This window comes from Streptomyces sp. CNB091 (assembly GCF_000377965.1).
Genome location: NZ_KB899001.1, coordinates 115344 through 173014 on the forward strand (window position 1 = coordinate 115344; position 57671 = coordinate 173014).

Consider the following 57671-nt stretch of genomic DNA (forward strand, 5'->3'; position numbering starts at 1 on the left):
TTCCTGCCCGAGGGCGGTCGTGAGGTCAACGCGATCGTCACCGTGACCTCGACCGGCGGCGGCACCACCGGCGGCATACCGCTGGCGGGTTCGGCGCCGGCGCCCGCGTACGGGGCCGGGCAGGGTCCCGACGCGGCCGTGGTGCTGATGGTCGACTGCTCGGGCTCGATGGACTACCCCCCGACGAAGATGCGCAACGCGCGCGACGCGACGGCGGCGGCCATCGACGCCCTGCGCGAGGGCACCCGGTTCGCGGTGGTCGCCGGGACTCATGTGGCCAAGGACGTCTATCCGGGCAACGGGCGGCTCGCGGTCGCCGACCAGCAGACGAGGGCGCAGGCCAAGGAGGCCCTGCGGAAGCTGAGCGCGGGCGGGGGTACCGCGATCGGCACCTGGCTGCGGCTGGCCGACCGGCTGCTGGGCGCGGCCGAGGTGGACATCCGGCACGGCATCCTGCTGACCGACGGCCGCAACGAGCACGAGGCGCCCGAGGACCTGCGGGCGGCCCTGGACTCCTGCGCGGGCCGGTTCACCTGCGACGCCCGCGGAGTGGGCACCGACTGGGAGGTGAAGGAGGTCACCGGCATCGCCGCCGCCCTCCTCGGCACCGCCGACATCGTCGCCGACCCGGCGGGCCTGGCCGCGGACTTCACGCGGATGATGGAGAACGCCATGGGCAAGGAGGTCGCGGACGTGGCGCTGCGGCTCTGGACGCCGGTGGGGGTGGAGATCCGGTTCGTGAAGCAGGTCGCGCCGACCGTCGCGGACCTGACCGGGCGGCGGTCCGAGGCGGGCCCCCGGGCCGGGGACTACCCGACCGGCTCCTGGGGCGACGAGTCGCGGGACTACCACGTGTGCGTCCTGGTGCCGGAGGCCGGGATCGGCCAGGAGATGCTGGCCGCCCGGGTCTCGCTGATCCTGCCCGACCCCTCGGGCGCGGGCGCCCCGCAGACGCTGTCGCAAGGGCTTGTACGGGCCGTGTGGACGGACGACATGGTGGCCTCGACCTCGATCAATCCGCAGGTCGCGCACTACACGGGTCAGGCGGAACTGGCACAGGTCATCCAGCAGGGCCTGGACGCACGCAAGTCGGGCGACTTCGACGGCGCGACGGCGAAACTGGGCCGGGCGGTACAGCTGGCGTCGGCGTCCGGGAACCAGGACACCGCGAAGCTGCTTTCGAAGGTGGTCGACGTCGTCGATGCCGCGACAGGTACTGTGCGACTGAAGGCGAAGGTTGCGGAAGCGGACGAGATGACCCTCGAAACGCGCTCCACCAAGACCGTTCGCGTCAAGAAGTAGCACGGCACGGTCATCGGACGACCGCCGGGCCGTGAGCACAGAGCAACCCTACGTATGCGTTGGGCAAGAACGCCCGCGAACGACAGCATGACGGCCTCCGGGGCCGGAAGAGGAGAGGGGGAAGCGCCGACATGCCGACCTGCCCGAACGGACACCAGTCGGGTTCCGAGGACTGGTGCGAGGTCTGCGGACACCGCATGGCCACCGGCGGTGCGCCCGCGGGCGCGGTGCCCCCGCCGCCTCCTCCGCCGCCCGCGCCCGGTTACGGCTACCCGCAGCAGGGTTCCGGCGGCGGCCAGCCCACCATGCAGGCGGAGCTGTGCCCGCAGTGCCGCACGCCGCGTGAGGCGATGGCGCCGTACTGCGAGGAGTGCCGCTGGAACTTCCTCACCAACACGGCGACCTCCTACACCCCGCTGGCCCCGCAGCACGGCACACCCGGCGGACCTCCGCCCGGCCTCAACCTGCCGCCCGGATTCCAGGCACAGGGGCCCGGCTCCGGCGGCCCCGGCGGGCAGCCCGGTCCTGGCGGCCCCGGTGGCCGGCCCGGCCCCGGCGGACCTGGCGCTCCCGGGGGCCAGGGCGGTCCGCCCGGCGCTCCCCAGCCGCGCGACCCGTTCGACTACCAGGGCTCGCGCCCCTCGCAGATGAACCGTCCCGCCGAGCCGCTCGCCCCCGAGCAGAACGGTCCGCACGGGAACGGCGGTCAGGGCGGCCAGGGCGGGAACAGCGGTCCGCACGGGAGCGACGGTCAGGGCGGGCCTCCGTCGCATGCGTTCCAGCAGGGGCCCCCGCCGCCGCCCTCGTTCCAGCAGGGCCCTCCGCCGCAGCAGCAGCCCGGACCCTCGCCGTTCGAACCGCAGCAGCTGGCTTCCTCGGCGCACTCGCCGTTCGAGCCCCAGCAGTCGGCTCCCTCGACGCACTCGCCGTTCGAGCCCCAGCAGGCCTCGCCCTTCGCGCCGCCGCGACCACAGCAGCAGTCTCCCGGGCCCACCGCCGGCGGGGATGACTGGCTGCTGCCGCCGCCCTCCCAGGCCCAGCAGAACCAGCAGCCGCAGCTCCCGCAGGCGTTCCAGCAGCCCGGCCCCCACCAGGGGCGACCCCACGGACAGGACCACGGGCAGGGCCACGGGCAGGGCCACGGGCAGGGCCAGGACCAGGGGTACGACCAGCAGGGCCTGTCGGGCCAGCAGGGTCACGGTCCCCAGCACGGCCAGGACCAGAGCTACGACCAGGGTCCGCAGCACGGCCAGGACCAGGGCTACGACCCGGGTCAGCAGCACGGCGGGGTGCCTGGTCAGGGCCGGCCCCAGCAGTCCACCTCCTGGACCGCCGTGATCGCTCCCGACCGCGCGTACTTCCTCGCGATGATGCAGCGCAGCGGCCCCGAGGCGACCGGGCTGAACCTGCCCGCGTACTCCCCGGAGCAGCGCCTTCCGCTCACCGGGAGCCAGATCACCATCGGGCGTCGCCGGCACAGCACCGGCGAGTCCCCCGACGTCGATCTGTCGGTGCCCCCGGAGGACCCGGGCGTCTCGCACCAGCACGCGGTGCTGGTGCAGCAGCCCGACGGCAGCTGGGCGGTCGTGGACCAGAACTCCACCAACGGCACCACGCTGAACGGCGCCGAGGACCCGATCCAGCCCTATGTCCCCGTACCGCTCCAGGACGGCGACCAGGTGCACGTCGGGGCGTGGACGACGATCACGGTGCGCCGGGAATAGCGGGACAGCCCTTGGACGGGACCGGTAGACGCGCGGTGCCTCACCCGGCGGCGAGCGGCCAGGTGTACGGGCCCTGCGGGTCGTCGAGCCAGGCCCACTGCCGGCCCTGGCCGACCGTGATGCCGTACCTCTCCCGCCGCGGGCGCCCCTCGCGTTCCCAGAGGGAGAGTGCCTCGTGCGGGTCGAGGGTGCCCGCGGTCAGGGTCAGGAGGAACCGGAACAGGTCGTCCCCGGCGACCCGGCGCGGCAGTCCGCCCAGGTGCGGCAGCGCGCCGGGTCCCGGGAGCGCGCCGCGCAGCGGCACGAAGTACGCCGGGGTGTGCAGGAAGTGCCCCTCGGCGCGCGGCCCGTGCTCCGTCGCGCGGACCTGGAGCAGGACCAGGCCGGTGGCGAGCGGCGCGAGGATGCGCGCGCCCGGACGGCACTGCTCCGGCCAGGCCCCCGGCACGGACGGCAGGGTGCAGGTCGCGATGATCCGGTCGTACGGGGCGCGCCTCGGGCAGCCCCGTGCCCCGTCGCCGGTGACCACCGTCGGGTGGTACCCGGCCGCGGCGAGGTGGCACCGGGCCGGCTCCGTGATCTCCGGGTCCAGGTCGACGCTGGTCACCGCGGAGTCGCCGAGCCGGTGGGCGAGGAGCGCCGCGTTGTAGCCGGGGCCGGTGCCGATCTCCAGGACCGTGTGCCCGTCCCGTAGGTCGAGGGCGTCGAGCATCAGGGCCATCAGGGACGGCTGGCTGGAGGACGAGACGAGTTCGCCGTCCTTGAGGCGGGTGGCCAGCGCCCCGTCCGCGTACACCCCGCGCAGCCAGCGGGAGCGCCGTTCGGGGTCGGGGTCCTCGCCCCAGAGGCGTTCGAAGCCCCGGATTCCGCGCACGTAGTAGAACGGCACGAACAGATGGCGGGGCACCTCGGCGAAGGCCGCGCGCCAGGCGGGATCGTCGAGCTCGCCCCGCGCGGCGATCTCCAGCACGAGGGCTTCCCGCGCCGCGTCGGCCTCGGCTTCGGACGGGGAGGAGCCTTGCCGGTGTGCACCCATGTCTCCACTGTCCTGCGCCGGGGCCCTGCGGGCGAGCGGCCGAACGGGCTTTTCGGCTCTTGGTCCTAGGACCCCTGTCGCCGGACGGTGCGTCTGCGACCATGGACGGGTGACTGAGATTCCGCGCGACACGCTTCAGGAGCAGACCTTCTACGAACAGGTCGGCGGCGAGGCGACCTTCCGGCGCCTGGTCCATCGCTTCTACGAGGGCGTGGCGGGCGACGAGCTGCTGCGGCCGATGTATCCGGAGGAGGACCTGGAGCCGGCCGAGGAGCGGTTCGCGCTGTTCTTGATGCAGTACTGGGGCGGCCCGCGCACCTACAGCGACCACCGGGGTCACCCGCGGCTGCGCATGCGGCACGCGCCGTTCCGGGTGGACCGGGCGGCGCACGACGCCTGGCTCGCCCATATGCGGGTCGCGCTGGACGAGCTGGGGCTTGCGCCCGAGCACGAGCGGCAGCTGTGGGACTACCTGACCTACGCGGCCGCCTCGATGGTGAACACCGCCGACTGATCAGCGCCAACAGCGGCAGCACAGCGGCAGCGGCGGCGGCAGCAGCAACAGCGTCGACTGATCATTTGTGCACGATCCGTGACCGGGCAACTCCGGAAATCGGCACTCCATCCCCGCATAACGATCACGATCGCATCAAGGTGTACCTGCGAGCGGTTACCAGAACCTGTTGCCTCTGAAAGCATCACCGGTACGTCGGGGGGCGTGCGCACGCGGTGTTTCCGGGGCTGGGGGATCAGGTGACGGGTTTCGTCCTTCTGCGGGTGAGGGCTCATCGCCTCCTGCTGTCCGCGGCCGTCCTGGCCGTCCTGCTGACCACCTCCGTCCTGGCGGCGCTCACCGCGTTCTCGGGTTCCGTGGGCGACGCGGCCCTGCGCCACTCGCTCACCCATGGGTCGGCCGCCTCCGCCGCCCTCGTCGTCTCGGCGTCCGTGGACCACGATCAGCGCGCGGCGGCCGACGACGCCGTCCGCAAGGCCTCCCGCGACGCTTACTACGGGCTGCCCGTGACCGTGGGGAAGCTGGAGAGCTCGGGGTCGTACGCGCTGCCGCGGAGCCTCCAGGACCCGGCCGCCCGGCGGGGCAAGGAGCCGGATCTCACCCACTTCGCCGCCCTCGACCCGAGCCGGGTGCGGATCACCGGGGGCAAGGCCCCCGCGGCCCCCGGCGGCTCGGGCCCCGTCCAGGTCGCGCTGCCCGTCGTCGCCGCCGAGGCGCTGAAGCTGAAGCCGGGCGCGCGGCTCACCATCACCGACCGGCTGCACGACAAGAAGCAGCGGGTCCTGGTCACCGGCGTCTACGAGGCCGCCGACCAGTCCGACCCGTACTGGCAGCTGGACCCGCTCGGCGGGCGCGGGGTGCGCAAGCTCGCCTTCACGACGTACGGCCCGCTGCTCACCGCTCCCTCGGTCCTCGCCTCCGGTGTGCTCGCCGAGGGCGAGACGTCCTGGCTGGCGTCCGCCGACTTCACCGGGCTGACCACCGGCTCCATGGAGGGGCTGCGCGAGGCGTCGGCCGGCGCCCCGAAGGCCCTGACGGCCGCACCCGTGTTCGCCTCCGGGGTCAACGCCCGGACGTCGCTGCCCACCGTGCTCGACCAGCTGGACCGGGCGCTGCTGGTCTCCCGCTCCACGCTGATGATCGTCGCGGTGCAGCTGGTGCTGCTCGCCGCGTACGCCCTGCTGCTCGTGGCCCGGCTGCTGAACAGCGAGCGTGACGGGGAGCGCGAACTGCTGCGGGCCCGGGGCGGTTCGCGGGGCCGGATCACTTCGTTCGCCGCGATCGAGGCACTGTTGCTCGCCGTGCCCGCCGCGGTGGTCGCCCCCCTGCTCGCGGGCCCGCTGACCGGGCTGATGGCCGAGCGCAGCGCCCTGGCCCGGATCGGGCTGAAGGTCCAGGAGGCCTCGACCGGCACCGTGTGGCTGGTCTCCGCGGCCGTCGCGCTGGCCTGCGCCCTGGCCGTGGTGGCGCCGTCCCTGACGGCCGGGGCGGGTGGGCGCAGGACCCGGGCCGCGTCGCTGCCCGGGCCGGTGCGGGCGGGCGCGGACCTCGGGCTGCTCCTGATCGCGGCGGTGGCGTACTGGCAGCTGGACCGGCAGTCCGGCAGCGGGACGCTCAGCGGCGACCAGGCGGGCAACCTCGGGATCGACCCCCTGCTGGTCACCGCCCCCGCGCTGGCGCTGCTCGCCGGGACCGTCCTCACGCTGCGCCTGCTGCCGCCCGCGGCGAAGCTCGCCGAGCGGCGTGCGGCCAAGGGCCGGGGGCTGCCCGCGGCCCTGGCGGGCTGGCAGTTCAGCCGGCGCCCGTTGCGCGGGGCGGGGCCGGTGCTGCTGCTGGTCCTGTCGGTCGCGATGGGCATGCTGGCGATCGGGCAGAGCGCCTCCTGGAACCGCTCGCAGTCCGACCAGGCGGACTTCGGCTCCGGCGCCTCGGTCCGGTTCACGGGCGGGCACGGGAGCGGTCCGGCGACGGCAGGCTCGTACAGCGCCCTGGAGGGGGTGCGGCAGGCGGCCCCCGCCTACCGGGCCGACGTGGAGGTCTCCGGCGGGCGCACCGCGGAGGTCCTCGCCCTGGACACCGCGCACGCGGACGAGCGGATGCTGATGCGCTCCGACCTCGCCGACGGGAGCCCGCGGGAGCTGTTCGGGGCCATCGCCCCGGAGCGGGCCCCGCGCCCCGGGCTCGTACTCCCCGAGGACAGCGCCCGGTTGAAGCTGGACCTGCGGATCACCACGGTGTCGAAACCCGCCGGGGCCGACCTGGCCCCGGACCCGCCGGTGGTCACCGTGCTCCTGGAGGACCGCTACGGTCTCCCCTACCGCGCCCTGGCCGGTCCCGTGCCGGTGGACGGCCGGCCGGTCCCGGTCTCCTTCCCGGTGTCGGCGGCGGGCGGTCTGGCCGTGATCGGCATCGAGGTGGACGCCGCCGCGCCGTCCGACTACGCGCGCAAGCACCGGGTCTCGGTGAGCGACGTGCGGGTGGTCGCCGGGTCGGGCGCCGAACGCCCGTTGCCGGCCCCCGAGTCGCTGCGCTGGGACGCGGCCATGACGCTCACCGAGTACGGCGAGGACCGGCCGGGCCGGCCGCCGGTGCACAACGGCGCGTCGGGGCTGCCGGACTTCACGTACGACACCGGCGTGGACAACGAGGAGAACTGGGAGCCGACCAGCGGCACCCTGCGGGTCACCGCCGCCCGGCCGAAGGCGGCCGCGGTCAAGGCGGTCGTGACGGACGCCTATCTGAAGAGCACCAACGCGGAACTGGGCGACGAGATCGACGTCACCCTGGCCGGGAACACCCTCCGGGTGACCCTGGCGGAGTCGGTGCGCCGGCTGCCGACCACCGGGGCCGACGGATCGTCCGGCGCCCCGGACCCGGTGGCGAGCGGCGGCGCGCTGCTGCTGGACCTCAAGGCCGTCACCGAGGTCCTGGCCCACCGGCCGACCGCCACGATCGAGGCGACCGAGTGGTGGCTGAGCGCCGCCCCGGGCGACGCCGCGAAGGTGGCGGCCGCCCTGCGCGCCCTGCCGGACACCGATCCGGCCCAGGTCCTGGTCCGGGCGGAGGCCGCCCAGCGGCTGGTGGACGATCCGCTGGGGGCGGGACCGCAGTCGGCGCTGCCGGCCGTCGCGGTGGTCGCCGCCGCGCTGGCGGCGGTCGGCTTCGCGGTCAGCGCCTCGGGGTCCCGGCGCGAACGCTCCGCCGAGCTGGGCGTGTTGCGGGCGCTCGGCGCGCCGCGCCGCCAGCTGGCCCGCATGATCGCCGCCGAACAGGGCGTGCTGATCGCGCTCGCCCTGCTCATCGGGCTCGGCATCGGCACGGTACTGACCCGGGCCGTCGTTCCGCTCATCGTGCTGACCGGACAGGCCGACCGGCCCGTTCCGGCGGTGCTGGTCGAGCTGCCCGCCGGGCAGGTCGCCGCGCTGCTGGCCGGGGTCGCCGCGCTGCCGCTCGTGATCGTCGCGTCGATGGCGCTCCGCCGCGGGGATCCGGCGGTCACACTGCGCCACCAGGGGGACCACTGACATGCGTCACAACAACCGGGCGGCCACCGCCCCCTGGATCCGTACCCGGCTGCGTACCGCGCCCGGCGCGGCGACGGCACTCGCGGTGCTGGTGCTGGTGACGGCGTTCCTCGCCGCGGCGTTCCCGCGGGCCGTGGACGCGTACGAGACGAAGGGGCTGCGCCACGACGTCCGGACGGCGGACGGGGGCCGCAGCCTTCTGGAGGTCTCCCGCCCCCAGCCCGGTCTTGAACTGCCGCAGGCGCAGCGGGACGCCGAAGTGCGGAGCCCCGAGCTGACGCGGGTCGGGGCCGGGCTCGTGAAGGCACTGCCCGCACCGCTGCGCGCCGACACGTCGTCGGTCGCGTACGGGGTGCGCACCACGAAGCCGGCCCTCGCGGACGAGCCCTGGCTGCCGAGGCCCGACGCGGTTCCGCCGCAGCTCTCCTACGTGGCGCAGTCGGGACTGAAGGACCACGCCACCCTGGCCTCGGGCGCCTGGCCGACGACGCCGCGGGAGGTCACATCGGACTCTCGTCAGGTGCAGGGCGCGGTCACCGAGGAGACGGCGGCCGAGCTGAAGGTGAAGGTCGGCGCGACCGTCGAGCTGCTCACCGCGGCCCAGGAACCCATCACCGTGACGATCACCGGCATCGTGACCCCGCGCGATCCGCGCGGCAGCTACTGGTCCGCCGATCCGCTGCTGCGCACCCCGTCCCTGGTGCCGGACCCGGAGGCCCCCTTCCCGGTGTACTACTGGACCGGCACCGTCCTGCTGGCCGAGGACGCCGGTCCCGTGCTCCTGAGCACGGCCACCGAGCCGGCCCTCTTCTGGCGGATCCCGCCCGACCCGGCCGGGCTGACCGGCCGCGACGGCGCCCGGCTGACGTCCGTCATCGCCTCGCTGGAGAGCGGCCCCGGGCTGCTGAAGGTGCGGGAGACCGCCGGGGAGACCGCGGTGTTCGCCACCGGACTCGGCCACATCGTGGAGGCCAACGCGCGGATGCGCGACGCGATCAGTCCCGTGATCGCGGTCGCCGCCCTCGGCATCGGCTCCGTGGCCGCCGTCGTGCTGCTGATGACGGGGGCCCTGATCGCCGCCCGCCGCCGCGGCGAACTGGCGCTGATGCGCTCACGCGGCGGCTCGCTGCGCGGCATCGGCGGCCGGCTGCTCGCGGAGACCGCGGTGACCGTGCTGCCCGCGAGCGCGCTCGGGCTGCTGCTCGCGGTGCTGGCCGTGGGCGATGCCCGCTGGTGGCCGGGAGCGCTGGCGGCCGCCGGCGTCGGCCTCCTGGTGTGCGTCGCCCTGCCGCTGCGGACGACGCTCCAGCACATCCGGCCGATGCTGCACGGGGCCCGCGAGGACATGGTGAGCGCCCGGCCCTCGCGTCGGCGGACCGTGGCCGAACTGACCCTGCTCGTGCTGGCGGTCGGCGCGGTGACGGCGCTGCGCCGTCGCGGTACGTCGTCCGACGGCGGCACCGACCTGCTGGTCAGCGCCGCGCCGGTGCTGGTCGCGCTGATCGCGGCGCTGGTGCTGGTACGCCTCTATCCGCTGCCCCTGCGGCTCGCCACGCGCCCGATGGCCCGGCTGCGCGGGGCGATCGGCTTCCTCTCACTGGCCCGCGCCGGCCGTTCCTCGGCCGGCGGGGCGCTGCCGCTGCTGGCCCTGCTGCTGGCGCTGGCCACGGCGGCGTTCGGCGGCTCGGTGATCGCCGGCGTCGGGGACGCGCGGGACGACGCGGCGCTGGCGGCCGTCGGCGCGGACGCCAGGGTCAGCGGCGTGAGCGAGCAGACGACGCTGCCCGACGAGCTGATCCGCACGGTGCGCGACCTGGACGGCGTACGGGGCGTGGCACCGCTGCGGATCGAGCACAGCGTGGCCCTGCCGGAGGCCGTGGCCGGTGACGGCGGAGCCGACGGGGACGGTGCCGGTACGGATACGAGTACGGGTACGGGCAGCGGCAGCGGCAGCGGCAGCGGCAGCGGCGAGGACGTGGGGGCAGCGGCCATGGTGGGCGTCGATCCCGCCCGGTACGCCGAGCTGGCCCGCTCGACCGGGCTGCCGGCCTTCCCGGCCGCCCGGCTGAAGGCCACCGGCCCCTCGGCCCCCCTGCCCGAAGGCACGGAGGCCGGTCCGGACCGTGTCCTGCCGGCCATCGCCTCCCCGGCGGTGGCGGCCCGCCTGGGCAAGGAGCCGCAGGCGCTCGACACGCTGTCCGGCAACTTCAAGGTCCAGGTCGTGGGGACCACCCCGGGCGTCGCCTCGGTCTCCACCACGAACTTCCTGATCGTCAACTCCGCCGCCCTGGAGCAGCAGGCGCCCACCACGCTGCTCCTCACCGGCGCACCGGATCCCGGGAAGCTGCACGCGGCGGTCGAAGGAAGCGGCAAGGAATACGCCGCGCACCTGCGTTCCGAGGAGCGCGCGCGGTACGTGAACACCCCGATGCAGGCGGGGGCCGAGCGCATCTACCTCGCGGCCGTCGCGGCGGGCGCCGGATACGCGCTGCTGGCCGTCCTGCTGTCGCTGCTCCAGACCGCGCCGGAGCGCAAGACGCTGCTGGCACGGCTGCGCACGATGGGGCTCACCACCGGGCAGGGCAGACGGCTGCTGGCCTTCGAGGCGACGCCGCAGGCGCTGCTGGCGGCGGGCGGTGGACTGTTCACCGGCTGGGCGACCATCGCCCTGCTCTCCCCCGGCGTCGATCTGGTGCCGCTGGCGCTCGCGGGCGTCGCCGGATCGGACACGAGCCCCGTCCCCCTGCGCACCGACCTCTGGTCGCTGGGGCTGCCGGCCGCCGGGGTGGTGGCGCTCGCCGCCACGGTCGCGGGCGTCCAGGCGTGGTGGGCGAGCCGCCGCGGATCGATCACCGAACTCAGGGCAGGAGACTCCCGATGACCTCGTCCACCGAGACGGACGGCACGGCCCGCGCGGCCGAAACGACGCTGGCGGAGCTGGAGCAGCGGGCCGCGGCCCGCCGGGACCGCCCTTCCTACGGGCACGACGCGCTGATCGCCTGCGACCGCGTGGTGCGGATCTTCACCACGGACGGGGTGGAGGTGCAGGCTCTCCAGGGCCTCGATCTGCTGGTCACCGAGGGCGAGTTGATGGCTCTGGTGGGGGCGTCGGGCAGCGGGAAGTCGACGCTGATGAACATCCTGGCGGGCCTGGATGTGCCGACGGCGGGGTCGGCGAAGGTCGCGGGCTGCGATCTGCTGTCGATGGGCCCGAAGGAGCGGCTGCGCTACCGCCGTGACGTGGTCGGGTTCGTCTGGCAGCAGACCGCCCGCAACCTTCTCCCGTATCTCACCGCGATCCAGAACATCACCCTGCCCATGCAGTTGCGCGCTGGCGGCAGCAAGCGCGAACGGGCCGCCCGCGCCGAGTCGTTGCTCACCATGCTCGACATCGCGGACTGCCGCGACCGGCGCCCCCAGCAGCTGTCCGGCGGGCAGCAGCAGCGGGTGGCCATCGCGGTGGCGCTGGCCAACTCCCCGTCCGTGCTGCTCGCGGACGAGCCGACCGGGGAGCTGGACTCGGCCACCGGGGAGCAGGTCTTCGCCGCGTTCCGGCGCGCCAACGAGGAGTTGGGGACCTCGATCGTGATCGTCACCCATGACCAGGCGGTCGCGAGCGAGGTGCGGCGTACGGTCGCCATCCGCGACGGCCGTACCTCGTCCGAGGTGCTGCGCCGCACGGAGGTGGACGCGGCGACGGGCCAGGAGTCGCAGGTGGCCCGGGAGTACGCGATGCTCGACCGGGCGGGGCGGCTCCAGCTGCCCGCGGACTACACGCAGACGCTGGGCATGGAACACCGGGTGCTGCTGGAGCTGGAGCAGGACCACATCGGCGTCTGGCCGGACGCACACGGGGCGGCCCCGGTGGAGCCGGGCACGTAGGGCCGGTACGCACGGCGGCGGCGCGGGGGGCGCCCGTGACGTCGATCAGCGGACATCGAGGGGCGCGGCGCCTCGGGCCGGCGGGAGCCTGGGGGCGCGGGCCTTCGGATCAGCGGGCGTCCAGGGGCGCGCGGGCGCGGGGCTTCGGGTCAGCGGGCGTGTCCAGGGGCGCGGGGGCGCGGGCCTTCGGGTCAGCGGGTGCCGACGGTGAAGGGCAGGGCGCCGAGCTCGCCGCTCGTCGCGCGGCGCAGGGCGATCGAGCCGTACGGGCTCCGCAGCCGGAGCCAGCTGCCCGAGGACAGCAGCGACACCGGGAACCGCGGGTCGGCCCGGAGGAAGCCGAGGGACTGGGCCGCGTGGACGGCCCGGAGCGGAAGATCCGTGGTCCCCACCGGCCGGGACCAGATCTCCCGGCCGATACGGTCCCGCTCCGCACGGGTGCGCCGCTCCTCGGGCAGGGCCTCGTCCCGGGTGCGGAACTCGGTGACGGCTCCCTCCAGCACGGTGCGCAGGGCGTCCGGCCCGGGCAGTCCCGGCTGCTCCTCCCAGGGCCCCCGGGGCGGCAGGACACCGGTCCAGGGCGGCCCGGTGACCGGGGCGGGCAGCGCACCGGCGCCCGGCTCCGGGGCACCCGCGGGGTCACCGGGGACGGGAACGTCGAGGGTTTCCAGCAGCTCCCCGGCCGACACCGTGACGTCGAGCGTCTCGGGGCGGGCCAGGCGGGCGGCGCGGATGGCGAGGACCTCGAAGGAGGGCGGGCGGCCGAACACGGCCAGCGCGTCGCCGCCGCCCGCCTGCAACCGGACCGCCGCGGCCCGGTCGTAGTGGAGCAGCCGGCCGAGGAAGGCGGCGAGATCCGCCGCCTCCCTCGCGTCGGCGAACCGCAGCGACTGCACAGGCACGGTCATGCCGCGGCGGGCTCCTCTGCCAGGTACTGCTGGAGGAAGAGCTTCTCCTCGGCGGAGATCCGCCGAGGCCGCTCCGCCGCCAGGTCGTACGGCACGACGACGGTCGAGGCGCGTACGTACACCTGGTCGGCGTCCTTGATCTCATAGGCGATCGTCAGGGACGCGGCGCCGATCTTCGTGACCCACGACTCGACGGTCACCGGCTCGTGCCGGTGGACCAGCGGCCGTACGTAGTCGATCTCGTGACGGGCCACGACGGACCCGCCCGAGAACGACGGCGAGCCGTTCCCCGGCGCCAGCCGGAACATGAAGTCGATGCGCGCCTCCTCCAGGTAGCGGAGGAAGACCACGTTGTTGACGTGGCCGAAGGCATCCATGTCCGACCAGCGCAGGGGGCAGCTGTAGACGTGACGAGCCAAGACGATCAGCCTCGCGTGAGCTTCTTGTACGTGGCACGGTGCGGGCGGGCCGCGTCCGCGCCGAGCCGCTCGATCTTGTTCTTCTCGTACGACTCGAAGTTGCCCTCGAACCAGTACCACTTGGAGTCACCCTCGTAGGCGAGGATGTGCGTGGCGACGCGGTCCAGGAACCAGCGGTCGTGGGAGATGACCACAGCGGCGCCCGGGAACTCCAGGAGGGCGTTCTCCAGCGAGGAGAGCGTCTCGACGTCGAGGTCGTTGGTGGGCTCGTCGAGGAGCAGCAGGTTGCCGCCCTCCTTGAGCGTCAGCGCCAGGTTGAGGCGGTTGCGCTCACCACCGGAGAGGACGCCGGCCGGCTTCTGCTGGTCCGGGCCCTTGAAGCCGAACGCGGAGACGTAGGCGCGCGAGGGCATCTCGACCTGGCCGACGTTGATGTAGTCCAGCTCGTCCGAGACGACGGCCCAGAGGGTCTTCTTCGGGTCGATGTTGGCGCGGGACTGGTCGACGTAGGAGATCTTGACCGTGTCGCCGACCTTGATGGCACCGCTGTCCGGCGTCTCCAGGCCCTGGATCATCTTGAACAGCGTGGTCTTGCCCGCGCCGTTCGGACCGATGATGCCGACGATGCCGTTACGGGGCAGCGTGAACGACAGGTCGTCGATGAGGACCTTGTCGCCGAAGGCCTTCGAGAGGTTCTCGACCTCGACGACGATGGAACCGAGCCGCGGGCCCGGCGGAATCTGGATCTCCTCGAAGTCCAGCTTCCGCATCTTGTCCGCCTCGGCCGCCATCTCCTCGTACCGGGCGAGGCGGGCCTTGGACTTGGTCTGGCGGCCCTTGGCGTTGGAGCGGACCCACTCCAGCTCCTCCTTGAGCCGCTTCTGGCGCTTCTCGTCCTTGCGGCCCTCGACCTTGAGACGGGTGGCCTTGCGCTCCAGGTACGTGGAGTAGTTGCCCTCGTAGGGGATCGCGCGGCCGCGGTCGAGCTCCAGGATCCACTCGGCGACGTTGTTCAGGAAGTACCGGTCGTGGGTGACGGCGACGACGGCACCCGGGTACTTCGAGAGGTGCTGCTCCAGCCAGTTCACCGACTCGGCGTCGAGGTGGTTGGTGGGCTCGTCGAGGAGGAGCAGGTCCGGGGCCTCGATGAGCAGCTTGCAGAGCGCCACGCGGCGCTTCTCGCCACCGGAGAGGGTGGTGACCGGCCAGTCGCCGGGCGGGCAGCCCAGGGCGTCCATGGCCTGCTCCAGCTGCGCGTCCAGGTCCCAGGCGTTGGCGTGGTCCAGGTCCTCCTGGAGCTTGCCCATCTCGTCCATGAGCGCGTCGGAGTAGTCGGTCGCCATCAGCTCGGCGACCTCGTTGAAGCGCTTGAGCTTGCCCATGATCTCGGCGGCGCCGTCCTGGACGTTCTCCAGGACGGTCTTGCTCTCGTCGAGCTTCGGCTCCTGCATGAGGATGCCGACGCTGAAGCCGGGCGAGATGAAGGCGTCACCGTTGGACGGCTGCTCCAGGCCCGCCATGATCTTCAGCACCGTGGACTTACCGGCGCCGTTGGGCCCCACGACACCGATCTTCGCGCCGGGCAGGAAGTTCAGGTTGACGTCATCGAGAATCACCTTGTCGCCGTGCGCTTTGCGCGTCTTGCGCATGGTGTAGATGTACTCAGCCAAGAGAAACCGTCCGGCAGCAATAGAGGTGTGGGCAGATAACCCCATCTTGCCTGACAGCCCTCCCCGGACGGAAACCCGTCCGGGGATCGACACGGGAACGACGTCACCTCCCGCGTGCGAATGGTCACTCGCCGTCGGAGTGCGGCGCCTTCCGGCGGAGGAGGAAGACCGCGCCGCCGCCCACGACGAGCAGTCCGATGGCGACCGCGGCGAGCATCGGGGTGGCGCTGGAGCCGCCGGTCTCGGCGAGGTCGCCCGCCATCCCCGATGTGGTGGATCCGGTCGTGGCCGGGACGGACTGCTGGGCGCTCCGCGTGCCGATGTCGTTGCCGGCGTCGCCCGCGCCCTCGCGGTCCAGGACGCTGCCGCTGGTGGCGCAGTCCAGCACCCCGGTGAAGGACCTGGCGAACCCGCCGGGTCCGGTGATGGTGAAGTCGTACGCCTGGTCCTCGGCGACGGGGACCGTCACCGTGCGGGTGGCCCCGGCGGCGATGGTGTGCTCGGTGCCGGCCAGCTCGAAGGTGAAGGGCTCGTCGCCCCGGTTGGCGGCCGTGATGTCCACGCCGCCGGCCGCGCAGTTCTTCCGCGCGGTCAGTGCGGGGGCGGCGCCCTTCTCGGCCCAGGTGGCGCCGGCTCGCGCGGAGACCGTGGACTCGCTGGAGCCGGCCAGGATCTGGGTCTGGGTGCGGCCGGTCCCGACGAGGGCCCGGCCGACCGGCACGGAGGTGGTGGCCTGGACGGTCAGGGAGGCGGTGCCGTCGGCGGTGTCCTTCGGCACGGCGAAGTAGAGCCGGTCCCCGTCCGCCGCGGCGGTGACGGGGGCGCCCTTCCCGTCCGTGACCGCGATGCCGCTGGCCGCCGCGTCCACCGGGGGCGACACCGAGACCTGGTCCGCGGCGGTGCGGACGGTCACGGGGCCGAGCCGCTCGCCGGCCCGGCCGGAGACGGCGGCCGGCTCCAGGGTCAGCGAGGCCCGGGGCTCCTTCGTCTTGCGCGCGTTGCGGTGCAGCCAGTCGGCGAGCTTCTCCGCCTGCTTGTCCGCCGCCGTGACATCGGCGTTGTCCGAGTAGCGCCAGATGGCGACCTGGGTCCCGGCGGCGGCGGTCCGCTCGGTCAGCGGGCCGGTGCCGGCCGCGTCGGCGAGCGCGGCCAGGTCGTCGACCTGGGGGTAGGAGTGCTGGAGGATCCAGCGGATCTTCCCCGCGTTCCGGTTGGTGCTCAGCGAGGTCTCGGCCCAGGGCGTCTCCAGATACCTCGCCTGGTCCTGGGTGGGGTTGTGGAGGTCGATGCAGTAGGTCTTGAGCTTGCCGCCGCCGTCCACGGTCATCTCGAACAGTCCGGCGGGCAGCTTCTGGGTCCGGTCGGACGCACCGTCCTTCCCCGCGACGCGGAGCACGGCGCTGTCGAAGGTCTTCAGCCCGTCGAGCACCGCGGCCGCGCCGCCGTGGTGCCGGCCCGGGTCGTCGGCCGCCGCCGGTCCGGCGCCGACGAGTGCGGCAGCCGCGACGAGACCGGAGAGCAGCAGCGCGGCGACCGGGCGGCGGGTGCCGCGGCCGGGGGGAGCCCCTGTCGTGCCGGACGGCGCAGCGGACGCTGAAGACGCAGAAAACACAGAATTCCCCTCCGGGCGAGGCCCTCGCGCATGGTGCGCGTGTGGGGAATGCCTCGCCAGCAGACCCAAGTGACCCGTGAGCACTGGGAATCCTAAAGAACGGGGCAAGGGCAGTCCCCCGTACTGCCCTTGCACAACCATTCCGAATCGGAATCGTTATCGCGCGACGGCCTGTCGCGCTTGTCGACGACCAGCCTTTTCAGGACACCGCGGCCATGGCGTCGACGTGTTCCCGCTGTTTCGGCGGCGCGTGCGCATCGCCGTCCGTGACGCTTTCCGGGCGCTCCGTCAGAACTGGTTCCGCTCTGGCCGCCCGGCGGAAGGCAGCCGTTCCCCGGCTCAGGTCGTGGCCGACGGCGACGGCCTCGACATCGACGAACGTCCTTCGCTGACCGGCCTGTTCCTCCTCACGGACCTTCAACCGGCCGTGCACGACGAGGGGTTCCCCGACCGAAACGGAACCGGCCAGGTTCGCGGCGAGCGTCCGCCAGGACCAGACGGTGTAGAAGCTGGTGCGGCCGTCGGCCCAGAGCTGCTTCTCACGGTCCCAGCGCCGCGGAGTCACGGCGAAACGGAATCGCGCCATTCCACCGGTGGCCGTCTCACGGAACTCCACCGCCGTCGCGGCGTTACCCACCAGTGTCACCAAGGTCTCGTTCATTTCCCGCCCCCGCATTCCTTGTCGTACCGGATCGCACCGCTCGTACCGGATCGCACCGCTCGTACGGCTCGTACGGCTCGTACGGCTCGTACCTCTCCGGGCGTCGGTGGGGTGCGGACTCCATGGTGGACGCCGGGCGGGAATCGCGTCCGGGCCTGTGGACTACCGGCCGGTTGTGGAAAACTCCGTCACCGTCGCGTACCGCTCGCGCACTTCCCGGTAGCGCACCAGTTCGGCGGCGACCGGGTCCAGGACCCTGGCCCGTCCGCATCCGGCGGCCGCCTCGCGCAGCCGCCGCTCGGCGTCCTGCCCGTACCGCCTGGCCGGTCCCCGGATGGCCGCGGCACAGGACCACTCCACGAGCGGGCCGCCGACGACTCCGGCCAGCATGATGAGCGCGGGTGTGACCAGCCCCGGCTCCAGGACGCCGATGATCTGGCCGACCAGCCACAGGCCGCCGAAGATCTGGAGGAGCGTCATCGACACCTGGGCCAGCACCGCGGCGGGCCACCACTTCGGCCGGGGCGGCTTGGCCGGACGGCCGCCGAGCGGGGCTGCGAGAGCGGTTCCGGCGATGGCGCCCTGTCCCGTCTCCGTTCTGCCGACCCGCTTGGACGCGCCGGGGGCCCCGGCCTTGACCGCCAGTTCGTCCAGCGCCTCGGACAGCCCTTTCGCCCCGTTGAACGCGGCCTCGCGTACCGCCTGCGCCCAGGGTCCCGGCAGCCCGTCGGCGGCGTCGTCCGCGACGATCCGCACCGCCTGCTCGACCCGCTGCCGGGCCGTCAGCTCCTCTTCGGGCGGGGTCAGCGCCTGGCCCATCCGGTCCAGGCTGCCGGGCAGGCCCCGGTTCTCGTACCAGCGCCAGAGCCGCAGCCACGGCGTCCCGCAGGCCCGCCCGGCGTTCCTGCGCCACTCCCGCTCGGCGGCCTGTCCGGCGGCCGCCGCGCCGACGGCCTCGGCCAGCCGGTCGGTGAACTCGTCGCGGGCCCGCTCGCCGAGTCCGGGCCGGCCCTCGGCCACGTAGACCGGGCGCAGCCGCGCCGCCGCCGCGTCGACGTCGGCCCAGAGGCGGCGGGTGGCGGCCGTGCGGTCCTGGACGAAGCGGCCGACCATCTCGCGGAGTTCGGGTACCCCGTCGCCGGTGAGCGCGGACAGGGACATGACGGTGGCGCCGGGTTCGCCGTGCTCGCCGAGCGCGATGCCGTCCTCGTCGAGGAGGCGGCGCAGGTCGTCGAGGACGAGGTCGGCCGCCTCGCCGGGGAGCCGGTCGGTCTGGTTGAGGACGACGAAGGTGACCTCGGCGTGCCCGGCGAGCGGGCGCAGATAGCGCTCGTGGAGGGCGGCGTCGGCGTACTTCTCCGGGTCGACGACCCAGATGACCGCGTCGACCAGGGCCAGCACCCGGTCCACCTGGTCGCGGTGTTCGGTGGCCGCCGAGTCGTGGTCGGGCAGGTCGACCAGGACGAGTCCCTGGAGCGCCTCGTCGAGGGTGGCGGGCCCGGGGTGGGGCCTGCGCCGCAGCCGGCCGGGGACGGCGAGGCGGTCCAGCAGCCCGGCGGCCCCGTCGGTCCAGCTGCACGCGATGGGCTGGGAGGTGGTGGGCCGACGCAGCCCGGTGTCGGAGATCGGGGCCCCGGCGAGCGCGTTGAACAGGGTCGACTTCCCGCTGCCGGTGGCTCCCGCGACGGCGATGACCGTGTGCCGCGAGGAGAGCCGCTGCCGGGCGGCGGCCTCGTCCAGCACGCGTCCCGCCTCGGCGAGGGTGTCCCGGTCGAGCCGGGCGCGCGAGAGCCCGACGAGCTCGCGCAGGGCGTCGAGCCGGGGCGGCAGCGGCCCGCCGGAGGGGACGTACGCCTCGACCTGCGGCTCCTCGTCGTCGGCGGCGGGCGTCCGGGGGGCGGCTTCCCCGGCCTCACGAGCCTCGGCCGCCGCCGCTCGCCGGGCGATGAGCCCGTCGTCCCAGCGCCCGTCCCCGCCCCTGCCCGGTGCCTCCGCGTCCGACTTCGCACCGGCGCCACCGTTGCCGTTGCCGCTGCCGTTGCTGCCGTTGCCGTTGCCGTTGCTGTTGTCCTGGTCCGTGACGGCGGTCATCGCTGCCACCTCTCCTTCTGCAGTACGGAAAGCGCGGCGATCAGTTCGGCCTGGGGTTCGGGGGCGACGTCGAGCGCGTCGAGCGGGGCGAGGCGGCGGTCGCGTTCGCCGCCGAGTACCTGGTCGAGGTAGGTCGTCAGCAGCTCACCGCCCTTGTCGCGGAGGCGCAGCGCGCCCTGGGCGCCGATGCGTTCGGCGAGCTGCTCCCCCGCCGCACGGGCGCGCCGCCCGCCGAGGAGGGCGGCCGCGAGCAGTGCGGCGACGGTCTCGGGGGCGGGCGCCACATTGCGTTCGAGCTGGCGCACCTCCTCCTCGGCCAGTTCCTCCAGGACCCGCCGCCACCGGCGTACGGCGACGGAGATCCGGCCTTCGACGTCCTCGGCGGGCCCCCAGCCGCCCGCCTCGCGTCCGGCGCCCTCGAACCGGAACAGGCCACCGGCGGGCTCGCGGCGCCACTGGGTGCGGATCTGTTCGTCGGCGGCGGAGACCGAGCACTGGAGCAGGGCCACCAGGCTGTCGACGAGGGCTTCGAGGAGTTCCTCGGGCGAGCTGTAGAGCGGGTAGCCGCGCCACCGGGTCCGCGCGTCCCCGGAGAGCACGGCACCGCTCCGGAGGCGGCGCCGGATCCGGGCGGCCTCCGTGCCGTACGCGTCCTGGACCACCCCGGTCAGCCGTACGGAGGCGGCGTACTGGGCGGCGACGGCGGAGGCCAGTGAGGGCATCCGCACGTTGAGCGACTGGATGACGCCGGAGGCGGTACGCGCCACCGCCTGCTGCCGGGCGGCGGGGTCCTGGGCCCGGTGGGCGAGCCAGGCGCGCAGCGGGGCGACGGCGGTGGTCGGGAGCAGTCCGCTGCCGCCGCCCGCGGACTCGGGCAGCTCCGGGATGGTGAACCGGGGTACGTCCCCGAGCCCGGCCCGGGTCAGCAGCGCCGCGTACTGCCGGGACACCTCGGCGATCACCTGGTGGGGCACCCGGTCGAGGACGGTGACGAGGGCCGCGTCGTACTCCTTCGCGGTACGCAGCAGGTGCCAGGGCACGGCGTCGGCGTAGCGCGAGGCGGTGGTGACCATCACCCAGACGTCGGCGGCGCAGATGAGTTCGGCGGCGAGGACCCGGTTGCGTACGACGAGCGAGTCGATGTCGGGGGCGTCCAGGAGGGCGAGCCCACGGGGCAGGCTCACGGCGGTCTCCACCCGCAGCGCGGTCTCCCCGTCCCCACCCCGGGCCGCGAGGTCGTCCAGCCCGTCCGGGTCGGGCGTCTGACCCGGCGGCAGCCAGATCCGGGTCAGCTGGGGCAGCACCCGCACCCCGGCGAACCAGTGGTGGTCGTCCGGGTGACAGACCAGCACCGGGGTCCGTGTGGTGGGCCGCAGCACCCCGGCCTCGCTGAGCCGGCAGCCCACCAGCGAGTTGACCAGGGTGGACTTCCCGGCCCCGGTGGATCCGCCGATCACGGCGAGCAGCGGCGCCTCGGGGTCCTTGAGACGCGGCAGGAGGTAGTCGTCGAGCTGGGCGAGGAGTTCGACCCTGGTCTGCCGGGCGCGTTCGGCCCCCGGCAGGGGCAGTGGAAGACGCACGGCGGCGACACGGTCGCGCAGGGCGGAAAGTGCGTCGATGAGCTGAGGCCGTACGTCCATGGTCACCACATGCGAAGAATGCCCAATTTTGCAGCCTTTTTGAAGCGTATAGCCCTCTCTGCGCGGCGGTTCCACCCTCTGGACAGAGTCAGGACAGAGGGGACGAGTGGGGCAGGGGCATAACGAGTGCACAACACCCGGCGCGAGGGGAGCGAAAACCGATGCAGGAATCGCACCTACCTGCGATTATCGGTTCGCTTCACCGAACCTCCACATCATGCCACGCAGGTGAAGCAACCGGGTCGAGGGGATCGGAGCCCTATCCTTGTCCCGGCACGGCCACGGAACCACCGATCAGGACTCCCGGCCCCCGTAGCTCAGTGGATAGAGCAGGCGCCTTCTAAGCGCTTGGCCGCAGGTTCGAGTCCTGCCGGGGGCGCACCATGTGCACCACAGAGAGGCCCTCCGACCTGGAGGGCCTTTTCGCCGCTCAGGGGCACATTATCGAGCGCTGCATAGCGGGAAGGTAAGCGCCGGACCGGCCCCGCGCGACCACCGAGGACGGTTCTCCGCGCCTCCGTCGGGTTGACTGGCACTTCCCCACACGGGTCCCTGACAGATCCCCGCGTGATTCGGAGGAAGCTCGACACGCTCGCGCAGATGCTGGACGAGCACCTGGCGACTCACCCGAATCACACTGCCCAGACGCGGACCCGCCCCCGCCATCCACTTGACCTTGCGACACAATCATTGTGTCATCGACTCATGTTGTACGCCACTCCCTCCCTGAGCACAGACGACCTGCGCACCCTCGATGAGATTGAAGCTATGCGTCGTGCTCTGCGCCACATGCTCCGGGCCACCCCGCGCTGGACCCAGCAACTGCGCCGCAATCTCACCGCCCGCGCGATCGCCGGATCGAACACCATCGAGGGGTACGCGGCGACAGTCGACGACGTGGAAGCCCTCATGTCCGGTGAGGAACCACTGGAGACCGGGGAGAAGACGCGTGCCGAGCTGGAGGGCTACCAGCGCGGCATGACCTACATCCAGGCCCTCGCCGACGCCGGAGACGCCTTCCGGTACGACGCAGGCCTGCTCAACGGCCTGCACTTCATGCTCCAGGGCCACCACCTCGACAAGCGCCCCGGCCGCTGGCGCGACGGACCTGTCTACGTCACCAGCCCCGACGACCCCCTCGTCCCCGCCTACACCGCACCGGACCAGGCGGACGTTCCCACTCTGATGACGGAGTTCATCGACTGGCTCAACGAGGGCGATCTCGACATCCCCGTCCACGTCCGCGCTTCCATGGCCCACCTCAACCTCGTCAAGATCCACCCGTGGAAAGACGGCAACGGACGTATGTCCCGAGCCCTGTCCACTCTGGTGTTCTCCCGCGAGGCCCTTATGCCGCCCGAATTCTCCTCCATCGAGGAATGGCTCGGCCGGGGACAGAACACGTACGCCTACTACCAGATCCTGGAGGAGGTGGGCGGCCCGCGCTGGAGCCCTGAGCGGGACACCCGGCCCTGGATCCGTTTCTGCCTGACCGCCCACCACCGGCAGGCCCAGCAGGCCCAGCGTCGCTTCGACGTCATGTCGCGGGCCTGGACCCGTCTGGTCGAAGGCGTCGAGACCGCCGGTCTGGACGAGCGGGTGGTCTATGCCCTGCTGCCCGCCTTCTCGGACGCGAAGGTGCGCCGCACCGTCTACCAGCAGGACGCCGACCTCAGCGACCAGCAGGCCATCCGCGACATCCGGGAGCTCGTGGCCCGCGGCTGGCTCGTCCCCCACGGCAAGGCCCGCGCGCGCTACTACGCCCCAGGCCCTCTCATGGACCCGGTACGGGACGAGGTCCGCCAGTCCGTGGAGCCGTACACGGATCCGTACCGGCGGGAACGGTGACCGCGCGCCATCCTGAGGGACACTTTTGCGCCCTCTGGGTAGCGGGTTGTCAGAGAGTATCTTCCGCTGCACTGCGTAACCCATCGCCACGTTGGAATGCGGCCCTGCCGGACTTCGTCGCCTCGTGGTTCTCCCCGGCGGCGCCCCCGCCGCCGGGGTTGCGGGGCTTGACGAACAGCGTGGCCGCGAGCGCCAGGAGCAGCAGTCCGGCACACACGTAGCTGGACACCTCGATCGCGTCGGCCATCGCCTGGCGTGCGGCATCGGCGGCGGACGAGGTCCGCGGGTCCGCCGCGAGGCCCGGGATGACCGAGCCGGCGCTGTCGGTCACGGCACCGCTCAGCTCCCGGGCCTGTTCGTCGGGAACGCCGGAGCCGGTCAGGCTGTCGCGCAGGTTCGAGGTGATCGTGGTGAAGAACAAGGTCGTCAGCACGGCGATGCCGAGGGCAGCGCCGAGTTCGCGGGACGCGCTCTGGATGCCCGACCCCTGTCCGGCACTCTCGGCGGGCACGTCCACGAGCACGATGTTGGTGACCTGCGCGGTGGCGAAGCCGACCCCGATGCCGTAGACGAAGAGGGCGATCGCGATCAGCCACCACGCGCTGTCGGTGGCCGCGATCAGGCCCAGCACGGCCAGGCCCGCCGCTTCGAGGATCAGGCCGAGGCGCACCAGGGTGAGCGGTGTGCTGGACATCGAGAAGCTCGCGCCGCTGGCGCAGAAGCTGCCCGCCGCGAGGGCGACGAGGGCCAGGCCTGCCTGGAACGCGCTGTAGCCGAGGGCGAACTGCAGCCAGAGCGGCAGCACCGCGATGATGCCGAACTCACCGAGTCCGACGACCAGCGTGACGACGTTGCCGTTGCGGAAGGAGGCGATGGAGAACAGCCGCACGTCCATCAGCGGCTCCTCGTCGCGCCGGCTGAGGGCCGCCTGGCGCCGCCAGAAGACCACCATGACGAGGGCGGAGACGACGAACGCGACGAACACCGGGGAGGGGCCACCGCTCCAGGAGATGCCGCCGACGTCCAGCGGTTCGACGGTCGCGAGCCAGCCGTACGTACGGCCCTCGATCAGTCCGAACGCGAGGAAGCCGAGCCCGACCGCCGACAGGACGCCGCCGAGGACGTCGATGCTGCCGCGCGTACGGGGGGAGGCGGGCAGGTAGTAGAGGGCGCCGGCGATGATCACCGCCACGAGCGGGATGTTGATGCCGAAGGCCCAGCGCCAGGAGAAGTCCGCGAGCCAGCCTCCCAGCAGCGGACCGACGGCCGCCGCGGCGCCGATGGTCGAGCCCCAGACGGCGAACGCCTGTCCTCGGGCCTTGCCGGTGAAGCTGGCGTTCACCAGGGCCAGCGAGGTCGGCAGGATCATGGCCCCGCCGATGCCTTGCAGGAAGCGGGCGAGGATTAACAGGCCGCCGCTGGGGGCGACCGCCGCCACCAGGCTGGTGAGCCCGAAGGCGACGAGGCCGACGAGGAAGATCTTGCGGGCTCCGTGCAGGTCGGACAGGCGCCCGGAGATCAGGAGCAGGGCCGCGAAGATGATCGCGTAGGACTCCTGGACCCACTGGGCCTCGACCGAGGTGACCTCCAGGTCCTCGATGATCGGGGCGAGGATCACGTTGACGATGGTGATGTCGACAACGATCAGAGCCACGCCCAAGGACACGGCGACGAGGCCGAGCCATTGACGCATGGACGGGGTTTGTTCTGTGGCGCTCAAAATTCCTCCACCCTGGTGTATCTTTATGGTGAAGGTAATTCTCGGCGCTGCGACTGTCAACTCCCTTAGCAGAGTGGTGGGGTGGGGTGGGGTGGGGTGGGGTGGGGTGGCTTCCCTAGGGCACGTTCGAGGCGTGCGGCACCCTCCTGTCCGACGAGCGCTACGCCCGGCAGGCGCGGGAACGCGCCGCCGCGCTCAACTCGTCGCCGCGCTCAACTCGTCGCCACCGGGGAGCCGCCCGCGTGTGCTGACGCTTTCGATGCGCTCACTCCGTGGTCCCGTTCCCTGTGTGGGAACCCCTCGGGCGGCGTTCGTCGTACTCGTCGGCGAGCAGGGAGTCCATGGTGGCGCGGAGCCGGGCGATGAAGTCCTCGAACTGCTGGAGCTGTGCGGGGCTGTACTGGGCCATGGTCACGGCCATGCGCTGGGCGTAAGGGCCGAAGAACTCCTCGGCCCGCGGCCTGACGTCGGGGCTGCTGCGCAGCGTCACGATGCGGCGGTCGGTGTGCTCGCGGGTCCGCACGATGTGCCCGGCTGTCTCCAGGCGGTTCAGCAGGGTCGCGGTGGCACCGGACGAGAGGGAGATCCGCTCGCTCAGCCGGGCCGGCGACAGCGGTGCGCCCTGGTCCTCCGCGTAGAGGATCTCGGTCAGGGCCGCGGCGTCCGTGGAGTGCAACCCGAGCCAGGTCGCGAAACGCTGCGTGAACTCGGTGTAGTTCGCGCCGAACGCCCGGAGTCCGTCCATGAGGCGATCGCGCTGGGCCTCAAGTGCACCGGAGTCCGCTTCCTCCATCGACATGCTCCAACTTCCCGATCTTCCTGGGTGACACGCTCCGTCACCGGTTGGACGACTTACCACTAGCCAAAGGAAAAATTCCTTCACGCTGAAGGTACGCCAGGGGACAGCGGTCCGATCTCCAGGTACCGGACGCGCTTCCCGAGGATGGGAAAGATTCCCGAGGATGGAAAAGAGGCGACACTCCCCCTCACACGTCCCGGCGCCGGAGCAGCACCAGCGCCCCGAGAGTGAGCGCCGCCGTGCAGGCGGCGACCAGGAGCAGGGAAGGCCAGGGGCCCAGGCTGCCCACCGTGTCGGCGGCGGCGTCCGAGGTCTGGGTGAGCTTCTCCAGGGCGGCCGTCGGGGAGAGTCCGGCGACCCAGCGTTCGGCGTCACCGAAGAGGGGGCCGAACAGGGACGGCAGGAGCAGCAGGCCGATCACCGTGGTGACCGCACCGGCGGAATGGCGTACGAGGGTGCCGACGGCGAGGCCGAGGACGGCGGCCACCGCGAAGGACGCGGCGATGCCGAACAGGGCGGGCAACGGCTCGCCCTGGGCGTACCGGCCCTCCGGCAGCATGGCGTCCCCGACGAGGTAGGCGGCCGTGCAGGAGGCCAGGGCGAGGAGGTACGTCACGCCCGCCACCAGCGTCGCCTTGGCAGCGAGGACCGTGCCCCGGCGGGGGCAGGCGGCGAACGTCGTGCGGATGGTGCCGCTGCTGTACTCCCCCGAGGCTACGAGCGCCCCGACGACCGCGGCCAGCATCTGGGCGACGACGGTGAGCGTGAGGCTGCCGCCGAGGACGGTGTCGTCGGGTTGCAGGCTGCCGGTGGCGGCGATGAACACCGCGCCGATGACGGGCAGTACGGCGGTGGCCGCGGTCGTCCACACCGTGGAGCGCACGCTGCGGAACTTGATCCATTCGTAGGCGAGGGCTTCCCGGAAGCCGGTACGGTCCCGGTTCCGGTTCCGGTCCCGGCTCCGGCGGGTGCCGGACAGCGCGGGCGCAGGCGTGGTCGTGGTTGTGGTTGTGGTTGTAGTCGTGGTCATCGGGCTGTCTCCTTCCGGGGTGTCGACGAGCGCCTGTCCTCGGCCCGGTATTCCACCGAGGACCGCGAGAGCGTCGTGTAGGCCTCCTCCAAGGAGGAGGTGGCGGGGGTGAGTTCGTGGACGGCGACCCCGTGGTCCCGGGCCAGGTCGCCGATGGCCGGGGCGTCGGGGCCGTCGACCCGCCAGCCGCCCCGGGCGTCCAGCCGTACGCGCGCCCCGGCCGCTTCCAGCAAGGTGCGCAGCCGTTCCGGTTCCGGGGACCTGACGAGGGTGTGCGCGCGGGAGTTGGTCGCGATGAAGTCGCGCATGGTCGTGTCCGCGATGAGCCGGCCCTGTCCGATCACGATGAGGTGGTCGGCCGTCAGTTCCATCTCGCTCATGAGGTGGCTGGAGAGGAAGACCGTGCGGCCCTCCGCCGCCAGGGACTTCATGAGTTCGCGGATCCAGCGGATGCCTTCGGTGTCGAGGCCGTTGACCGGCTCGTCGAGGATCAGGACCTCCGGGTCCCCGATCAGTGCCGCCGCGATGCCCAGCCGCTGGCCCATGCCGAGCGAGAAGCCCTTGGTGCGCCTGCGGGCCGTCTCCGCGGGGAGGCCGACCAGGTCGAGCACCTCCTCCACGCGGCGGCGCGGGATGCCGTTGCTCGCGGCGAGTCCGGCCAGATGGTGGTAGGCGGACCGGCCGCCATGGACGCCCTTGGCGTCGAGCAGGGAGCCGACCGCCCGTAGCGGTACGGGCAGGTCCGCGTAGGCCTTGCCGCCCACGGTGACGCGCCCCGCGCTCGCGGAGTCGAGGCCCAGGATCAGGCGCATGGTGGTCGATTTCCCGGCGCCGTTCGGGCCGAGGAATCCGGTCACCCGGCCCGGCCGGACCGTGAACGACAGCCGGTCGACGGCGGTTCGCCCGCCGTAGCGTTTGGTGAGTTCCGTTGCCTGGATCATGCGGTCGACGCTACGAGCGGGGGGCCGGTGGCGAATCCTCCGCAGGAAGTCGCTGCCTGCTCCCGTCGGAGTAGGGCACTTCTGGTGCCGCCCCGCGCGCGGCACCTCTGGTGCCGCCCCGCGCGTTCGCGGAAGGGGTCAGCCGGCGCCCGGGCAGCCCGGCGGGGATGCCGGGCCGGCGGGAGGGCCGAGGAGTGCGGCGGTGCACTCCTCCGCGAGGTCCTCGGCATGGGCGGGAAGGGGCAGGCCGGCCCGGAGGTGGCGGCGGACCACCGAGAGCGGCAGGTCGACCACGGCGAGGGTGACACGTTCCCGGGCTCGGGCCCCTTCCGCGCCAAGGCCCCTGGCGAGGGAGTCGAGGGTCGCGCGTACCCGTCGGTTGCCGCGGTCCGCGCGGTGGACATGCTCCTCGGACCAGTCGGCGCGCCCGAAATCCTCGGCGCCGTAGAGGAGGAGGGCGGCTTCGTTCGGGTGGGCGCGGCTCCAGGCGATGACGTGGCGTGCCGCCGCGCGACCGGCGCTCCACGCGTCGCCCTCGGCGCCGATGGCCGCGAAGTAGCCCTCCTGGAAGCGCTCGACCGTGCGCAGCCACACCTGGGCGAGCAGGGCGGTCCGTCCCGGGAAGCGGTGGTACACGGAACCGCTCGGGGCTCCGACCCCTTGGGCGACGGCGGACATGGTCACCCCGGCCGGGCCCGAGGCGGCGGCCAGTCGCACGGCGGCGTCGAGAAACTGGTCGGTGTCGAACCGGGGTGGTCTGGCCATGAATCAGAGAGTACTCTCCACAATATTAGAGAGCCTTCTCTACTAGGGTTTCGGGGAGGGACGCATGGGCGTCTACAACGTGCACGAGCGCCTGCTGGTCGCGAGGAGCGGCGAGGTGGGGGCCCTGCTGGACACCCTGTCGAGCGGCGGGGACGGGGACGGTCTGTGGCCCCACCGGAGTTGGCCGCCGATGAGGCTCGACCGCCCGCTGGCGCCCGGCGCGGCGGGCGGCCACGGGCCCGTCCGGTACACCGTCACCACGTACGTCCCCTCCACTTGGGTGCGCTTCGCCTTCAGCGGGCCTCGCGGATTCCACGGGTTCCACGAGTACGTCGTCCTGCCCGTCGACGAGGAGCGCACGGTCCTGCGCCACACCCTCGCCATGAACACCGGTGGCCCGGCCCGGCTCACCTGGCCTCTCGTCTGGCGCCCGCTCCACGACGCCTTGCTGGAGGACAGCCTGGACCGCGCCGAACGGGCGTGCACGGGCGCGGTGGCGCACCCGGCGCGCCGGGGAGCGTACACACGCCTTCTGCGCCGGCTCCTGCGCCGGCCGCCGGGCGTGACCGGCAAGCCCCAGGAGATCGTCCGATCGGACACCCCTTAGGTCCGGGCCTAGGGTTCTCCCGCCCTGACCAGGCCCGTTTCGTAGGCGAGGACCACCAGCTGGGCCCGGTCGCGGGCGCCGAGCTTCGTCATGGTCCGGCTGACATGGGTCTTCGCGGTCAGCGGGCTCATGATCAGCGCCTTGCCGATCTCCTCGTTGGACAGCCCGGCGGCGACGAGCGCCATCACCTCACGCTCCCGGCCGGTGAGCACGGCGAGCCGTTCGGCGCCCACGGCCTCGGGGGCCTTCAGCCGGGCGAACTCCTCGATCACCTGACGGGTCACGGCGGGGGCGAGCAGACTCCGGCCCGCCGCGACCGTGCGGATCGCGGCGCGCAGGTCGTCCGGCTCGATGTCCTTCAGCAGAAAGCCCGCCGCACCGTGCCGGAGTGCTTCAAAGACGTACGCGTCGACCTGGTACGTGGTGAGCATGACGACACGGACCCGGTCGAGGGAGCGGTCCTGGGCGATCCGGCGGGTGGCCTCCAGGCCGTCGACGCCGGGCATCCGGACGTCCATCAGCACGACGTCCGGGCGGGTCGTCCGGACCGCCTCGACGGCCCGGGCCCCGTCGGCGGCCTCCGCGACCACGACCAGGTCGTCGGTGAGGTCGAGCAGGGCGCGGAACCCGGCCCGTACGACGGTCTGGTCGTCGGCGAGGACCACGCGGACGATCCCCGGCGGCCACGCCGCGCTCTCCACCCGTTCGCTCACGCGGCCGCTCCCCGGGTTCCGTACGGCGTCACGTTCATGAGGCCGCTCCCTCTGTCGGCAGTTCGGCGCGGACGCGGAATCCGCCGCCCGGCACCGGACCGTACGTGACGTCGCCGCCCACCGCGACCGCTCGCTCCCGCATGCCGATCAGGCCGAAGCCCCGGTCTGCGGGCGGGCCGGCGTGCGGTGGCGCCGGGGGGCCGTCGTCCACGACCTCGACAGTCAGCCGGGTGGCGTCGCGGGTCACCGACACCGCGGCGTGGAGCGCCGCGGAGTGCTTCACCACGTTGGTCAGCGCCTCCTGCACGATCCGGTACGCCGTGGCCTCGACGACCGCCGGCAGGGCGGCGCCCCCCGTCTCCCGCCGCAGGCTGACCCTCACGCCGCCCGCCTCGACCCCCGCGACCAGTTCGTCCAGCTGGTCGAGGCGGGGCGCCGGCGCCGTGGACTCCGTCGCGCGCAGGACGGACAGCGTGGCGCGCAGCTCCCGGACGGCTTCCTTGCCGGAGGCGCGCACCTGGGTCATCGCCTGCCGCGACACCTCCGGCGCGGCGTCCAGCGCGTCGAGGGCGACCCCGGCCTGCACGGTCATCGCGCTCACCGTGTGCGCGAGGATGTCGTGGATCTCCCGGGCGACCCGTGCCCGCTCCTGGCGGACCCGGCGGGCGGCCTCCCGCTCGCGGTCCTCCTCGGCCCTCGCGGCGCGCGCCGCGTACTCCGCGAGCAGTTCCCGCCGGGTGCGCACCACCTCGCCCAGGAGGAGGGGGACGAGCGGCCAGACCATCTCCAGGACGGGCAGCCCCTGCGGGTTGACCACGTCCCGGCCGATCTTCAGCGCCACCGCGCCCGAGACCGTCGCGGCGATCACCCCGGTCCACAGGGTGCGCCGGCGGTCGCCCAGCACCGCCACCGTGTAGAGCGCCACGATCACCGGGAGGTTCAGCAGTTCGCCGATGTGCCCGTGCAGCGCCCACCCGGCACAGGCGGCCCCGGTCACACAGACCACCGGAACGGGCCAACGGCGGCGGCAGGCGAGCGCCGCCAGCGAGACCGCGAGGAGAGCCCAGGTCAGCGCGTCCGCCTGCCGGTAGCCGGGCTCGTTGACGGCCGCGTCGGCGGTGGTCAGCACCCCCACCACCGCCACCACCAGCAGATCCGCGACGATCGGCGGCAGAGCCCGCGCACGGGCGGCCAGGCGGTCGAAGGTCATCACCCCCTCACGGTAGGAGGCGGGAGGCCGGGCCGCATACGACAGCGGGAGTACAGCGGGGCGGGGCCGGTGGCGAGCGTCTGGGCACTGGTGCGGGCGGGGCGGGGCCGGTGGCGAGCGTCTCGACGCCGGTGCGGGCACCGGGGCAGGGCCGGTGGCAAGCGTCTCGACGCCGGTGCGGGCACCGTGGCGGGCGTCTCGACGCTGTGCGCATCGTGCAGGAGTTCGGACGTACCCGGGCGGGAGTTCGGGCACGGCGCAACCTTCCGTCCGGCGGGACGTTCGGCGGGGCATGAGAGCGGGCAAATCGATCAGGTGGGCCCGAAGGCGGAATCCCGCCGCAGGGCGCTCCCGACCGTCCCGTCACCCGGCGGGCGTGCGCGGCTCCGCGCCGCCGCCCGCCCGCCGGTCCCGCCGACCCCACACCGAAGAACCCGCGTGAACTACGCACCGTCAGGGAAAGGAGCGCCGCGATGGCGACGCCGCTGTCTGCATCCAGGCTGCTCAAAGCCCTCCGCGACGAAGGTCTCCACGTCGTCGAACACCGGAGCTGGCGTACCAACAACCGGAACCACAAGGGACCCTGGGGCCCGACGCACGGCGTGATGATCCATCACACCGTCACCTCGGGCACCGCCTCCTCGGTCGAACTCTGCTACAACGGCCACTCCGCCCTGCCCGGCCCGCTCTGCCACGGGGTCATCGCCAAGGACGGGTCCGTCCACCTCGTGGGGAACGGCCGGGCCAACCACGCCGGGCTCGGCGACGACGACGTCCTGCGCGCCGTCGTCGCGGAGAAGGCGCTGCCCCCGGACAACGAGGCCAACACCGACGGCAACCGGCATTTCTACGGCTTCGAATGCGTCAACCTCGGTGACGGCAAAGATCCTTGGCCGGCGGCCCAACTGCTGGCGATCGAGCGGGCCGCCGCCGCCGTCTGCCGGGCGCACGGCTGGTCGCAGCGGTCGGTGATCGGGCACCTGGAGTGGCAGCCGGGCAAGGTCGATCCGCGCGGGTTCACCATGAACTCGATGCGCTCGCGGATCGCCAAGCGGCTGGGCGGTTCCCCGGACGGGCCCTCCGATCCGCCGCCGAAACCGACGTACGAACCGTTCCCCGGGGCCGCGTTCTTCAAGGTCGGCCGTAACAGCGCGGTCGTCACGGCGATGGGCAAACGTCTGGTGTCCGAGGGCTGCGGCCGGTACGCGGTGGGTCCCGGCCCGGCCTGGTCCGAGGCCGACCGGAAGTCGTACGCCGCCTGGCAGCGCAAGCTGGGCTACACGGGCGGCGACGCGGACGGCATTCCCGGCAAGAGCAGTTGGGACCGGCTCAAGGTGCCCAACGTGTGACCCCGGCTCGTCCGGCTCCTCCCCCTCGCCGCCGGAGGCGAGGGGGAGGAGCCGGACGATGCGGATGAGGAGGGTGAGGGGGTGAGGGCGAGGAGGGGGATGATCAGGGCAGGTGGTCAGGGTTTCCTCGCCGCGCCGATGGAGCCCCGGTGATCCGCCGATGGATGGCCGACGAGATCCGAGGGACGGTGCGATGACGGCCGAGGTGCGCACGGTGGCGGCCGAGGAGCTGAACCGGTACGCCGACGGGATCCGCGACGTGTACGCGCGGGCGTTCGCGGCCCCGCCCTGGAACGAGGATCCGGCGCAGGCCGACAGCTATGCGGAGCGGCTCGCACGGGATGCGCTCCGGCCCGGTTTCACGGCGGCGGTGGCGACGGCCGGGGGGACGGTAGCGGGTTTCGCCACGGCCTGGATCACCCCGGAGGTCTTTCCGGCCGACCGCAGCTACGGACAGGTCGCCGAGGCGCTCGGGCCCGGGCGGACGCGGGCGTGGCTCTGTGGTGCGCTGGAGGTGAACGAGCTGGCGGTGGCGCCGGAGGCGCACGGTGCGGGGCTCGGCGCGGCGCTGCTGCACGCGGTGACGGGGCCCGCCCCGGACGGCCGTTGCTGGCTGCTGACCTCCGTGCAGGCCGATGCGGCGCTGCGCCTGTACGAGCGGGCCGGCTGGCAGCGGGTCGACGCGCCCGTGCCCGGCGCGGCCGCTCTCGTGGTGCTGCTCGGCCCCCGCCACCCGCAGCGGGCGGCGGCGGAGTCGGAGTCAGAGTCGGGAGACCGGTAACCTCCGCGCACGAGAGGCCCCTGGCCCTCCCTACAGCGCGACGGCCAGCAGGACGCACGCCACCAGCGCGAACGCGGTGCGCACCTGGTGGAGGGTGTTCCAGCGGGATTCGAAGGCCGCGCGGGCCGCACGGTCGTCGCCGCCCTCGGAGGCGGCGAGGGCGTTGTTGAGCGGGATGTTCCCGACCACGGTCACCAGGTGCCCGGCGACCCCGCAGATCAGCGCCCCCAGGATGGCGGGCCCCGCCGCCTCGCCGTGCTGGCCCAGGCCGGTGAAGAACGCGGCGGCGGGCAGCGCGACGACGCCGAGGAACAGGACCAGGAAGACCGGGCCGGGGACCTTCTCGTTGAAGCGGCGCATGGCCGCCGTGAACTGCTCGTCCGTCAGGGCGGCGAGACCGGGCATGATCGCGATCAGGAAGGTCAGCATGAAGCCCGCGTAGAGGCCGTTGACGATCGTGGCGAGCACGAGGAAGAGGGAGGTCATGGCGGACATCATGACCCGGAACGGCGTTTCACCGGACCCACTTTCGCATGACCGTGCAACGAGCTTCGGCCGCGGTGGCCCGGCGGCCCCGGCAGCCCGGCAGCCCCGACGGCCCGGGCTGGCCGAGCGAGCCGAGCTGGCTGCCCAGGCCGAGCGAGCCGCCCAGGCCGAGCTGACCGGGCGAGCCGAGCCGACCACCCAGCACACACGTCCCGCCCGGCCCATCGGGCGCCCAGCACACACGTCCCGCCCGGCCCCTCGGGCACCCGGCCCCTCGGGCGCCCGGCCGCTTCGCCTCAGCCGATCTCGCCCTCGCCCGGTTCCGGCTCGTCGTCCGTTCCGGATCCCCGCTCGATCCGGTCCGCCTGCCCGATGGCCTTGGCCAGCTTCGTGACGGAGCTGTCCTCCGTCGCCTCCGCCAACCCGGCTGCCCGCGAAGCGAGTTCACCGAGACGGGGTGCGCCCGGCAGGTCGCCACCCCGCAGGTGGTCGGCGAAGTAGGCTGCAACGGCGGCCACTTGGAGTCGTTCGCCCGCACCGCCCCACAGCGATCCGTCGATCGCCCCGGTCGTCGCGGTCCCGGTCTCCTCCTGGGCCTCGCGGGTCTTGGGGTCGAGCCAGCGCACGGTGGCCTTGGCCACGGTGCCGGAGGCGCCCTCGCGCAGCCGTACGGCGTACAGAGCGGTCACCGTGTGGCCGGGGCCCACCTCGCCGCCGTCGACGCTGTCGTCGCGGAAGTCCTCGTCGGCGACCTTGCGGTTCTCGTAGCCGATCAGCCGGAACTGCTTCACGGTCTTCCGGTCGAACGCCACCTGGGCCTTGGCGTCGCGGGCCCGGATCTCCAGGTGGGCGGGCAGTTGGTCGACGAAGACCTTGCGGGCCTGCGCCTCGTCACCGACGTACGTGGTGTTCCCGTCGCCCTTGTTGGTGAGCTGCTCCATGAACGCGTCGCCGTAGTCGCTGCCGACGCCGACGCCGAAGAGGGTGATGCCGTACTCCCGGCGGGTGGAGTCGATCTTCTCCAGGATCCCGTCGGCCTCCGTGTCGCCGGTGTTGGCCAGTGCGTCGGAGAGGAGCACGACCCGGTTGGTGGCGCCCTTGCGGTGGCCCTCGACCGACTCCTCGTAGCCGCGGGTGATGCCCGCCTCGACGTTGGTGGACTGGTCCGGCCGCATCTCCCCCACCACGTCCTTGATCCGGTTCCGGTTGTCCTTGATCCGGGTCATCGGCAGCCGGGTCTCGGCCTCGTCGCTGAAGGTGACCAGGGAGATGGAGTCGTCGTCGCGCAGTTCGTCGGTGAGGATGGTCAGCGACTTCCTGACCAGGTCCAGGCGGCCGGTCTCGGCCATGGACCCCGAGATGTCGACGACGAACGTGAGGGCCGCGGGCGGCCGTTCGGCGGTCGACGGGGCGGCCTCGGTGGCCAGGCCGACGCGGAGCAGCGACCAGTCGGAGGCTCCGGTTCCACCACCCCCGCCCTTCCCGGAGCCGATGCGCGCCCCGTCGACGTTCACCGAGAAGCCGGGGCCCTTCGGCCGTTCGTACCCCTGGCGGAAGCTGTTGACGAACTCCTCGGGGCGTACCTCCTCGGGAGAGGGCAGCCTGCCGTCGCCGAGAGTGCGGCGCGCGTAGCCGTAACTGGCGGTGTCCACGTCCAGGGCGAAGGTGGAGAGGTAGTCGGGCGCCGGGACGTCCAGCCTGGCCACGTCCCCGGACTCGCCCGTCGGTGCGGCCGACCGCCCCTTCTCGGGCGCCGCCCCGTCAGGCGCCGCCCCGTCGGGCGCGGGCTGCCCGCCGCCGGTCGATCCCTGACCCTTGCGGGTATCCGAATTCACGGCGCGCCGGTCGCCCGAGGCGCTGTCGCCGCTGCCGCACGCGGTGAGGACCATGGCCCCCGCCAGAAGGAGGGCCGTGGCGCCCGCCCGGCCCCCCGCCCGGACACCTGCCCAGCCTTCCGTCCTGCTGCCTTCCGCCCGCTTCTCGTGTCGCCGGCCTGCCTGCTGCATGTGTAACCCCCACGTCGTCACGATGTCCTCGACATCTGTGAATGTGACGTACGGGGTCGCCCACCGGAGTCGACGAAAGCGTTGCGGAACCATCTCGATGCGGCAACAGCGGACAGGAAGCGGCCGTAAACCGGCGGAACATCAGGTTCAGGACACGATGTCCTTACGACTGAACCCGCGGAAGGCCAGCGCGAACAGGATCAGGGCATAGGTCACCGATACGGCCGTGCCCTTGATCATGCCGCCCCACTCCAACTGCGGCTGGAGAGCGTCGGCCCAGGCGAACTGCCAGTGCGCGGGCAGGAAGTCGCGCCAGGAGCCGAGCGCGGTGACCGCGTCGAGCACATTGCCGACGATGGTGAGGCCCACCGCGCCGCCGACCGCGCCGAGCGGGGCGTCCGTCTTCGTGGACAGCCAGAACGCCAGGCCCGCGGTGACCAGTTGGGAGACGAAGATGAACGCCACGACGATCGCGAGGCGGGGCACCGTGTCCCCGGCGGACAGCGCTCCCCCGGTGGGCAGCTTCAGCGGCCCCCATCCGTAGGCAGCCGTGCCCGCCACCAGGGCGACGAGCGGCAGCAGCACCATCGCGGCCAGGCTGAAGCCGAGGGCGACGACGAGCTTGGACCAGAGCAGCCGGACGCGCGGCACGGGCGCGGCGAGCAGATAGCGCAGCGAGGACCAGCTCGCCTCGGAGGCGACGGTGTCCCCGCAGAACAGGGCCACCGGCACCACCAGCAGGAATCCGGCCGAGACGAACAGCGAGGTGGCGGCGAAGTTCGCGGCGGACTCGGTCGCCACGTCCATCAGGTTGATCCGGCCGCCGCCCCGGCCGCCCCCGCCTCCTCCGCCGTCCTCGCCGTCCGGCGTGCCGCCGATCGCGAAGGCGATGATCAGGATGAAGGGGAGGGCGGCGAGGATTCCGCCCATCAGCAGGGTGCGCCGTCTGCGCAGCTGCCGCATGGCCTCGACGCGGAGGGGAAGGGTGCGCCCGGCGCGGTAGCCGGGGGCCTCCGGGTGTTCGGTCTCCACCCGGGCCTCGGGGGGCTGGACGGGGGCGCTCATGCTGCTCCTCCGGAGATGAGGGTGAGGAAGGCGTCCTCCAGGCGGCGGTGCGGTCCGACGCCGGTGACCGGGACGTCGAGCCGGACGAGATCGGTGACCAGCCGGGAGGTGGTAGCCCCGTCGAGGCGGACGAGGAGTCCGCGCCCGTCGTCGGTGCGGACGGCGGAGCCGATGCCCGGCAGGGCGGCCACCTTCTCCGCCAGGGGCTCGGACACCTCGTCCGCCGTGGTCACCAGGATCATGTCGCCGGAACCGGTGATCTCGGCGACCGGACCAGCCTGGACGAGCCGGCCCCGGTCCATGACGACCAGGTGCGTGCAGGACTGTTCGACCTCGGAGAGGAGGTGGCTGGAGACGATGACGGTCCGGCCGCCGGCCGCGTACCGGATCATCACGTCCCGCATCTCGCGGATCTGCGGCGGGTCGAGCCCGTTGGTCGGCTCGTCGAGGATGAGGAGGTCCGGCATGCCGAGCATGGCCTGGGCGATGGCGAGCCGCTGCCGCATGCCCTGGGAGTACGTCCGTACGGCACGGGCGAGCGCGTCGCCGAGGCCCGCGATCTCCAGGGCCTCCTCGATGTGCGCGTCCTCGGCGGGCCGGCCGGTGGCCTGCCAGTACAGATCGAGGTTGGCGCGCCCGGAGAGGTGGGGCAGGAATCCGGCCCCCTCCACGAACGCCCCGACCCGGGACAGCACCGGCGCGCCGGGCCGGATCGCCTGCCCGAAGACGCGGATCTCGCCCTCGTCGGGGCTGATGAGTCCCATGAGCATGCGCAGGGTGGTCGTCTTGCCCGCGCCGTTGGGCCCGAGCAGCCCGAGGACCTGGCCCTTCTCGACGCGGAAGGACAGCTCGCGCACGGCGTACCGGTCGACGGACTTGGCGTACTTCTTGGAGAGTCCGGTGATCTGGAGCGGTACGTCGGTGAGCGCCGGGTCCGGCGCGGGTGTCGCGGTCCGGCGGCGGGCGGTGAGCAGCAGACCGGCCGCGATGACGAGGGCGGCGGCCGGGAGGCCCCAGGTCCACCACGGGAGGGTGGCCGCCGCGGTCTTCACGGCGGGCGCGGTGGGGACGGTCAGCGGTCCGTCGGCGGTGACGGTGTACGTGGCGGGCTCGGCCGGGGACGCGTAGCCGAGGTCGGTCGCGGAGAACACCAGCCGCATCCGGTGTCCGGCGTCGAACTCGTGGTCCACGGCGGGCAGCGCCAGCTCGACCGGCTTGCCCTGCTGGTCAGGGGTGATGCGGTAGGGGGCGACGAGCTGGTGGGGCAGCACCTGCTGCCTGCCGTCCGGCGACACGTCGTACACCTTGCCGAAGAGCACCGCGTCCCGGTCGCCGTCGGCCTTCACGTTCACCTTCACGGTGGGCGTGCCGGTGACGCGTACGGAGGTGTCCAGCGGGGCGGACTCGAAGCGGGCGAACTGTCCGGGGAAGTCGAGCGAGAGCCCGACGCCGAGGGAGGAGAGCTGGGCGAGTCCGCCGCCGACGCCGGGGACGGCGGAGATGGCGGGCGGCGAGGACCCCGCGGGGTTGCGGAAGGTCTTCGTCCCGCCGCCGAGCGCGATGTCCCGGCCGCCGGCGCGCAGCCCCGGGTAGGTGTCGCCGCTCGCGCCGCGCAGGAGGGCGGCGCCGTCGGTGGAGTCGACGCCTCCGGTACGGGTGACGCGGAAGGCGGGCCCGGTGCCGGCGCCGGTGTCCTCCTTGAGGTAGCGGTCGAACCAGGAGCCGACCCGGCCCTCGACCCGCCCGGTCTCGTTGTCGCCGCCGTCGTGCCCGCCCGCGATCCAGTCGACGGAGACGGGGGCGCCGTTGGCGCTGATGGCCTTCTGCATGGCGTCGGCCTGGCCGAGCGGGAAGAGGGAGTCGGACTGCCCCTGGAGGAGGAGCGAGGGGACCTTGATGCGGTCGGCGACGGCGGACGGCGAACGCTCGGTGAGGAGGTCGATCGCCTCGGCGTCGGGCTTGCCGCTGACGGCGACCCGCTCGTACATCTCGCAGAGCCGCTTCTCGAACTTCTCGCAGCCGCCGCCGGTGGTGATGAAGATCCCGGCCCAGAGCTTCTTGAAGACCCCGTCGGGGAAGAGGGCGTCGGCGAGGTTCCAGTAGGTGATCACGGGCGCGATGGCGTCGACCCGCTCGTCGTGGCCGGCGGCGAGCAGGGAGACGGCCCCGCCGTAGGAGGCGCCGGTGAGCCCGACCCGGGGGTCGCCCTTCTTGTCGAGCTCCACTTCGGGCCGCTCGGCGAGCCAGTCGATGAGCCGCGAGACGTCCCTGACCTCGTGGTCCGGGTCGTTGAGGGAGATCTCCCCGCCGGACTTGCCGAAGCCGCGCGCCGACCAGGTCAGCACGGCGTACCCGTCGGCGGCCAGCTTCTCGGCCTGGGCCCGTACGTCGTTCTTGCTGCCGCCGAAGCCGTGTCCGATGAGCACGGCGGGCCGCTTGCCGGAGCCTTCGGCGTGGAAGTACGAGGTGTCGATCGGCACACCGTCCATGCGCAGCGTCCGGTCCTCGCGCTGCACGGCGGGCGTGCCGTCGTCCGCGACGGCGGTCCAGGTGCCGCCGCCCACGAGCACGGCGAGCGCGGCGCCGACCGCGGCCCACCGGCCAGGTGTACGGGGCAGCAGGCGCCGCCATCGAGCAGTAGGGGTCTCCATCCCTCGACCCTAAGCGGAGGACGCAAGCCGGATGCGTGCCGCCGGGGGGAGGCGGGCGGCCTCCCTGAGAGGTACGGTGCGCCCCCGCCGTACTCCGGACGCGGTACAGAATGCCTTCAGACCCCTTTCCCCGGGAGGCCATTGTGGACATTCGCCGCGCTACGACCGTCAGGGAACTCCTGGCCGCCGGCCACCTCTACGACGCACCGCCCCGTGAGAAGTGGGCCGCCCGCTTCCTCGCGGCGGACGGTCATGTGCTGCTGATCGCGTACGTGGACGGCGTCCCGGCCGGCTTCGCCACGGGCATCGAGATGCTGCACCCCGACAAGGGCACGGAGATGTGCCTGTACGAACTCGCCGTCGACGAACCGTTCCGACGCCGGGGCATCGGCAGGGCCCTGACGCTCGCGCTCGTGGACATCGCCCGGGAGCGGGGGTGCTACGACCTGTGGGTCGGCGTGGAGGACGGCAACGAGGCGGCGCTCGCGACATACCGGTCGGCGGGGGCGGGGGACGACGGCGGGTTCACGATGCTGACGTGGGAGTTCGGGGACAGTGCCGCGCGGGAGTAGGACACCTCGTACGGGGTCGGGATACGGCTGGGGCGCTCCCGGGCGTCAACCCTGACCTTCGTCGGGGGCCGCTCCTGCCGTTCGGCCGCCGCGCCGGGCCGTGGTGCCTTCGTACATTCGCAGCATGGCAAAGCACACACATCAACACCACTGGCCCGTCCGGCTGTTCGGGTCGGCCGCACTGCTGGCGTCGGCGGCGGCCGTGATCGGGATGCTGTCGCCCGGGGGCCTGGGGCGGCCCGGGCCGACCGAGGTCACGCAGGGCGCTTCCGTATCCCTCTACCGGTCGCTGACGGGGGCGGTCGGGGACGGTCCGGGGTGGCTGGGGCACCTCCTGGAGCTGTCCTCGGAGGCCACGCTGATCGTTCTCGGTCTGCTGCTGCTCGCGGTCTGCTGGACGGCGGTACGCCGGAGGGACACGGGCGCGGTGGCGGGGGCCGTACTCGTCGGCGCCGGGACGGTCGTGGCGTACGCCGTCAGCGAGGCGCTGAAGCTGATCGTCGACGAGGAGCGGCCGTGCCGGGCGCTGGACGGCGCCCGGGCGGTCGCCGCGTGCCCCGAGCCGGGCGACTGGTCGTTCCCGAGCAACCACGCCACCCTGGCCGCCGCCCTCGCGGTCGGGTTGGCGGTGCGGCGGCCCCGGCTCGCCGCCGTGACGCTGCCGTTGGCCGTGGCGGCGGCACTGCTGCGGGTCCTGGTGGGCGTCCACTACCCGCACGACGTGATCGCCGGCGTCCTGCTCGGCGGGGCGGTCGTCGCCTCGGTGCTCCTCGTGCTGGGCCGCCCGGCCGAGCTGCTCGTCTCAGCGCTGCTCCGGCGGTGGGGGTGGGGGTGGGGGCAGGATCCCGGCCTCGTGGGCGACGACGGCGGCCGCGGCCCGGTTGTCGACGCCGAGGCGGGCCAGGACGGAGCTGACGTGCGCCTTGACCGTGCCTTCGACCAGGTGCAGCCGCCGGGCGATCTGCCCGTTGGACAGCCCGCCGCCGAGGTGCGACAGCACTTCGCGCTCCCTGGGCGTCAGCCCGGCGACCCGCTCCCGGGCCGCGTCCCGCCGGCCGGCCAGGGCCCCGGCCCCGGTGGACGCGAGGTGCGCCACCACGCGGGCGGCGACTTTCGGTGACAGATAGGCGGCGCCTTCGGCCACGGCCCGCACTCCGGCGACGAGTTCCTCGGGCTCGCCGGACTTGATCAGGAATCCGGCGGCCCCGCAGCCCAGCGCCCGCAGGATGTAGTCGTCCTCGCCGAACGTGGTCAGCATGACGACGCCGGTGGCGGGCAGGGTGCGGCGGATCTCGGCCGCGGCGTCGATCCCGTTGGCCCCCGGCATCCGTACGTCGAGGACGGCCACGTGCGGGCGGTACGCCCGGGCCAGCTCCACCGCCTCGTGCCCGTCGGCCGCCTCGGCGACGACCTCGATGCCCGGGTCGGTGGCGAGGACGGCGCGGACGCCGGCCCGGATCATGGGCTCGTCGTCGGCGACGAGGACCCGGATCGTCCCGGCCGGGGGCGTGTCCGCCGGGGTCGTGTGCGCCGCCCGGGTCGGGCGCGCGGGGGTCGGGCGCGCGGGGGTCGGGCGCGCGGGGGTCGGGCGCGCGGGGGTCGGGCGCGCGGGGGTCGGGTCCGCCGCGCCGGTCGCGTTCGCCGGGGCCGTGTTCACCGCCCGGGCCTCGTTCGCCGGGATCGTGTTCGCCGCCCCCGTGGCGTTCGCCGGGGCCGCGTCCGCCCGGACCGCGTCCGCCGGAGCCGTGTCCGACGCCCGTGCCGCCTCCGGGCGGCTCATCGGGCGCTCACGGTGTCAGCGCGTCGCGGGAGACCAGCCTGCCGTCCCGGAAGCAGAGCCGGTACGCGTCTCCGGACCGGTCGTCGAAGCGGTCGGCCGTCATCGCGTAGAACTCGCACGTCACCCCTCGTTCCTCCGGCCCGGCGCCCGCCGGCCGCTCCGCCGACTGCCGGTCCGGCAGCACCTTCCGTATGTCGGACCGATCCTGCCCCACTCGCATCCGCGCGTAGTCGCGCGGGTCGAGGACGGACCGGGCCGCGGCCACCGTCTCCCACATCCCGACCCCGGCGAGCCCCACCGCGCCCGCTGCCAGCGGCACCGCCAGCGCGGTGAGCAGGGTGCGGCGGACCCGCCGCCGCGCCCGGCGGTAGCCGGCCGGCGCGGGGCTCACCCCGGCGGCGGTAGGCCGGGGCGCGGGCTGGGCGGGGGCGTGGTGGGGCAGCCGGGCGTCGACGGTGAAGCCGCCGTCCCGGGGGCCGTGGTCAAGGGTGCCGCCGACGAGCCGGACGCGCTCGTCCAGCCCGATGAGGCCTCGCCCCCCATGCCCGGCGAGCCCCCCGCTCTCGTGTCCGGCACATCCATGTTCCCCGAACCCGGAACGTCCTCGGCACTCGTGCCCGGCCAGTCCACGCTCCCCGAACCCGGCACGTTCTCGGCCCCCCGGCCCGGCACGTCCTCGGCCCCCCTCCCCGCCCAGTCCGCGCTCCCCATCCCCGGCCAGTCCGCGCTCCCCGAACCCGGCGAGCCCTCGGCCCCCGTGCCCGGCCAGTCCGCGCTCCCCGTGCCCGGCCAGTCCTCGGCCCCCGCACCCGGCAGGCAGTTCGCCCGGGGTCCCGGGCGGTGTCGCCGGATCTCCGTCGCGGACCACCACCCGGGTCTCGGTCTCCGTGTGCGAGAGCTCGACGCTCACGGACCGGCCCGGCGCGTGCTTGGCCGCGTTGGTCAGGCCTTCCTGCACGACCCGGTGCGCGGCGCGTTCGACGGCGGGCGGAAGACCCGCCGACGCCTCTCCGGCCACCGTCAGTTCGACGTCGAGCCCGGAGGCGGCCGCGTCGCCGACGAGCCGGGCGATGTCGGAGTCCCGCGGCCCCTCCGGCGGGCCCTCGCTCTCCTCGCGGAGGACGCCGATCACCTCGCCGAGCCGCTCCACCGCCGCGCCGGCCCTGCCCCGGATGTCCTGGGCGGCCTGCCGGTGCCGCTCGTCCAGGCCGGGCGCCAGTTTCAGGGCCCCGGCCGACAGGGCGATCAGGCTGAGGTCGTGGCCCAGCACGTCATGCATGTCCCGGGCGATCCTGGCCCGCTCCAGCAGCCTCGCCTGCTCGGCGACCAGCTGCTTCTCCCGCTCCAGCTGTTCGGCCCTCTCCCAGCCGGCCCGGACCAACTCCCGGTACTGACGTGAGAACCGTCCCACGAACCAGGGCACGAGCACGGCGAGGACGACCACCGCCACGAACTGCGTCCCGAGAGCGAGCAGGGACGGCGCCACCGCCACCGCCACCGCCCCGGCCACGAGCGTCCCGGCCAGGACCAGGACGACGGTGCGGCCGCGCCCGGGGCCCCGCCCCGCGACGAACGCGGCGATCGCGGTCGGCAGGCCCCACCACCAGCCGACCAGACTCAGCGCGCCGAAGGCCGCCGCGGCGGGCACCAGCAGGCCACCCGGGTCCGCCCACCTGGGGCCGGGCCCACGAGCGGTCCTGTTCCTGGGGAAGAAGCTGTTCACGAGGGAGAGGCTACGGAGACCGGGAACCTTCCGGCACTGCCGAAAGTCACATCTCCGGCACCGGGGAAGCGCCCCGCACCGGCCGGGGCGCGGCCAGGTCGAGCGGCGTCTCCACCGGCAGCAGGGCCGCGGCCCGCTCGCGCTCCCCCGCCCGGACTGCAGCGTGGACCTCGCGTGCGAGCGGGGTGACGTCGCGGACGGACACGGTCCACTCGTCCGCGTACCGCCGGGCGGCCTCACCGCTCAGCCCGAGCTGGAGGGAGCGGTACGGCAGCGGGTTCAGGTCGAGGTCGCGTTCGGGGTCCCACTGGACCCGGGCGGGGGCGGTGCGCAGGCTGCGCTTCCAGGACGCGGCGTCGGGGTGCACAGCGCGTACGTAGTGGGAGAGTTCGGCGTGCGCGAGGGCCCATTCCAGGCCGTTCCGGTCGATCTCGACGGCGAGGACGACCTCCTGCCCCTCCTTCGTGCCCCAGCCGCAGCGGTACATCATCCACAGGAAGCTGGGCTTGATCCAGGTCATCCGGTCCCGCTTCCAGGCTTCGGGGAACCGCCCGTCGCGTGCGGCGGGCAGCCCGATGGCGGGGCGGTACGCCTGGTAGACGGTGACGGTGGTGGCTGTCTGCCGGGCGCGGATCTCGTAACGGGGCGGGAGGGCCGGGGTGTTCATGGGCCCCAGGATGCCGGGCGGCGCGGTGGCCCGGCATCCGCTTTTCGCCGGGCGATGCGGGCCGCCGACACACCGGCCCCCGCCGACACCGAGGTGCGGACGGGGACCGGTGAGAACGGCGGAGGGGGCGGCCCTCAGTGGTTGCGCGGGAAGCCGAGGTCGACGCCGGCGGGGGCGTCGGCCGGGTCGGGCCAGCGGGTGGTGACGACCTTGCCGCGCGTGTAGAAGTGCACGCCGTCGTTGCCGTAGATGTGGTGGTCGCCGAAGAGCGAGTCCTTCCAGCCGCCGAAGGAGTGGTAGCCCACGGGGACCGGGATCGGGACGTTGACGCCGACCATGCCGGCCTCGACCTCCAGCTGGAAGCGGCGGGCCGCGCCGCCGTCGCGGGTGAAGATCGCGGTGCCGTTGCCGAACGGGGAGGCGTTCATGAGGGCGACGCCGTCCTCGTACGTGTCCACGCGGAGCACGCACAGCACCGGGCCGAAGATCTCGTCCCGGTACGCGTCGGAGTCGGTGGAGACCTTGTCCAGGAGGGAGAGGCCGATCCAGTGGCCGTCTTCGAAGCCCTCGACCGTGTGGCCGGTGCCGTCCAGGACGACCTCCGCGCCCTGGGCGGCGGCGCCCGTGACGTAGGAGGCGACCTTGTCGCGGTGGGCGGCCGTGATCAGGGGGCCCATCTCGGAGGCGGGGTCGTTGCCGGGGCCGATCGTGATCTTCTCGGCGCGTTCGCGGATCTTCGCGACCAGTTCGTCACCGATCGCGCCGACCGCGACGACGGCGGAAATCGCCATGCAGCGCTCGCCGGCGGAGCCGTACGCCGCCGAGACCGCCGCGTCGGCGGCCGCGTCCAGGTCGGCGTCCGGGAGGACGAGCATGTGGTTCTTCGCGCCGCCCAGCGCCTGGACGCGCTTGCCGTTGGCGGAGGCGGTGGCGTGGATGTGGCGGGCGATGGGGGTGGAGCCGACGAAGGAGACGGCGGCCACGTCCGGGTGGTTCAGCAGGCCGTCGACGGCGACCTTGTCCCCGTGCAGGACGTTGAGGACGCCGTCCGGAAGGCCGGCCTCCGAGGCCAGCTCGGCCAGCAGGTTGGCGGCCGAGGGGTCCTTCTCGCTGGGCTTCAGCACGAACGTGTTGCCGCAGGCGATGGCCAGCGGGAACATCCACATCGGCACCATGGCCGGGAAGTTGAACGGCGTGATGCCCGCGACGACACCCAGGGACTGGCGGATCGAGGAGACGTCGACCCGGTTGGACACCTGGGTGGACAGCTCGCCCTTGAGCTGGGTGGTGATCCCGCACGCCAGCTCGACGATCTCCAGACCGCGGGCGACCTCGCCCAGCGCGTCCGAGTGCACCTTGCCGTGCTCGGCGGTGATCAGCGCGGCGATGTCGTCGCGGTGGGCGTCGAGCAGCGCGCGGTAGCGGAAGAGGACGGTGGTGCGCTGGGCGAGCGAGGAGGTGCCCCACGTCGCGTACGCGGCCTTCGCCGCCGCCACGGCCGCGTCGACCTCCTCCACGGAGGCGAGCGCGACCTGTGTGGTGACGGCGCCGGTGGCGGGGTCCGTCACGGGACCGTACTGGCCCGACGTGCCCTCCACTGTCCTGCCGCCGATCCAGTGGTTGACGGTCTTCGTCATGACGTACTCCTTCAGGCTTCTGGCCGCTCGGGCAGGTGCACGTGGCTTCGAGCGGCTTCGAGCGGGTTCAGGCGGGTTCAGGCGGGTTCAGGCGGGCTTCACAGATGGCGGCGTCGGGCGGCGACCTGCCGGTCGTACTCCTCCCGGGCCTTGACCGCCGCCGGGCGGCTCGCGGTCTCGGCTACCGGAACATCCCACCACGCCTGTGCCGGAGGGGGGCCCGACACTGTGTCGGGTGTTTCGGTCTCGACGTAGACACAAGTGGGGCCCTCCGCGTCGCGGGCCTCGGCGAGTGCCGCGCGCAGGTCGTCGACGGTGGTGGCGCGCAGGACGCGCATGCCGAGGGAGGCCGCGTTGGCGGCCAGGTCGACGGGGAGCGGCGGGCCGGTGAAGCCGCCGTCGGCGTCCCGGCGGCGGTAGGCCGTGCCGAAGCCTTCGGCGCCGACCGACTCGGAGAGGCCGCCGATGGAGGCGTATCCGTGGTTCTGGAGGATGAGCAGTTTCAGCGGCAGGTTCTCCTGGACGGCGGTGACGATCTCGGTGGGGTTCATGAGGTACGTGCCGTCGCCGACGAGCGCCCAGACGGGGCGGCGCGGCGTACGGACTCCGTGGGCGAGCAGGACGCCGATGGCCGCCGGGATCTCGTAGCCCATGCAGGAGTAGCCGTACTCGACGTGGTACTGGTCGCGGGAGCGGGTGCGCCAGAGTTTGTGCAGGTCGCCGGGGAGGGAGCCCGCGGCGTTGACGATGATGTCGTCCTCGGTGACCAGGGCGTCCAGCAGGCCGAGGGCCTGGGTCTGGGTGGGGCGTGCGGCGGGGTCGGGGGTGGCGAAGGATGCCTCGACCCGTGCCTCCCACGCTTCCTTCGCGCCGGTGTACTCCGTCTCGTACGCCGGGTCGACCCGGTAGCCGCGTCCGGCGAGCGCCGCCGTGAGCGCCTCAAGGCCCGCGCGGGCGTCCGCGACCAGCGGGAGGGCGGCCAGTTTGTGGGCGTCGAAGCCGGTGATGTTGAGGTGGAGGAAGCGGACGGCCGGATCGGCGAAGAGCGTGCCGGAGGCGGTGGTGAAGTCGGAGAAGCGGGTGCCGACGCCGATCACCAGGTCGGCGGTGCGGGCCAGTTCGTCGGCGGTGGCGGTGCCGGTGTGGCCGATGCCGCCGACGTCGGCCGGGTGGTCGTGGCGGAGCGCGCCCTTGCCCGCCTGGGTGGAGGCGACCGGGATGCGGGTCGCGGCGGTGAACGCGGCGAGCGTCTCCTCGGCCGCGCTGTGCCGGACCCCGCCGCCGACGACGATCAGGGGGCGGCGGGCGGAGCGTACCGCCCGTACCGCGGTCTCCAGTTCGTGCGCGTCGGGGGCGGGCCTGCGGACGTGCCAGTCGCGCTCGGCGAAGAACTCCTGCGGCCAGTCGTACGCCTCCGCCTGCACGTCCTGCGGCAGCGCGAGCGTGACCGCCCCGGTCTCGGCGGGGTCGGCGAGGACGCGCATCGCCTGCAACGCGGCCGGGATCAGCGCCTCGGGCCGGGTGATCCGGTCGAAGTAGCGCGAGACGGGGCGCAGACAGTCGTTGACCGACACATCGCCCGCGTAGGGCACTTCCAGCTGCTGGAGTACGGGGTCGGCGGGGCGGGTCGCGAAGGTGTCGCCGGGCAGGAGGAGGACGGGCAGGCGGTTGATCGTCGCGAGGGCGGCCCCGGTGACGAGGTTGGTGGCCCCCGGGCCGATGGACGTGGTCACCGCGTGCGCGGAGAGCCGCCCCGACTGACGGGCGTATCCGACGGCCGCGTGCACCATGGCCTGTTCGTTGCGGCCCTGGAGGTAGGGCATGCGGTGCGCGGACCCGTTCCCGCCGCTGCCGTTCCCGTCGATGCCGTTCCCATCGCCGCTGCCGCCGCCGCCCGCCTCGACGAGTGCCTGGCCGATGCCCGCGACGTTCCCGTGCCCGAAGATGCCCCAGGTGGCGCTGATGAGCCGCTGTCGGCGGCCGTCGCGCTCGGTGTACTGCCGGGCCAGGAAGGCGACCAGGGCCTGAGCGGTGGTCAGCCGGCGGGTCGGACCGTGGGGGTTCACGGGACGCGTCGGGCTCGCGGGACGGGTCGGGGTCGCGGGACGGGTCGGGGTCGCGGGACGGGTCGCGGAACTCGTCGGGGTCGCGGAACTCGTCGGGTGCACAGGACGCGTCGGGTTCGCGGGACTCGTCGGGCTCAAGGCGTTACCTCCGGGCCGGGCGACGGATGCGCCGTGTACAGCGGGAGTCTGGCGTCGATCGGCTCGTCCCGCCAGGTGTCGCGGATCCATCGGTGGTCGGGGTGGTCGCGGATCAGCCAGGCGCGCTCCTCCCCCGGCCCGGCCATCACGTTCAGGTAGTACAGCGTCCGGCCGGGCGGGGCGATGGACGGGCCGTGCCAGCCGTCGGGGATGAGGACGGCGTCGCCGCCGCGCACTTCGGCGAGGACGTCCGTACCGCCGTCGCGCGACGGGGAGACCCGGTGGTAGCCGATCCCGCCGTCCGCGACCTCGAAGTAGTAGATCTCCTCCAGTTCGCACTCCTCGCCCGGCACGTGCTCGTCGTGCTTGTGGGGCGGGTACGAGGACCAGTTGCCGCCGGGGGTGAGCACCTCGACGGCGATCAGCCGGTCGCAGTCGAAGGTGTCGGCGGCGGCGAAGTTGTTCACCTGGCGCGAGCAGGTCCCGGAGCCGCGCAGCTCGACGGGTACCTCCGGCGCGGGGCCGTAGCGAGCGGGGAGTCGTCGCTCGCACTTCGCTCCTGCCAGGGCGAAGCGGCCACCTGCGCCGGAGGCGATCTGTGCGTGGGAGTCGCGCGGTACGTAGGCGAAGTCGGAGACCCCGCTGAACACGCTCTCCCGGCCCAGCAGTTGAAAGGTCTCGCCTGCCGTACGCACCGTACAGGCACCGGCCAACGGCAGGACGATCCATTCGCTTGTGCCGGTGTCGAGCGTGTGAACTTCTCCCGGTCCCAGCTCCAGTACCCGCAGGGCCGAACGGTCCCAGCCGGCCCGCTCGGGGTCGATGTCGACGGCGTACGCCCCGCGCGCGACGCTGCCAGCCGGCAGGTGGTACCGGTGGTCCCGCTCAGGGGGGTGATGCTTCGTCATGGCTCTTCCCTACCCGTGCCGAGCAGCGATACGGCGGTGTCGACAGCACACGTCACGTCCCCGTCGACCGGGTAGAGCAACGAGCGGCCCACGACCAGCCCCCGCACGGTGGGCAGCCGCAGCGCGTCGCGCCATTTCCCGTACGCGGCGTCCTGGTCGTCGCCGACCTCGCCGCCGAGCAGGACGGCGGGCAGGGTGGAGGCTTCCATCGCCCGGGCCATGGCGTCCGGGTCGTCGGTGACGGGGACCTTCAGCCAGGTGTACGCGGACGTCCCGGCGAGGCCCGACGCGATGGCGATGGAGGTCGCCACGGCGGCGGCGCCGAGATCGTTGCGGAGGCGGCCGTCGAGGCGCCGGCAGAGGAACGGCTCGACGAAGACGGGCAGCCGGTGCGCCGCCATCGCGTCGATGGTCCGGGCGGCGGTGTGCAGGGTGTCCAGCGAGCCGGGGTCGTCGTGGTCGATGCGCAGCAGCAGCTTCCCCGCGTCGAACCCGTGGCGGACCAGGTCGTCGGGGCGGTGGCCGGTGAACCGGTCGTCGAGCTCGAACGCAGCGCCGGCCAGCCCGCCGCGGTTCATCGAGCCCATCACGACCTTGCCCTCCAGGGCTCCCAGCAGGAGGAGGTCGTCCAGGACGTCGGCGGAGGCCAGCACTCCGTCGACGCCGGGGCGGGAGAGGGCGAGGCAGAGCCGCTCCAGCAGCTCGAAGCGGTTGGCCATGGCCAGGGACCGGTCCCCCACCGCGAGCGCGCCGCGCGCGGGATGGTCCGCCGCGATGATCATCAGCCGGTCGCCGGGGTGCCGGATCAGACTCCGCCGCTGCCGTCGCGCGGCGGCCTCGGCGATGGCCTCGGGGCGCTCGGCTCGCAGCCGCACGAGCTCGGCGAGGGAGGGCGCGAGAGGCGTCATGAGCCCGCTCCGGTGGGGGCATCGGGGGCGGCGGGGGCCGCCGGTGCACCCGGGGCAGCCGGGGCAGCCGGGGCAGCCGGGGCGTCGGGGGCCACCGGAGCACCCGGGGCGCCCGGGTCGGCAGCCGGAGCGCCCCGGTCGGCCGTCACGGCTCCGGCCGCGAGGGCCCCCTCGACCTCGCCCGGGAAGGGCATCGCGGATGAGCAGGCGAGGCGGGAGGCGACGATGGCGCCGGCCGCGTTCGCGTACCGCACGAGGCGGTCCAGCGGCCACCCGGCGAGCAGCCCGTGGCAGAGCGCACCGCCGAACGCGTCCCCCGCGCCGAGTCCGTTGACCACGTCCACCGGCAGGGGCGGGCAGTCGGCGGTGGTGCCGTCGCGGTGGACGGCGAGCACGCCCTTGGGGCCCTGTTTGACGACGGCGAGCTCCACCCCGGCCGCGAGCAGGGCCCGGGCCGCGGCGTACGGTTCGCGTTCGCCGATCGCGATGCGGCACTCGTCGATGTTGCCGACGGCGACCGTGGCATGGGCCAGTGCTTCGCGGTACCGCGTGGGAGCCTCGGCGCTGTCGTCGCCGCCGTCCCAGAACATGGGCCGCCAGTCGAGGTCGAAGACGGTCGCCGTACGCGGCGCACCGGCCGGGCGGGCGTCGGCCGTCCTCGCGCCGCGTGCCGCGAGGGCGGCCAGGGTGGCGGAGCGGCTGGGCTCGGCGCTGAGTCCGGTGCCCGTCATCCAGAAGATCCGGGCGTCGCGCACGGCGTCCAGGTCGAGGTCCGGCGCGTGGATCTCCAGATCGGGGGCCTTGGGCTGCCGGTAGAAGTAGAGCGGGAAGTCGTCCGGCGGGAAGATCTCGCAGAAGGTGACCGGGGTCGGATACTCCGCCACGGCCGTCGCCCAGCGGGCGTCCACCCCGAACCGTTCCAGTTCTTGGTGGAGATAGGCGCCGAAGGCGTCCTGCCCGGTCCGGGTGATCACGGCCGTCCGCCGCCCCAGCCGGGCCGCTGCCACCGCGACGTTCGCCGGGGAGCCGCCGAGGAACTTGCCGAACGTCCCGACCCGGGCGAGCGGTACCCCGACCTCCAGCGGGTAGAGGTCCACCCCGATCCGCCCCATGGTGATCACGTCGTACGGCTCAGGCATGCCCATCCCTTCGACCACCGGTGGCCGGCTGGTCCCAGGTCTAGTCCCCTCCCCGGAACCCTGTCAATATTTTGTCCGGACATTCGGACGAAGCCTTGACACTCCTCGGCATGGGCCCCAAGGCTGGACGGTATGACCCCCTCCGTCCGTCCCCCGGCCCGCATCCGCATCGGCTCGGCCCCCGACTCCTGGGGTGTCTGGTTCCCCGACGACCCGCGTCAGGTGCCGTGGCGGCGCTTCCTCGACGAGGTGGCCGAGGCCGGGTACGCGTGGATCGAACTCGGCCCGTACGGCTATCTGCCCACCGACCCGGCGCGGCTGGCCGACGAGACGCGTCAGCGGGGGCTCACCGTCTCCGCCGGGACCGTCTTCACCGGACTGCACCACGGCCCGGACGTCTGGGACCGGACGTGGGCGCATGTCGCGGACATCGCGGGACTGACTCGGGCCATGGGCGCCGAGCACCTGGTCGTCATCCCGTCCTTCTGGCGCGACGACAAGACGGGCGAGGTGCTGGAGGACCGGGTGCTCACGCCCGCGCAGTGGCGTGAGCTGACCGCGCAGACGGAGCGGCTGGGCCGGGAGGTCCGGGAGCGGTTCGGGCTGCGCATCGTCGTCCACCCGCACGCCGACACCCACATCGACACCGAGGAGAACGTCAACCGCTTCCTGGACGCCACCGATCCGGATCTCGTCTCGCTCTGTCTGGACACCGGGCACTACGCCTACTGCGGCGGGGACAGCGTCAAGCTCATCGAGACGTACGGGGAACGCATCGGCTACCTCCATCTCAAGCAGGTCGATCCGGAGATCCTGGCGACGGTGGTCGCGGACGAGGTGCCGTTCGGCCCGGCGGTGGCCAGGGGTGTGATGTGCGAGCCGCCCGGCGGGGTGCCCGCCCTGGAGCCGGTCCTGGAAGCGGCCCGGGCCCTGGACGTCGACCTGTTCGCGATCGTGGAGCAGGACATGTATCCGTGCCCGCCGGACAAGCCGTTCCCCATCGCCCGCCGCACCCGGGAGTTCCTCCGCTCCTGCGGAAGGCCCGGCGCCCCGGCCTGAGCCCGCCGGGTGCGTCGGGCTCCGCCCCCCGGCTGCCCGTACCGCCCCGTAACGCCCTGACCGCCCCGCGTGCCCCCGGGTGCCCCGGGTCAGACTCCCGTGCTTCCGTCGACGCGTTCGCGGATCAGGTCGGCATGGCCGCAGTGGCGCGCGTACTCGCCGATCATGTGGGTGTAGATCCACCGCAGGGTGACCTGCGCGCCCATGAACGGGCTGGTGTCGTCGAGCGCCCGGGCCGCGCAGTTCTCCCGGGCCCGTGCCACCTCGGCCTCCCACTGGGCGAGCGCCCGCTCGTGAGTGGAGTCCTCGGTCAGCTCCCAGCCGCCGTCACGGCCCTCGGCACCGTCCCCGCCGCCGGCCGGAGGGGCGTGGAGCGGCGGGGCGTCCTCCTGCGCCAGCACGCGGCGGAACCAGTTGCGCTCGACCTCCGCCAGGTGCTGGAGCAGCCCCAGCAAGGTGATCGGCGACGGCGCCGCCGACGCCTCGCGCAGCCCCTTCTCGGGCAGGTCCGCGCACTTCTGGGCGAGGGTGGCACGGTAGAAGTCGAGCCAGCTCTCCAGGGAGACGCGTTCATCGGCGACCAGAGGGGGCATCGGGCGTTCGGAAGTGCTCATGGTCCCCATCGTGGCACCCGGGTCCGACAACGGCCCCACCCCGCACCAATGGCCCCGGTTCATCCGTTCTGCCACAGCAGTCACCGTTTCGGAACACGTATCTCGGTTACGCGTGGTTTCTGTCACAGTCGGTCGACAGCCCCACGCCGCCTGCCGTCCGGGGTCGTTCAACCGAGCACGGGCTGAGTGATCGTCAGCCTGTGCTGCGGAGCGCAGCAGAGAAGCGCTGAGAGGTGTCGCCGATGACCGACAGAACGCTCTGGTCCTACAAGGACATTGCCGCGCACATCCAGGTCCGGCCGGACACCGTCCGCTCCTATCGCAAGCACGGGCTCCTGCCCCCGCCCGACCAGGTGAAGAACGGGAAGCCGTACTGGTACGGAGACACCGTCCGCGCGTGGGTCGCCTCCCGCCCCCGCAACCGGGGCCGCTGACGCCCCTGCCCGCACAGCGCCCCCGGTGCACAGTGCCCCGCACTCCCCCGCCCGGGGCGCGCCCTCCCCGGACCCGTCAGCCCCGGCCCGTCAGCCGCGGGCGGGCGCCCGGAAGTGGGCCGTCCAGAGGAACGGCTTCCCGAAGAGCGGGGATTCGGGAGCCTCGTCGTTCATCCGGCGCAGCTCGATCTCCGTCAGGCCGGAGAAGACGTGCCGCAGCGCCTCGGGTGAGTAGGCGAGCCCGCCCTGGAGGCCGCCCGTCCGGTAGAGCTCGGCGTCCGGCAGCTCCGAGCCCATCCCGCCCTCCCCGGCGGCGAAGCAGGTGAGCGTGAAGTGGCCGCCGGGCGCGAGGCAGCGCTCCAAGAGGGCGAGATAGCTGATGCGCCGGTGGGGCGGGAGGTGGTGGAAGCAGCCGGAGTCGTGGATCAGGTCGTAGGGCCCGGCCAGGGCGGCCCCCGCCGCCGTCAGGGCGAACGCGTCACCTCGGTGGAACCGAACGCCGTGGGCTCCCGTGCTTTCCGCCCGCTCCCGTGCCCAGGCGAGCGCTTCCGGGGAGAGGTCGACCGCGTCGACGTCGAAGCCGAGCGAGGCCAGGTGCAGCGCGTTGCGGCCCGGCCCGCAGCCGAGGTCGAGCGCACGGCCCGGGGTGATCAGGCCCTGCCGGAGATAGGCGTCGAGGTTCTCGTCGGGCTTGTCCACGAAGAACGGCACCGTCTTCGAGCGGTCCGCGTAGAAGTCGTCCCACCAGGACGCCCCGCCGGCCGTCCACCGGTCCGCTTCCGGGGCGAACAGTCCGTCCATCAGTGCCAGCACATCGTCCGCCGTCGTCACGTTCCGGTCCATCCGGTCCCCCTTTTCCGATGAGGTAATTCTAGGCAGTCGGAGCACGAAAGCCCAGGTCAGCGACCCTTTGCCGACGCCGCGGGCAGGCCCCTGGCGTCTTCCGGGGCGGGCGGGGAGGCCGGCCCACCGGCCTCCCCCTGTTCGGTGCCCCGCGGGCCCTCCGGGGCCCGCTCCGGGGGTGCTCCCGGCTCCCCCGAGGGCTGTTTCCGAACGGTTTCCCCGCCCCCCTCGCTGAGGCCGAACCTGCGGTGGAGGGAGCGCAGGGGCGCGGGGGCCCACCAGGTGGAGCGGCCCATCAGCTTCATCACCGCGGGGACCAGCAGGCCCCGCACCACCATGGCGTCCATCAGGACGGCGAGGGCGATGCCGAGTCCCAGCATCTTGGTGTTGGTGACCCGCGAGGTGCCGATGGCCACCATGACGACCGCGAGGATCACGGCGGCCGCGGTGATCAGTCCGCCGGTGTGCCGGAGTCCGAAGGTGACGGAGTGCTCGTGGTCGCCTGTGCGGTCGTGCTCCTCCTTGATCCGGGATATCAGGAAGACCCCGTAGTCCATGGAGAGTCCGAAGGCGACGCAGAACATCAGGACGGGCAGCGTCGTCTCGATGTCGCCCGTGCTGGTGAAGGCGAGCAGCCCGGAGAGATTCCCGTCCTGGAAGACCCAGACCACCGCTCCGAACATCGCGGTCAGGCTGAGGGCGTTGAGCACGACCGCCTGGAGCGGAATGAGCACGCTGCCGGTGAGCAGGAAGACCAGGAGCAGGGTGACCACCACGATGATCCCCACCGCCCAGGGCAGCCGGTCGGCTATGGCGTCCTTGGAGTCCACGAGGACCGCGGCCGTGCCCGTCACCGAGGTGTCGAGGGAGGAGGCGGAGGGCACGGCCCTCAGGTCCCGTACGAGCTGCTGGGCCTTCTCTCCGACGGCTTCCCCCTCGGGCAGCACGCCGTAGAAGGCGACGGATTCTCCGGTGACCGGGCCGTCGACCCGCAGGACGCCGGGGAGCCGCTCGATGCGGCCCTTCAGCTCCGCGTACTCGGCGGGGGACCCCTGGCCCTCGACCAGCACCTCCAGGCCGCCGCCGGGGCTGCCGGGGAACCCGTCACGGATGTGCTCCTGGACGACCCGGGACTCCGCTCCGGCCGGCAGCTGACGGTCGTCCGCCGTGCCGAACTTGACGCCCAGAAAGGGCAGTCCGAGCAGCAGGAGCCCGACGGTGGTGACGACGGCGAAGAGGGGCGCCCTGCGCATCACCAGCACGGCCAGCCGCGCCCACCCCCTGCCGGGCGCCGCACCGGCGTCGGCGGTCGCCTTCTTCCGGCGACGGAACAGGCGGCGCAGGTCCAGCGAGTCGACCCGGTGGCCGAGCAGCACGAGTGCGGCGGGCAGCAGGATCAGCGCGGCAGCGGCGGCCAGGAGGACCACGGCGATCCCGGCGTAGGCGAAGGACCGCAGGAAGTACTGCGGGAAGACGAGCATGGCCGACAGGGACACCGCCACGGTCAGCGCCGAGAACAGCACCGTACGCCCGGCGGTCCGCAGCGTCGTGCCCACCGCGCTCCGGGGGTCCGCCCCGCCGGCCAGCTCCTCGCGGAAGCGGCGGACGATGAACAGGGCGTAGTCGATGGCGAGTCCGAGGCCGAGCGCCGTGGTGAGGTTCATGGCGAAGACCGAGACGTCGGTGAACTCCGTCAGGCCCCGCAGTACGGCGTTGGTGCCGAGGATGGCGACGATGCCGACGGCCAGCGGCAGCATGGCGGCGACGGCGCTGCCGAAGACCATGACTAGCAGGACGAGCGTCACCGGCAGGGCGATCAGCTCGGCCCGCAGCAGATCCTCCTGGATGATCGTCTGCATCTCGTGCTGCACCGCCACGGGTCCGCCGAGGGAGACCGTCACCGGCCCCCGCTCCCCCGCGAAGGCCGGGGCGATCCGGTCGAGGGTCTCGCCCGCGGTCTTCTCGTCACCTCCGATCCGGGCGGCGATGACCGCCTCGTGACCGTCCTCGGAGCGCAGGGCGGGGGACGCGGTCTCCCAGTAGGACCCGATGCCCGAGATCCCCGGCTCGGCCTTCAGCCGCTCGGTCAGGCGGGTGGCTTCGGCGGCCACCGCCGGGTCGTCGACGGTCGCGGAGCCGCTGTCCACCAGCAGGAGCAGGTTGGGCTGGGAGGCGGGGAACTCCCTCGCCAGCACCTCGGTCGCGTAGGTCGACTCGGCGTCGGGGGCCTGCCAGCCGCCGCTGCCCATCCGGTCCGCCACCCCGCTCCCCGCGAAGACGGCGAGCGCGGTGATCACCAGCGCGGCCAACAGCGCGAGCCGCGGCCGGGCGGTGACGAACCGGGTCCAGCCGCCGATCGAGGGCGGCGCGGAACGGTTGACTTCGGACATGGTGCGGTGTCCCCTTCACCGAGACCCGGGCAGCACAAGGCAGCATGGGTCGGTCGTTGCCACTTACCTGGCAAACACGAGTAGTCGCTCGCGTTTCACTAGAATGCGAGCGAGCACTCGTATTTGTCAACCGCATCACGAGAGCCGGGGATTGACCGTGTCGGAGGCCAAAGCCACCAAGGGTGCCGCAGCGGACGGAGCGGATGACGGAGCACCGGGATCCGCACGCCCGCGTCGCCGCCAGGCCCGCGGCGAGGCCCGTATCGCCCAACTGCTCCAGGCCGCCGCCAGCGTCTTCTGCACCAGCGGCTACACCGCATCGAGCACCAACGCCATCGCCCGCGAGGCCGGAGTGTCGCCGGGCACGCTCTACCAGTTCTTCCCGAACAAGGAGGCCATCGCCGTAGAGCTGGGCGACCAGCTGCTCAACCGCTGGCGGGACACCTACGGCGCCGCCTTCACCCAGAGCCATATCGAGCTGCCGCTCGACCGCATGCTGGACGCCATCCTCGACCCGCTGATCGCCTTCAACTGCGAGAATCCGGCCTTCTCCGTCCTGATGCACGGTTCGGAGATCCCCGGCCGGATCACCGAGGAGCACGACACGCTGCACGCCACGATGCTGACGCGGGTCGAATCGGTCCTCGCCGGCTACCTCCCGGACGTACCGGGCGACCAGGTCCGCCGCATCGCCGACATGACCTTCATGCTCTTCAAGGCCGGGCTGGACCTGATCATGGCCCACGAGGGCGAGGAGCGCGCGGCCTACACCCACGAGCTGAAGACGATCATGTTCCGCTACCTGGACCCCCTGGTCGGCGACGATGTGCGCTGCCGGGCCCAGCAGGCGCCGTAGGCGTCGCAGGCGACCCGCACGCACCCGGGACGACCACGGGACCGGCGCACGGCGATCCGCCGGCTCGCATCCATACCCCCTAGGGGTATAGTGTGGATACGGCGGGACACCAGGGAGTCCTCCATGACCCCCGCGCCCCCGCCACGCCGCCGTAACGTGTTCGCGAAGAGGAGAACGTCATGACCGCCGAGACAGAGACCACCCAGTCCACCGGTTCCTGCTGCACGCCCACCGGTTCCTGCCACGACGGCGCGACCGACGTGCAGATCGACCAGACCGACGGGGTCACCACCGTGTACCAGGTCAAGGGCATGACCTGCGGCCACTGCGAGGGCTCCGTTTCGGAGGAGATCTCCGGGATCGCGGGCGTGACCTCGGTCGCGGCCGTCGCCGCCACCGGCCTGGTCACCGTCACGTCCAAGGCCCCGCTGGCCGAGGACGCCGTCCGCGCCGCCGTCGACGAGGCCGGGTACGAGCTCCTCGGCCCGGCCGCCTGAAGGCCGACCGGAGCAGCCGCCACCCCGTTCGCCGTCGGGCCGCACCTCACCAGTCGCTACAGGTGGGGTGCGGCCCGATCCGCGTCTCCCGGGAGCCCGGCCCGTACGGCGGTCGTGGCGGCCCGGGACGGAAGGCCCGGAGCCGGGGGCCCGGGGCGGGTTCGGGGCGACGGACGCCACCGAGGACGGCGGTGCGGCGGCCGTGAGCGAGCCGCGCACGCCGGGGCCGGCGACGGGCATTGGGGCGGATGCGGCGATCGAGGCGAGCGACCTCACACCGGTTCGTGGAGATCTCAAGGTGACGGCTGCCGCGATTCGCCTCTCCGGGCGTACGCTGGCCACCATCAGGGGCAACCCCTTCCGGGCCTTCGGGTACCACGTCGCGGCCTTGCCCCTGGCTGCAACTGGCCTGCTCAACCCTATGATCGCGGGAGCCGCCATGGCTTTTTCGTCCGTGTTCGTCGTCACGAACGGCCTACAGCCGCG

Annotated in this window: 45 protein-coding genes, 1 tRNA gene and 2 pseudogenes (2 of these 48 cut by a window edge); 18 read left to right on the forward strand and 30 right to left on the reverse strand. The window is 73.2% G+C overall.

Going from position 1 to position 57671, the window contains the following annotated elements:
- Together D581_RS0121465 and D581_RS0121470 are read left to right on the forward strand one after the other, a co-directional pair.
- Positions 1-1302 carry the 3' portion of a VWA domain-containing protein gene (locus tag D581_RS0121465; RefSeq protein WP_018959259.1) on the forward strand. The gene continues 60 nt to the left of window position 1, outside the view, so only the last 1302 of its 1362 coding nucleotides appear in the window; its start codon lies beyond the left edge, outside the window; the stop codon is at positions 1300-1302.
- Positions 1303-1433: 131 nt separating this feature from the next.
- Positions 1434-3026 carry an FHA domain-containing protein gene (locus D581_RS0121470; protein ID WP_018959260.1) on the forward strand — a complete coding sequence of 531 codons (1593 nt, stop codon included), beginning with the start codon at positions 1434-1436 and terminating at the stop codon, positions 3024-3026.
- A gap of 40 nt (positions 3027-3066) precedes the next feature.
- Here the strand turns inward: D581_RS0121470 and D581_RS0121475 are convergent, their stop codons facing one another.
- Complete coding sequence (locus tag D581_RS0121475; RefSeq protein ID WP_018959261.1) at positions 3067-4062, reverse strand: methyltransferase domain-containing protein; 996 nt, start codon at positions 4060-4062, stop codon at positions 3067-3069.
- A gap of 109 nt (positions 4063-4171) precedes the next feature.
- On the opposite strand from D581_RS0121475, the gene D581_RS0121480 reads away from it, so the two are divergent.
- The 4 genes from D581_RS0121480 to D581_RS0121495 all read left to right on the forward strand — a co-directional run bounded on the left by D581_RS0121480 (position 4172) and on the right by D581_RS0121495 (position 11982).
- Positions 4172-4576 (forward strand): globin, encoded by a 405-nt coding sequence (locus tag D581_RS0121480; protein WP_018959262.1) that lies wholly within the window; start codon positions 4172-4174, stop codon positions 4574-4576.
- 239 nt (positions 4577-4815) lie between these two features.
- The gene (locus D581_RS0121485) at positions 4816-8100 is read left to right on the forward strand and encodes an FtsX-like permease family protein (RefSeq protein WP_018959263.1); all 3285 of its coding nucleotides are present in this window, start codon (positions 4816-4818) and stop codon (positions 8098-8100) included.
- A gap of 1 nt (position 8101) precedes the next feature.
- Entirely contained in the window at positions 8102-10981 is a 2880-nt protein-coding gene (locus D581_RS0121490) for an FtsX-like permease family protein (protein WP_018959264.1), read from the forward strand.
- Entirely contained in the window at positions 10978-11982 is a 1005-nt protein-coding gene (locus D581_RS0121495; RefSeq protein WP_018959265.1) for an ABC transporter ATP-binding protein, read from the forward strand. Before D581_RS0121490 ends, D581_RS0121495 begins: the two co-directional genes overlap by 4 nt.
- A gap of 191 nt (positions 11983-12173) precedes the next feature.
- On the opposite strand, the gene D581_RS0121500 is transcribed toward D581_RS0121495, so the two are convergent.
- The 7 genes from D581_RS0121500 to D581_RS0121530 form a co-directional block, all read right to left on the reverse strand.
- A complete protein-coding gene (locus D581_RS0121500) occupies positions 12174-12890 on the reverse strand; it encodes a DUF8010 domain-containing protein (protein ID WP_018959266.1) in 717 nt (238 codons plus the stop codon).
- Entirely contained in the window at positions 12887-13309 is a 423-nt protein-coding gene (locus D581_RS0121505; RefSeq protein WP_026290763.1) for an acyl-CoA thioesterase, read from the reverse strand. The genes D581_RS0121500 and D581_RS0121505 overlap by 4 nt, the downstream gene beginning before the upstream one ends.
- 5 nt (positions 13310-13314) lie before the next feature.
- Positions 13315-14979: an energy-dependent translational throttle protein EttA gene (gene ettA, locus D581_RS0121510; protein WP_018959268.1), complete on the reverse strand. Its 1665-nt coding sequence runs from the start codon at positions 14977-14979 to the stop codon at positions 13315-13317.
- 124 nt (positions 14980-15103) lie between these two features.
- Positions 15104-16591, reverse strand: coding sequence for a Cys-Gln thioester bond-forming surface protein (locus D581_RS0121515; protein WP_018959269.1), 1488 nt, complete (start codon positions 16589-16591; stop codon positions 15104-15106).
- A 199-nt stretch (positions 16592-16790) separates the two neighbouring features.
- Entirely contained in the window at positions 16791-17252 is a 462-nt protein-coding gene (locus D581_RS0121520; protein WP_018959270.1) for a single-stranded DNA-binding protein, read from the reverse strand.
- Positions 17253-17414: 162 nt separating this feature from the next.
- Complete coding sequence (locus D581_RS0121525; protein WP_018959271.1) at positions 17415-19343, reverse strand: GTPase; 1929 nt, start codon at positions 19341-19343, stop codon at positions 17415-17417.
- Positions 19340-20983, reverse strand: a complete 1644-nt coding sequence (locus D581_RS0121530; RefSeq protein WP_018959272.1) for an ATP-binding protein — start codon at positions 20981-20983, stop codon at positions 19340-19342. Before D581_RS0121530 ends, D581_RS0121525 begins: the two co-directional genes overlap by 4 nt.
- A 306-nt stretch (positions 20984-21289) precedes the next feature.
- On the opposite strand from D581_RS0121530, the gene D581_RS0121535 reads away from it, so the two are divergent.
- Both D581_RS0121535 and D581_RS0121540 read left to right on the forward strand, forming a co-directional pair.
- Positions 21290-21362: transfer RNA gene (locus D581_RS0121535), tRNA-Arg, on the forward strand.
- Between the two features lie 389 nt (positions 21363-21751).
- The gene (locus tag D581_RS0121540) at positions 21752-22831 is read left to right on the forward strand and encodes a Fic family protein (protein ID WP_469219943.1); all 1080 of its coding nucleotides are present in this window, start codon (positions 21752-21754) and stop codon (positions 22829-22831) included.
- 49 nt (positions 22832-22880) lie between these two features.
- Here D581_RS0121540 and D581_RS0121545 read toward each other — a convergent pair whose 3' ends face one another.
- The 5 genes from D581_RS0121545 to D581_RS0121565 form a co-directional block, all read right to left on the reverse strand.
- A complete protein-coding gene (locus D581_RS0121545) occupies positions 22881-24524 on the reverse strand; it encodes a DHA2 family efflux MFS transporter permease subunit (RefSeq protein WP_018959274.1) in 1644 nt (547 codons plus the stop codon).
- Between the two features lie 292 nt (positions 24525-24816).
- Entirely contained in the window at positions 24817-25350 is a 534-nt protein-coding gene (locus D581_RS0121550) for a MarR family transcriptional regulator (RefSeq protein ID WP_018959275.1), read from the reverse strand.
- 187 nt (positions 25351-25537) lie between these two features.
- Positions 25538-26380 (reverse strand): ABC transporter permease, encoded by an 843-nt coding sequence (locus tag D581_RS0121555; RefSeq protein ID WP_018959276.1) that lies wholly within the window; start codon positions 26378-26380, stop codon positions 25538-25540.
- Positions 26377-27321 (reverse strand): ABC transporter ATP-binding protein, encoded by a 945-nt coding sequence (locus tag D581_RS0121560; protein WP_018959277.1) that lies wholly within the window; start codon positions 27319-27321, stop codon positions 26377-26379. Before D581_RS0121560 ends, D581_RS0121555 begins: the two co-directional genes overlap by 4 nt.
- Positions 27322-27459: 138 nt before the next feature.
- On the reverse strand, positions 27460-28086 hold the full coding sequence (locus D581_RS0121565; RefSeq protein ID WP_018959278.1) for a TetR/AcrR family transcriptional regulator: 627 nt from the start codon (positions 28084-28086) through the stop codon (positions 27460-27462).
- A 64-nt stretch (positions 28087-28150) separates the two neighbouring features.
- Here D581_RS0121565 and D581_RS0121570 point away from each other — a divergent pair, with 64 nt between their 5' ends.
- A complete protein-coding gene (locus D581_RS0121570) occupies positions 28151-28693 on the forward strand; it encodes a hypothetical protein (protein ID WP_018959279.1) in 543 nt (180 codons plus the stop codon).
- An 8-nt stretch (positions 28694-28701) separates the two neighbouring features.
- On the opposite strand, the gene D581_RS0121575 is transcribed toward D581_RS0121570, so the two are convergent.
- The gene (locus tag D581_RS0121575) at positions 28702-29367 is read right to left on the reverse strand and encodes a response regulator (protein WP_026290766.1); all 666 of its coding nucleotides are present in this window, start codon (positions 29365-29367) and stop codon (positions 28702-28704) included.
- A gap of 73 nt (positions 29368-29440) precedes the next feature.
- The gene (locus tag D581_RS0121580) at positions 29441-30616 is read right to left on the reverse strand and encodes a sensor histidine kinase (protein ID WP_018959281.1); all 1176 of its coding nucleotides are present in this window, start codon (positions 30614-30616) and stop codon (positions 29441-29443) included.
- 473 nt (positions 30617-31089) lie between these two features.
- Between D581_RS0121580 and D581_RS0121585 the strand changes: the two genes are divergently transcribed.
- Together D581_RS0121585 and D581_RS0121590 are read left to right on the forward strand one after the other, a co-directional pair.
- Positions 31090-31965, forward strand: coding sequence for a peptidoglycan-binding protein (locus D581_RS0121585; protein WP_018959282.1), 876 nt, complete (start codon positions 31090-31092; stop codon positions 31963-31965).
- A 193-nt stretch (positions 31966-32158) separates the two neighbouring features.
- Positions 32159-32746: a GNAT family N-acetyltransferase gene (locus D581_RS0121590; protein ID WP_018959283.1), complete on the forward strand. Its 588-nt coding sequence runs from the start codon at positions 32159-32161 to the stop codon at positions 32744-32746.
- Positions 32747-32776: 30 nt separating this feature from the next.
- Here the strand turns inward: D581_RS0121590 and D581_RS0121595 are convergent, their stop codons facing one another.
- The 4 genes from D581_RS0121595 to D581_RS0121610 form a co-directional block, all read right to left on the reverse strand.
- On the reverse strand, positions 32777-33244 hold the full coding sequence (locus tag D581_RS0121595) for an anthrone oxygenase family protein (RefSeq protein ID WP_026290768.1): 468 nt from the start codon (positions 33242-33244) through the stop codon (positions 32777-32779).
- Positions 33245-33528: 284 nt separating this feature from the next.
- Positions 33529-35238 carry a YfbK domain-containing protein gene (locus D581_RS0121600; protein WP_018959285.1) on the reverse strand — a complete coding sequence of 570 codons (1710 nt, stop codon included), beginning with the start codon at positions 35236-35238 and terminating at the stop codon, positions 33529-33531.
- Between the two features lie 147 nt (positions 35239-35385).
- Complete coding sequence (locus D581_RS0121605) at positions 35386-36303, reverse strand: ABC transporter permease (protein ID WP_018959286.1); 918 nt, start codon at positions 36301-36303, stop codon at positions 35386-35388.
- On the reverse strand, positions 36300-38954 hold the full coding sequence (locus D581_RS0121610; protein ID WP_026290769.1) for an alpha/beta fold hydrolase: 2655 nt from the start codon (positions 38952-38954) through the stop codon (positions 36300-36302). The genes D581_RS0121605 and D581_RS0121610 overlap by 4 nt, the downstream gene beginning before the upstream one ends.
- A 143-nt stretch (positions 38955-39097) precedes the next feature.
- On the opposite strand from D581_RS0121610, the gene D581_RS0121615 reads away from it, so the two are divergent.
- Both D581_RS0121615 and D581_RS1000000139900 read left to right on the forward strand, forming a co-directional pair.
- Positions 39098-39526 carry a GNAT family N-acetyltransferase gene (locus tag D581_RS0121615; RefSeq protein ID WP_018959288.1) on the forward strand — a complete coding sequence of 143 codons (429 nt, stop codon included), beginning with the start codon at positions 39098-39100 and terminating at the stop codon, positions 39524-39526.
- Between the two features lie 124 nt (positions 39527-39650).
- Positions 39651-40337, forward strand: a pseudogene (locus D581_RS1000000139900) (phosphatase PAP2 family protein); the annotation flags it as partial.
- Here D581_RS1000000139900 and D581_RS0121625 read toward each other — a convergent pair.
- The 8 genes from D581_RS0121625 to iolC all read right to left on the reverse strand — a co-directional run bounded on the left by D581_RS0121625 (position 40329) and on the right by iolC (position 50492).
- Positions 40329-41018, reverse strand: a complete 690-nt coding sequence (locus D581_RS0121625; RefSeq protein WP_026290770.1) for a response regulator transcription factor — start codon at positions 41016-41018, stop codon at positions 40329-40331. The pseudogene D581_RS1000000139900 and the gene D581_RS0121625 overlap by 9 nt on opposite strands.
- A gap of 295 nt (positions 41019-41313) precedes the next feature.
- Positions 41314-42954, reverse strand: a complete 1641-nt coding sequence (locus D581_RS01000000137525) for a histidine kinase (protein ID WP_018959291.1) — start codon at positions 42952-42954, stop codon at positions 41314-41316.
- Positions 42955-43075: 121 nt separating this feature from the next.
- On the reverse strand, positions 43076-43696 hold the full coding sequence (locus tag D581_RS0121635) for a DUF4291 domain-containing protein (protein WP_018959292.1): 621 nt from the start codon (positions 43694-43696) through the stop codon (positions 43076-43078).
- A 134-nt stretch (positions 43697-43830) separates the two neighbouring features.
- Positions 43831-45333: a CoA-acylating methylmalonate-semialdehyde dehydrogenase gene (locus D581_RS0121640; RefSeq protein ID WP_018959293.1), complete on the reverse strand. Its 1503-nt coding sequence runs from the start codon at positions 45331-45333 to the stop codon at positions 43831-43833.
- Between the two features lie 98 nt (positions 45334-45431).
- Positions 45432-47399, reverse strand: coding sequence for a 3D-(3,5/4)-trihydroxycyclohexane-1,2-dione acylhydrolase (decyclizing) (iolD, locus tag D581_RS0121645; RefSeq protein ID WP_018959294.1), 1968 nt, complete (start codon positions 47397-47399; stop codon positions 45432-45434).
- A gap of 134 nt (positions 47400-47533) precedes the next feature.
- On the reverse strand, positions 47534-48445 hold the full coding sequence (gene iolB / locus D581_RS0121650) for a 5-deoxy-glucuronate isomerase (protein WP_018959295.1): 912 nt from the start codon (positions 48443-48445) through the stop codon (positions 47534-47536).
- Positions 48442-49353: a Cgl0159 family (beta/alpha)8-fold protein gene (locus D581_RS0121655; RefSeq protein WP_018959296.1), complete on the reverse strand. Its 912-nt coding sequence runs from the start codon at positions 49351-49353 to the stop codon at positions 48442-48444. The genes iolB and D581_RS0121655 overlap by 4 nt, the downstream gene beginning before the upstream one ends.
- Positions 49350-50492 (reverse strand): 5-dehydro-2-deoxygluconokinase, encoded by a 1143-nt coding sequence (gene iolC / locus D581_RS0121660; RefSeq protein WP_026290771.1) that lies wholly within the window; start codon positions 50490-50492, stop codon positions 49350-49352. Before iolC ends, D581_RS0121655 begins: the two co-directional genes overlap by 4 nt.
- 132 nt (positions 50493-50624) lie before the next feature.
- Here iolC and D581_RS0121665 point away from each other — a divergent pair, with 132 nt between their 5' ends.
- Positions 50625-51551 carry a sugar phosphate isomerase/epimerase family protein gene (locus D581_RS0121665; RefSeq protein WP_018959298.1) on the forward strand — a complete coding sequence of 309 codons (927 nt, stop codon included), beginning with the start codon at positions 50625-50627 and terminating at the stop codon, positions 51549-51551.
- Between the two features lie 89 nt (positions 51552-51640).
- On the opposite strand, the gene D581_RS0121670 is transcribed toward D581_RS0121665, so the two are convergent.
- Entirely contained in the window at positions 51641-52165 is a 525-nt protein-coding gene (locus D581_RS0121670) for a DinB family protein (RefSeq protein ID WP_018959299.1), read from the reverse strand.
- A 242-nt stretch (positions 52166-52407) separates the two neighbouring features.
- Between D581_RS0121670 and D581_RS0121675 the strand changes: the two genes are divergently transcribed.
- A complete protein-coding gene (locus D581_RS0121675; RefSeq protein WP_018959300.1) occupies positions 52408-52599 on the forward strand; it encodes a helix-turn-helix transcriptional regulator in 192 nt (63 codons plus the stop codon).
- Between the two features lie 90 nt (positions 52600-52689).
- Here D581_RS0121675 and D581_RS0121680 read toward each other — a convergent pair whose 3' ends face one another.
- Together D581_RS0121680 and D581_RS0121685 are read right to left on the reverse strand one after the other, a co-directional pair.
- Complete coding sequence (locus D581_RS0121680; RefSeq protein ID WP_018959301.1) at positions 52690-53442, reverse strand: class I SAM-dependent methyltransferase; 753 nt, start codon at positions 53440-53442, stop codon at positions 52690-52692.
- Between the two features lie 56 nt (positions 53443-53498).
- The gene (locus D581_RS0121685; protein WP_018959302.1) at positions 53499-55832 is read right to left on the reverse strand and encodes an MMPL family transporter; all 2334 of its coding nucleotides are present in this window, start codon (positions 55830-55832) and stop codon (positions 53499-53501) included.
- A gap of 157 nt (positions 55833-55989) precedes the next feature.
- Between D581_RS0121685 and D581_RS0121690 the strand changes: the two genes are divergently transcribed.
- The 3 genes and pseudogenes from D581_RS0121690 to D581_RS0121700 all read left to right on the forward strand — a co-directional run.
- Complete coding sequence (locus D581_RS0121690; protein WP_026290772.1) at positions 55990-56688, forward strand: TetR/AcrR family transcriptional regulator; 699 nt, start codon at positions 55990-55992, stop codon at positions 56686-56688.
- A 179-nt stretch (positions 56689-56867) separates the two neighbouring features.
- A complete protein-coding gene (locus D581_RS0121695; protein ID WP_018959304.1) occupies positions 56868-57185 on the forward strand; it encodes a heavy-metal-associated domain-containing protein in 318 nt (105 codons plus the stop codon).
- A gap of 223 nt (positions 57186-57408) precedes the next feature.
- A pseudogene (locus tag D581_RS0121700) lies at positions 57409-57671 on the forward strand (heavy metal translocating P-type ATPase) (its annotated part continues 13 nt past the right edge of the window); the annotation flags it as partial.

Excerpts from the sequence above, each read along its gene's own strand:
- D581_RS0121470 (WP_018959260.1), top strand. The coding sequence starts at position 1,434 with ATGCCGACCTGCCCGAACGGACACCAGTCGGGTTCCGAGGACTGGTGC.
- D581_RS0121475 (WP_018959261.1), bottom strand. The coding sequence starts at position 4,062 with ATGGGTGCACACCGGCAAGGCTCCTCCCCGTCCGAAGCCGAGGCCGAC.
- D581_RS0121490 (WP_018959264.1), top strand. The coding sequence starts at position 8,102 with ATGCGTCACAACAACCGGGCGGCCACCGCCCCCTGGATCCGTACCCGG.
- D581_RS0121495 (WP_018959265.1), top strand. The coding sequence starts at position 10,978 with ATGACCTCGTCCACCGAGACGGACGGCACGGCCCGCGCGGCCGAAACG.
- D581_RS0121500 (WP_018959266.1), bottom strand. The coding sequence starts at position 12,890 with ATGACCGTGCCTGTGCAGTCGCTGCGGTTCGCCGACGCGAGGGAGGCG.
- D581_RS0121520 (WP_018959270.1), bottom strand. The coding sequence starts at position 17,252 with ATGAACGAGACCTTGGTGACACTGGTGGGTAACGCCGCGACGGCGGTG.
- D581_RS0121525 (WP_018959271.1), bottom strand. The coding sequence starts at position 19,343 with ATGACCGCCGTCACGGACCAGGACAACAGCAACGGCAACGGCAACGGC.
- D581_RS0121530 (WP_018959272.1), bottom strand. The coding sequence starts at position 20,983 with ATGGACGTACGGCCTCAGCTCATCGACGCACTTTCCGCCCTGCGCGAC.
- D581_RS0121540 (WP_469219943.1), top strand. The coding sequence starts at position 21,752 with ATGCGTCGTGCTCTGCGCCACATGCTCCGGGCCACCCCGCGCTGGACC.
- D581_RS0121545 (WP_018959274.1), bottom strand. The coding sequence starts at position 24,524 with ATGCGTCAATGGCTCGGCCTCGTCGCCGTGTCCTTGGGCGTGGCTCTG.
- D581_RS0121550 (WP_018959275.1), bottom strand. The coding sequence starts at position 25,350 with ATGTCGATGGAGGAAGCGGACTCCGGTGCACTTGAGGCCCAGCGCGAT.
- D581_RS0121555 (WP_018959276.1), bottom strand. The coding sequence starts at position 26,380 with ATGACCACGACTACAACCACAACCACAACCACGACCACGCCTGCGCCC.
- D581_RS0121560 (WP_018959277.1), bottom strand. The coding sequence starts at position 27,321 with ATGATCCAGGCAACGGAACTCACCAAACGCTACGGCGGGCGAACCGCC.
- D581_RS0121565 (WP_018959278.1), bottom strand. The coding sequence starts at position 28,086 with ATGGCCAGACCACCCCGGTTCGACACCGACCAGTTTCTCGACGCCGCC.
- D581_RS0121570 (WP_018959279.1), top strand. The coding sequence starts at position 28,151 with ATGGGCGTCTACAACGTGCACGAGCGCCTGCTGGTCGCGAGGAGCGGC.
- D581_RS0121580 (WP_018959281.1), bottom strand. The coding sequence starts at position 30,616 with ATGACCTTCGACCGCCTGGCCGCCCGTGCGCGGGCTCTGCCGCCGATC.
- D581_RS0121585 (WP_018959282.1), top strand. The coding sequence starts at position 31,090 with ATGGCGACGCCGCTGTCTGCATCCAGGCTGCTCAAAGCCCTCCGCGAC.
- D581_RS0121590 (WP_018959283.1), top strand. The coding sequence starts at position 32,159 with ATGACGGCCGAGGTGCGCACGGTGGCGGCCGAGGAGCTGAACCGGTAC.
- D581_RS0121595 (WP_026290768.1), bottom strand. The coding sequence starts at position 33,244 with ATGATGTCCGCCATGACCTCCCTCTTCCTCGTGCTCGCCACGATCGTC.
- D581_RS0121600 (WP_018959285.1), bottom strand. The coding sequence starts at position 35,238 with ATGCAGCAGGCAGGCCGGCGACACGAGAAGCGGGCGGAAGGCAGCAGG.
- D581_RS0121605 (WP_018959286.1), bottom strand. The coding sequence starts at position 36,303 with ATGAGCGCCCCCGTCCAGCCCCCCGAGGCCCGGGTGGAGACCGAACAC.
- D581_RS0121610 (WP_026290769.1), bottom strand. The coding sequence starts at position 38,954 with ATGGAGACCCCTACTGCTCGATGGCGGCGCCTGCTGCCCCGTACACCT.
- D581_RS0121635 (WP_018959292.1), bottom strand. The coding sequence starts at position 43,696 with ATGAACACCCCGGCCCTCCCGCCCCGTTACGAGATCCGCGCCCGGCAG.
- D581_RS0121640 (WP_018959293.1), bottom strand. The coding sequence starts at position 45,333 with ATGACGAAGACCGTCAACCACTGGATCGGCGGCAGGACAGTGGAGGGC.
- iolB (WP_018959295.1), bottom strand. The coding sequence starts at position 48,445 with ATGACGAAGCATCACCCCCCTGAGCGGGACCACCGGTACCACCTGCCG.
- D581_RS0121655 (WP_018959296.1), bottom strand. The coding sequence starts at position 49,353 with ATGACGCCTCTCGCGCCCTCCCTCGCCGAGCTCGTGCGGCTGCGAGCC.
- iolC (WP_026290771.1), bottom strand. The coding sequence starts at position 50,492 with ATGCCTGAGCCGTACGACGTGATCACCATGGGGCGGATCGGGGTGGAC.
- D581_RS0121665 (WP_018959298.1), top strand. The coding sequence starts at position 50,625 with ATGACCCCCTCCGTCCGTCCCCCGGCCCGCATCCGCATCGGCTCGGCC.
- D581_RS0121670 (WP_018959299.1), bottom strand. The coding sequence starts at position 52,165 with ATGAGCACTTCCGAACGCCCGATGCCCCCTCTGGTCGCCGATGAACGC.
- D581_RS0121675 (WP_018959300.1), top strand. The coding sequence starts at position 52,408 with ATGACCGACAGAACGCTCTGGTCCTACAAGGACATTGCCGCGCACATC.
- D581_RS0121680 (WP_018959301.1), bottom strand. The coding sequence starts at position 53,442 with ATGGACCGGAACGTGACGACGGCGGACGATGTGCTGGCACTGATGGAC.
- D581_RS0121685 (WP_018959302.1), bottom strand. The coding sequence starts at position 55,832 with ATGTCCGAAGTCAACCGTTCCGCGCCGCCCTCGATCGGCGGCTGGACC.
- D581_RS0121695 (WP_018959304.1), top strand. The coding sequence starts at position 56,868 with ATGACCGCCGAGACAGAGACCACCCAGTCCACCGGTTCCTGCTGCACG.